Below are 42,072 nucleotides of genomic sequence, written 5' to 3' on the forward strand. Positions count from 1 at the left end.
CATTGCCGCGCCCGTCGTAGCGGTCGACCGGGCCCCATCGCGTTTCGACCACATCGAGCGTGGCGGCGCGACCGCCGGCGACGTCGATGCGTTCGCGGGCGACGCGGCCCTGCGGGCAGGCGCGGGCCGTGCAGCCCGGCACGACGATCCAGTCGACCCAGTCGCCGTAGCTGTTGGTGAACCCCCAGGCCACGTGCCCGTTGCTGCCGACGATCACGCCGGGCAGGCCGGGCAGGGTGAACCCGGTGACGTCGACGCGCCCGCCGGGCGCGCGCGCGTCCGGATAGCGCAACCGCGCCCGGAACCAGATGTTCGGCGCGCGCAGGCCGAGGTGCATGTCGTCCGCGAGGATCGCGCGACCGTCCCGGGTGAGCGCGCCGGAGACGGCGAAGTTGTTGCTGCCGACCTCGCGTCGCGGCTCGCGCGGCGGCAGGCGGCTCGCCTGCGCGGCCCAGTGACGCAGGTCGATCGCGTCCGGACCCGGCAGCACGGCGTCGCCGCGCGCCGCGCCCTGCAGCGGCGCATCCCAGGCGCTGCCGTCGCGCTGCACGAGCGCGCGCAGGGCCGGCGGCAGGAGCGGCAGCGCCCGCGCCATCTCCAGCTCGCGTGCGCCACTCGCATCCTGCAGGTCGTAGTACATCGCGTAGCCGACCAGCGGGCTGTCCTCGAGCCGCCACGGGCGCGGCGCCTGCCGAAGCAACAGGTAGGGCCACGGACGCACGGCGAGTTGCTCGCGTCCGGCGTTGACGCCGTCGACGTAGGACCGAAGGACGTCGCGCCCGGGCAGCGCACGCATCTCGCGCGTCACCCGCGCGCGCAGCCGATCGGCGCGATGCCGGCGATCGACGTCGAGTGCCGCCGGACCGACGAGCGCGGCGAGCTCGCCCGCGGACACGCGCCGCATCAGGTCCATCTCGAAGTAGCGCTCCTGCGCATGCACGAAGCCCAGTGCGCGCAGTGCGTCGGCCTCGCTCGCGGCGTCGATCGTCACCGTGCCGAGCGCGTCGCGCGTGACCGTGGCGGGCGCCGCCAATCCGGGCAGGCTCGTGTTGCCGTCGAGCCGCGCGAGGCTGCCGCGCATCAGCAGCCACGCGGCCAAAACGGTGAGCAGGACGATCGCGACCAGTGCGAGCGCGATTCGGAGGGTCCAGCGACGCACGGCGCGCATAGAGTGTTCCCGGGTGGATGCCGGCACTGTAAGGCCGCGCGTGCTCAGCGACGACGCAGCGCGTAGGCGGCGGTGGCCAGGGCCGTGACGCCCTCGGCGCGGAACGACGGCTCGCGCTCGAGGATGTCGAGCCGCGAACGCAGCGTCACTTCCCATAGCGGGTCGAACAGCGTGTGCACCTCGTCGTCCGGCACGGGGAAGGGCGGGCCGGCTTTCTCGTGTGCGGGATAGTCCAAGGTGACCAGCAGGCCTCGGCAACCGCCGGGCAGTCGCGCATACAGCTCACTTACGTAGCGACGCCGCATCGCCGCGGGCAGCGCGATCAGCGCCGCGCGGTCGAACACGGCATCGCAATCGCGGAGCACCGATGCGTCGAGCCCGAAGGCGTCGCCGCAGACGATCTCGACGTCGCCTGCCACGTAATGGCGGCCGTAGGGGCTCTCATGCACGGCGGGCGCGAGGCCATGCTCGTCGAAGAAGGCTTCGACCGCCGCCTGCGACAGCTCGACGCCCAGCACGCGCAAGCCCTGCGAGGCGAGCCAGGCCATGTCGAGCGACTTGCCGCACAGCGGCACGAACACGCGACTGCCCGGCGCGACGGCGAGTGCGGACCAATGCTCGACGAGCAGCGGGGTCGGGCGAGCCTGGTGGAAGCCGATGCGGCCCTCCTGCCAGCGCGACAGCCAGAACGAGGGATCCATGCGGCCTCCGGTTTCGCCGCGGCGGGGCTGCGGCTTCGCGCCGATCATCGCCGCAAACGCGAAGCCCGGCGCATGGCCGGGCTTCGGTTCGGAGGCCGCGAGCGCGCCGCGCCTTCGGAGGAGGACGACCGGCCGAACCTATTCGACCACCAGCCCCTCGACCTTCTGCCACCCGCGCGGCAGCAGCCCGCCCCGCGCGCCGCGTTGGCCCATGTAGGCCTCGAGGTCCTTGTACGTCACCGTCATCGACCGCGTGCCGGAGAGCACGACGAGCGATTCCTCCGGCCCGACCACCACCACGTCGACCACGCGTTCGGTGCCGAGCTTGGACTTCGGGATGTCGATGATCTTGTTGCCCTTGCCGCGGTCCATCTCCGGCAGCTGGCCGATCGGGAACGCGAGCACGTGGCCTGCGCTGGTCGCGGCGACAACGCGATGGCCCTTGGTCGTCTGCGCGGGCGCGGGCTGCAGCACCTCGGCGTTCGGCGTGAGCGAGACCATCGCCTTGCCCGCCTTGTTCCGGCTCACGAGATTCTCGAACTTCGTGACGAAGCCATAGCCGTGGCTGGTCGACAGCAGGAACGCCTGCTCGGCCTCGCCGCTCGCCACCGCCTGGAACGACGCGCCCGACGGCGGCGCGAATCGACCCGTCAGCGGCTCGCCGTTGCCGCGCGCACTGGGCAGCGAATGCACCACGGCCGAGTAGCTGCGCCCCGTCGAGTCGAGGAAGGCGACCTGCGCGGTGCTGCGCGTGCGCACGGCCGCCAGCAGCTCGTCGCCCTCGCGGTAGGACAGGCCGGCCGCGTCGATCTCGTGGCCCTTCGCCGCACGCACCCAGCCCTTCTGGCTGACGACCACCGTCATCGGCTCGCTGGCGACGAGCTCGCTCTCGGAAATCGCCTGCGCCGCGCCGCGCGAGACCAGCGGCGAGCGGCGCTCGTCGCCGAACTTCTTCGCATCGGCGACGAGCTCGTCCTTGATGAGCTTGCGCAGCTTCGCGCGGCTGCCGAGGATCGACTGGATGCGCTCGCGCTCGGCGGCGAGGTCGGCCTGTTCGCCACGGATCTTCATCTCCTCGAGGCGCGCGAGCTGGCGCAGGCGCGTCTCGAGGATGTAGTCCGCCTGGTCGTCGGTGAGCCCGAACCGCGCCATCAGCACCGGCTTGGGCTCGTCCTCGCTGCGGATGATGCGGATCACCTCGTCGAGGTTGAGGAACGCCACCAGCAGGCCTTCGAGCAGATGCAGGCGACGCTCGACGCGCTCGAGGCGATGGCTCAGGCGGCGCGTGACCGTATCGCTCCGGAACTGCAGCCATTCGGCGAGCAGTGCACGGAGGTTCTTGACCTGCGGCTTGCCGTCGAGGCCGATGATGTTGAAGTTGACGCGATACGTACGCTCGAGGTCCGTGGTCGCGAACAGGTGCCCCATCAGCGGGTCGACGTCGACGCGGTTGCTCCGCGTCACCAGCACGATGCGGGTCGGGTTGCTGTGGTCCGACTCGTCGCGGATGTCCTCCAGCCACGGCAGCTTCTTCGCGCGCATCTGCTGCGCGATCTGCTCGATCACCTTGCTCGGCGACACCTGGTAGGGCAGCGCGGTGATGACGATGTTCGGCCCGTCCTTCTGCCACGTGCCGCGCGCGCGCACGCTGCCGCAGCCGGTCTCGTACATCTGCAGCAGGTCGGCGCGCGGCGTGATGATCTCCGCGGTGGTCGGATAGTCGGGACCCTGCACGTGCTCGCAGAGGTCGCGGACGGTCGCATCGGGGTCGTCCAGCAGGCGAACGCAGGCGCTGACGACTTCGCGCAGGTTGTGCGGCGGCACGTCGGTCGCCATGCCGACCGCGATGCCGGTGGTGCCGTTGAGCAGCAGGTGCGGCAGGCGCGCGGGAAGCCAGCTCGGCTCCTCGAGCGTGCCGTCGAAGTTCGGGTCCCAGTCGACGGTGCCGTGCGCGAGTTCGCCGAGTAGTACTTCGGCGATCGGCGTCAGCTTCGATTCGGTATAGCGCATCGCCGCGAACGACTTCGGGTCGTCCGGCGAGCCGAAGTTGCCCTGGCCCTCGATCAGCGGATAGCGATACGAGAACGGCTGCGCCATCAGCACGAGGGCCTCGTAGCAGGCGGAGTCGCCGTGCGGATGGAACTTGCCGATGACGTCGCCGACGGTGCGCGCGGACTTCTTCGGTTTGGCGCCGGCGTTCAGGCCGAGCTCGCTCATCGCGTAGACGATGCGTCGCTGGACGGGTTTGAGGCCGTCGCCGATGAAGGGCAGGGCGCGGTCGAGCACCACGTACATCGAGTAGTCGAGGTAGGCGCGCTCGGCGTATTCGCGCAGCGGAATCTGCTCGAAGCCGTGGAAGGTGGAGCGGGGCGAGTCGGTCATGGACTTCTTGGAGGCGACGCGAGCGGCGCTCGCGAGGGTGCGGGCTCGGCCCGCGGGGGTGCGACTAGGCATCGGATTCTACGTGCGCGCTGGACCGGCCCAGCATCCGGCCCGGGGGTCTCAGCGGCCGCGACCCCGTGCGCGCGTGACCGATCCGCTCGCTGCCCGTTGACATCGTCTGCACCCGCGGCGAACATACGCGCCCTCGCCGGTGAGTCATCGCCGGCCAGGCCCGGGTGGCGGAATTGGTAGACGCACTAGTTTCAGGTACTAGCGGGTAAAACCGTGGAGGTTCGAGTCCTCTCCCGGGCACCATATTTTCGGAACGACGCACCGCTCGCTCCGATGACGAAGAACCCGCCCCCGTGGCGGGTTTTTTTGTGCGCGTCGATTTCGTCCCCGCGGGGTGAACGGACCGGGAACGCACCCTCGGCGCGCGGGCGTCCTTTTCCCGTCCTTCACCGCGCCTGCGCGACGTTCGAAGCACCTCCCGAACCCCGGAGACGGAGCTTCCATGAGCAAGCGAGAACTGATCGAGCCCACGCCCGGCGACAAGCGCTTCGTGCGTCGCGACGAGAAAGGCCGCTTCAAGGAGTCCGACGACGTCGGGCGCTCCCTGTCGCAGGATCGCCAGCGCCAGGCCAAGAACGACGCCGGCCCCGGCCAGGGCGATCGCGGCGACCGACCGCGCAGCCACTGACGACAGGAACGAAAAACCCGCGGAGTCCGCGGGTTTTTCGCATCCGTCCCGGCCGGCTTCAGCCGCCCGCGAGTCGCCGCAGTCGCGCGTCGATGCGGATGGGGGTCACGTGCACGCCTTGCACCAGCGGGGCATCAACGTGCTCGGGATTGAGGATGACGTTGTGCGTCTCGTCGGCCAGCGCACTCGGCACCTGCGCGGCGAGCGACTGGTGCGAACTCGACCAGGCGTCGCCCACCTGCTGCACGTCGGCGCGGTAGGGCTGCTCGTTCCAGCCCGACGGATACGCCTGCACCACGGTCATCCGGTCGCGTGGCAGGTAGGCGCGCGCGAGGAAGGCGGTCTCCGGCGGCGCGCCGTCGCAATGCACGAGGAATTCGAGCATCGCCGCGGCCGGCGACGTTGCCGCGTACACGGCCGGGGTGCCCTCGGACGTCCAGCGGCTGGCCGGGCTCGGGCCGGCACCGAACGGCTTGTCCTTCTGGTCGTCGCCCACGATCCGATACACGGCGACGGCGCCCGGGTGGTCGCCGCTGCGCTCGGTCGCGCCGACGTGGTCGCTGGTCGGCGTCGCCGTGAACTGGGACGTCGCGGAGACCGGGTCGCTCGCGGGGAACGTGGCCTTGAGCGCCTTGTCGAGGTCTTTCTCGGACGTCGGGGACGGGGTTTCGGGCGTCTGCATGGCGGTCCTCGCTGGGGTCGGGTGGGCGCCGGGGCGCCGTTCGGGGGCGTTTTAACAAGGCCTACTCATGGCGGCCGTGAAGCTGCAGCCGCTTCCGGAGGATTGCCGCCATGCCCGCACGCCCCGCCGAGACGAAAACCACCCCCGAGTCCGCGCCCGTCGCGCCGGAGCTGCGTGCGCTGCTGTTCGAAAGCGACCAGGTCAGCCGCGAGGTCGATGCCTCGTCGCTGCAGGCCTACGCGGATATCGCCGACCACCGCCTGTTGTGGGTCAACGCGGTCGTCCCCGACGGTGCGCCGGACGACGCGCGCGCACTGGGCGCGGATCCCGACCTCCTCGACCCGGACGGCGGTGGCGCGCTCGGGCTCGTCGTCGCCGGTGACTGGAAGTACCTGCATGTGCGGGCACTGAACTGGCACGACGGCCAGAAGCCGGCCGACATCCCGATCGCGGTCGGCATCGGGCCGAACGTGGTGATCACCGTGCATCGCGGCCATGTCGACTTCATCGCCGGCGTCCTCGACAACGAGGCCGACCACCTGCGGGTCGGACGCCTCGAGGCGACGAGTTTCGCGGCGGGCCTGCTCGACCGGATGCTCACGGACTACCTCGATGCGCGCGACGAGTTCGAAACCGCGCTCGACAAGCTCGAGCTGCTCATCCTGCGCCGCCCGCGGCCGGCCTACCTGGCGCAGCTGCAGAACCTGCGCCACCTCGCATCGCGCCTGCGTCGCTACCTCGCCTCGCAGCGCGACCTGTTCGATGCGCTGGGGCGCCCGGACTTCGATCCGCGCCAATCGGAGTCGGCCGAGCGCCATTGCCGGATCCTCAGCGGGCGATACACGCAGGTGATGGCATCGGTCGAGGCGGCACGAGAGCTCGTCAACGGCAGCTTCGATCTCTATACGTCGCGCGCCGCGGAGAGCACCAACGAAGTGGTGTTCACGCTTACCGTCGTGACGGTGGCGATGGGCCTCGCCGCCACCGTCGCCGGGGTGTTCGGGATGAATTTCGAAATGCCGTGGCACACATCGGGTCCGAACGGCTTTCTGATCGCAGGCGGAGTTATCGCGGCGGTAGTGATCGCGTCGGGCGGGTGGGCGATATGGAGGCTCGCGCGACTCGGGCGATGAACCACGTCGCCTTCATGAACGTGTGAGACGATCCGTTCATGAAGAGAAATAGCACGACACGCGGCGGCAAGGCTGCAGGCGGCGCCGGATCCAGCGGCGCCGGAACCCCGGGCAAGCGCGGTCCGAAACCCACCACCGGCAAGCCGGCAACGAACGCCGGCGGCAAGGCGCGCGGCCCGCAGCGTCCCGGCTGGATGCCCGAACCGCCGCCCACCGCCCGGCGCGGACGAGGCCCGGCACCGTCTTCGGATCCGCATGCGCATCGCGAGGCGGCCCGGTACGAGAACCCCATCGGCAGCCGCGAGATGATCCTGCAGCTGATCGTCGCGGCCGACGGCCCGCTGTCCATGGACGTGCTCGCCGACCGGTTGGGCATCCAGGACGACGAGCGCCGCGAAGCGCTTGGCTTCCGTCTGCGCGCGATGCTGCGCGACGGACAATTGCTGCAGAACCGCAAGGGCGCCTACCTGCCGGCCGGCACGGTCGACCTGCTGCCCGGCGTCGTCGTCGCCAATCCCGACGGCTACGGTTTCCTCAAGCCCGACCCGGGCAATGGCGACGACCTGTTCCTGCCGCCCGCGGAGATGCGCAAGGTGATGCATGGTGACCGCGTGCTGGCCAGCGTCACCGGCATGGACCGCCGCGGCCGCCGCGAGGGCGCGATCGTCGAGATCCTGGAGCGCCGCCTCACGCGCCTGATCGGCCGCTACGAGACGCGCGCCGGCGTCGGCTTCGTGATTCCGGACGACCGCCGCATCCAGCAGGACATCCTGATTCCGCCGGACGCGCGCGGCGACGCCGCCACCGGCCAGCTGGTGGTCTGCGAGATCACCGAGATGCCGGACGGCAAGCACCTGCCGGTCGGTCGCATCCTCACCGTGCTGGGCGATCGCCTCACCGCGTCGCTCGCCGTGCAGGCCGCGATCCACGGCCACGACATCCCGCACGAATTCCCGCAGGCGGTTCTCGAGCAGGCCGCGGCGATTCCGATCGACGTCGACGCCGAAACCGCGATGGGCCGCGTGGACCTGCGCAAGGTCCCGCTCGTCACCATCGACGGCGAGGACGCGAAGGATTTCGACGACGCCGTCTATGCCGAGCCCAACCGCGACGGCTTCCGCCTGATCGTCGCCATCGCCGACGTCTCGAGCTACGTGGTGCCCGGCACCGCGCTCGACGACGAGGCGCAGAAGCGCGCCACGTCGGTCTATTTCCCCGGCTTCGTCGTGCCGATGCTGCCGGAGACGCTGTCCAACGGCATCTGTTCGCTGAAGCCGAAGGTCGATCGCCTGTGCTTCGTCTGCGACATGCAGGTCGACCGCAAGGGGCAGGTCACCGAATCGAAGTTCTACGAGGCGGTCATGCATTCGCATGCGCGCCTGACCTATACGCAGGTCTGGAACGCGATCGGCGGCGACGTGCCGGAAGACGCGCAGCGCGAGGCGCGTGACTACATCGGTTCGCTCATGCCGAACATCCAGAACCTGCACCAGCTGTTCCAGGTGCTGGTGCGTGCGCGCGAGAAGCGTGGCGCGATCGAGTTCGAATCGGGCGAAGTGCGCTTCGTGCTCGGGCCGCAGGGCGAGGTCGTGCAGGCCGGCATGATCCAGCGCAACGATGCGCACAAGCTGATCGAGGAATGCATGATCGCGGCCAACGTCGAGGCCGCGAAGTTCCTGCTCGCGGCCGACGTGCCGGCGCCGTACCGGATCCACGAGCGTCCGCCGCAGCAGAAATACGAGGACCTGCTCGAGTTCCTCAAGGAGTTCGGCCTGCGCATGCCGGCGTGGTCGAAGGTCGAGCCGAAGGACTTCACCCAGCTGCTCAAGAAGATTCGCGACCGGCCCGAGGCGGCGCTGCTGGAATCGGTGCTGCTGCGCAGCCAGTCGCTCGCGGTGTACTCGCCGGGCAACGTCGGCCACTTCGGCCTGGCACTGGAGGCGTACGCGCACTTCACGTCCCCGATCCGCCGCTATCCCGACCTGCTGGTGCATCGCGCGATCAAGCACGCGCTGAGCGGTGCACGTCCGGAGAAGTTCAAGTACTCGCCGAGCGCCATGGCGCAGCTGTCGCTCGAATGCTCCGAGAAATCGCGTCGCGCCGACGAGGCGCAGCGCGAAGTCGACGAGCGCTACCGTGCGGCGTGGATGGAGCAGCACGTCGGCGGGGAGTTCGATGGCACGATCAGCGGCGTCACCAGCTTCGGCCTGTTCATCGAACTCGACGAGTCGAAGGTCAACGGCCTGGTGCACGTCACCCAGCTGCCGAACGACTTCTACCACTTCGATCCGATCCGCAAGACGCTCACCGGCGACCGTCGCGGCAAGGAATACCGGCTCGGCGACCGCGTGAGCATCGTCGTGCTCAAGGCGAGCGTGGAGGACCGGCGCATCGACTTCCGGCTCGTCGAGGAGGACGGGGCCAAGGCGTTGCCGCCTCGCGGACAACCGGCGAAGCGGAAGAAGCAGCCGTATTGACGACGGCGGCCGCCCGGAGGGGCGGTCGGGCCGCCTCCCGGTTTTGGCTTCCGCGCGGTGGCCCGACCTGTAAGGCACGCGACCGGCCCGGTGTGGAAGTGGTGCCGGACTTGCCGCGAATGGGACGACGTCGCGGGAATGCACACCGGCAACGCGGGTACCCGCCCGCGTTGCGAGGCGCCGAGGGCGGACGCGAGCGTGTTCTACCGCGGCGCGGCACAATAGGCGCATGAGCAGACAGAACCAGTGGATCGCCGGCATCAACGCGGTGTCGGCCGCGCTCCAGAACGACGCCGAGCACGTGCGCGAAGTGCTGCTGGAGGCCAGCTCCAAGAATCCGCGCATCCAGGAGATCGAGACACAGGCCCGGCGCCTGGGCATCGACGTGCGTCGCGTCGCGCAGCAGGCGCTCGACGGCGCCTCGGGCGGCGTGCGCCACCAGGGCGCCATCGCGCGCTACGTGGCCGCGCGCACGTGGAGTGAGGACGAGCTGTCCGAACTCGTCGAAGCCGCCGAAGGACGTGCCCTCGTGCTCATCCTCGACGGCGTGCAGGACCCGCACAACCTGGGCGCCTGCCTGCGCAGCGCCGCTGCCGCGGGCGTCACCGCGGTGGTGATTCCGAAGGACAAGTCGGTGCAGGTCAACGCGACCGTGCGCAAGACCTCCGCCGGCGCCGCTGACGCGGTGCCGATCGTGCCGGTCACCAACCTCGCGCGAGCGATGAAGGATCTCCAGCAGCTCGGCGTGTGGCTGTACGGCCTCGCGGGGGAGTCGACGACGCCGTTCTACGACCTGGACCTGCGCGGCAACGTCGGGCTGGTGCTCGGTGGCGAGGCCGATGGCTTGCGCCGGCTGACGCGCGAGACCTGCGACGGCCTCGTCTCCATCCCGATGCCGGGCGCGGCGCAGGCCGCGGTCGAGAGCCTCAACGTCTCGGTGACCGCAGGCGTGGCTCTGTTCGAAGCCGTGCGGCAGCGGAGCGCGCGCTGATGCAGGACGACGCGATCGTGGCGCTGCACTGGTACGACATCGTCGGCCTCGGCGGCACCGTGGCCATCCTGGTGGCCTTCTTCCTGCTGCAGTCGCGGCGCCTGTCGGGCACCGGGCTCGTCTACCAGCTCCTCAATCTGTTCGGCGCGGCTGGCGTGCTGGTCTCGCTGCTGGGCACGTTCAACCTGTCGGTCTTCCTGCTCGAGCTCGCCTGGGTCGGCGTCAGCGGCTACGGCATCGTCCGCTCGCTTCGGGAACGTCGTTCGCGTCCCTGACGACGGACTGCATCCGTCGCCGCCGGGCGGACGTAACGTTCCATGCACGCCGACGTGGCGTGCTTGCGACGGCCGGCGGCGAGTGGCATAACCGTGCGGCCTTCGACATCCGTCGGGGGAATGCAGTGACCGCCATCGCCAGCCACAGCTTCCCCGGGGCCTTCATGCTCACCACCGCGCCCGCCATCGGCGACACCGACGCCAACGCCGGACTCCTGCTCGACGTCGCGCAGGGCGATCGCCAGGCCTTCGAGCGCCTGTACCGCGCCGCTTCCCCGCGTCTGTTCGCGATCTGCCTGCGCCTCATGCCCGACCGCGCGGAGGCCGAGGACGTGCTGCAGGAGGTGTTCACCACCATCTGGCACAAGGCCGAGCAGTTCGATCCGGATCGCGCGAGTGCGATGGCGTGGATGGGCATGATCGCGCGCAATCGCTGCATCGACCGCCTGCGCTCGCCCGCGCATTCGATGCGCACCACCGCGCTCGACCTGGGCGACGAGCTTCCCGACCACGGCGAGACGCCCATCGAGGCCGCCGCCGCGTCGAACGATCGCGAACGCCTTCAGCGCTGCATGGAGCGCCTCGATGAGCGACGTCGCGGGCTCATCCGCACGGCGTTCTTCGAAGGCGCGACCTACGAGGAACTCGCGACGCGCTCCGGCGCGCCGCTCGGCTCGGTCAAGAGCTGGATCCGCCGCGGGCTGCTGCAACTCCGCGCGTGCCTGGAGCCGTGACAATGCGCGAACACGATCTCGATCGCGATCCACCGTCGGCCGATCTCCTGGCCGCCGAGTACGTCATGGGCGTACTCGACGCGCAGCAGCGCCGCGATGCGCGCCTGCGCCTCCATCGCGATCCCGCGTTCGCGCGACTCGTCGATGACTGGAGCCGCCGTCTCGAGCCGCTGAACGACGAGCTCGCGCCGACGACGGCGCCGGACCATGTCTGGCCGCGCATCCGCATGCGGCTCGGCTGGAGCCCCGTGCAGTCGCTCGATCGCCGTCCCGCGGGTACCGGCTTCTGGAAGGGCGCCGCCGCAACGGGCTTCGCCGCGGCGGCTGCACTGGCCGTCGTCGCCTTGCAGAAGCCGCGCATCGTCGAAGTGCCCGCGCAGCCCGTCGCGGTTGCGCCGGCGCCGGCGCCCGCGCCCGCGGCGACGGGGATGCCCGAACTGCCGGTGACCCGCCTCGTGGCCGACAACGGCAAGATCGCGTATCTCGCCACGGTCGATACGCGCACCGGCGGCATGTGGCTCGTGCCGGTGCCGGGCACGATTCCGCCGGGCGCCAAGGCGCCGGTGCTGTGGCTGATCCCCCCGGGGCAGAAGCCCAAGTCGCTCGGTTACGTCGGCGCTTCGCACTCGCACTGGGTCGATGTGCCCAAGGACGAGCTGCAGGCGGGCTGGACCGTCGCGATCACCATGGAACCGGTGCAGCCCATCGCGCCGCAGGCGCCGTCGTCCGCGCCCATGGCGGCGGGCGAAATCTCGCTCTGACGGTCAGGCGTCGCCGGCCGTGGCCGGCGCGCCGGGGCCGCCCAGCATCGGCCAGGCATTGACCACCTGGCAGAACAGCTCGGCGGTGCGCTCCGCGTCGTACACGGCCGAATGCGCCTCGTCCGCGTTCCATGCGATGCCCGCGGCATTCAGCGCACGGCCGAGCACCGTCTGTCCGTAGGCGACGCCCCCGAGCGTCACCGTGTCGAAGACGCTGAACGGATGGAACGGATTGCGCGGGTGTCCCGAGCGCGCCACTGCCGCGTTGAGGAAATTCAGGTCGAAGTGCGCGTTGTGGCCGACGAGGATCGCGCGCTGGCAGCCGTGCTTCTTCATCGCGGCGCGCACAGGCGCGAAGACGATGTCGAGCGCCTGCCGTTCGTTCTTCGCATCGCGGAACGGATGGTCGATCACGATGCCGGTGACGGCGAGCGACTTCGGATCGATCTCGGTGCCGGGCGCCGGCATCACGTGCGCATTGGTCGTCGGGCACGGCACGATCCGGCCGGATGCGTCGAGGTCCAGCGGCACCACCGCGATCTCCAGCAGCGCATGGCGGTTCCAGTCGAAGCCGCCCGTCTCGACGTCGACGACGACAGGCAGGAAACCGCGGAAGCGCGAAGCGAGTGAGGGCACGGCGGTCGATCGGAGCGCGGGCCGGCAGCCTAGCAGACGGCCCGAGGGGCGGGCGTCAGGCGGGGCGCGTGCCGGGCACGATGCCGTCGCGTCGGTACTGCGCCAGCAGCGCGAGGCCCTGTCCGACGAGCGCCTCGACGTCGGGCGCGCCGACCTCTTGGGCGAGCGTGGCGAGCAGCCGCCGGCCGGTGTCGGGCGCCGATTCGATGCGTTGCAGCAGGTGGAAAGCGAGGGGCGCGAGTTCGTGGAAGCGCACGCTGCCGTCGTCCTGGCGATGCACCAGCAGCAGCGTCGGTTCCGCCGCGTCGGGCTGCGATCCGGGGCCGATGCGGTGAACCGGCCAGTCGTAGGCGAGCGGCCAGGCGAGGGGCGACAGCAGGGGAACGCCCTCGGCCAGGTCGCCATCGGGATCGTGCGCGAGATCCGACAGCCGCGCCTCGCTCACCTGGAGGGCCAGCTCGATCCACTCGTAATGCGCGAGTTCGCGGAGCCAGGGCGGATCGCCGCGACCCTCGGCCTCGCGCCGGTCGAGATAGCGCAACAGTTCCTTCGGCAACTCGGTGAACACCGGCGAGCGGGCGTCGTGCTCGCGCAGGAAATCACGGACGAGCCGCGTCCACGCGTCGCCTAGCGTCGCGCGCATCACGGGGAACGTGGTGCCCAGCAGCCCGTCGACGTTGTTGAAGAACAGGTCGGCATAGATGCGCAGCCGCCTCGGTTCGATGCCCGCGGGCGGCGGTGCGCGCTCGGGATCGCGGATGTAGGCGCCCAGTGCCTGCTGCGCGGCGAGGTCGCCGCCGGCCTCAGGCGGCATGGCGGTGCGTCGCGCCGCGGCCCGCGAGGCGCGAACGAACCCCGTGAAGCTCCTCGAGCAGCTCCGCGAACGGCGGCAGGTTGAAGTCGCGTTCGAGCAGCGTGGGTCTGGGCCCGAAGAGCGCGTACGCCTCCTCGAGCAGCGCCCAGACCGGGTCCACGACGGCGGAGCCGTGCGTGTCGATCTTGAGGTCCTCGGCCTCGTCGTGATGCCCGGCGACGTGGATGTAGGCGATGCGTTCGCCGGGAAGCGCCTGCAGGAATTCGCGCGCGTCGTAGCGATGATTGGTCGCATTGACGACGATGTTGTTGACGTCGAGCAGCAGGTCGCAGTCGGCGCGATCGAGCACGTCGTTGAGGAAGTCGATCTCGCGCAGCGGGGAAGGGCCCGCGTCGAGCGTCGCGTAGTACGAGATGTTCTCGACCGCGATGCGCCGCCCGAGAACGTCCTGCGTGCGACGGATGCGTGCGACGACGTGGTCGACGGCGGCGCGGTTGAACGGCAGTGGCATCAAGTCGTAGAGCTGGCCCTGTGCATCGCTGCAGGCGGACAGGTGCTCGCTGTAGATCGGGCAGGCGTGCGCGTCGAGGAAGCGGCGCAGGCGAAGCAGGTAGGGCTCGTCGAGCTCGCCGGGTCCGCCCAGGGACAGGGACAGGCCGTGGCAGACCAGCGGCCAGCGCGAGGCGACGGCCTGGAACGAATCGCCGAGCGCGCCGCCGATGCCCATCCAGTTCTCGGGGGCCACCTCGAGGAAGTCGATCTCCTTCCCGGAGGAGGCCTGCAGCGGGCCCAGGAGGGCCCGCCGCAGGCCGAGGCCCACGGCATCCGGAGCGAGGACGGTCGCCGTGGGCATCGACGCTCAGCCGGTCAGATCGACCCGCCGCACTTGCCTTCGCCGCACTTGCCCTCGGCCATCTTCGCGTCGGCGACCTTCTTGTCCGTCACCGGCTTGGCCTTGGCCTTGTCCGCCCCGCAGGACATCTCGCCCGCCTTCGCCTTGTCGGCACCACACTTCATTTCACGGGCCTTGGCCTTGTCGGCGCCGCACTTCATTTCGCCCGCCTTCGCCTTGTCCGCGCCGCACTTCATCTCGCCGGCCTTGGCGTCGGTCTTCGCGGGCGCGTCCGCGGCGGAGAGCATGTAGCCCTGCGTCAGCGGGGTGGACGCGAACGCAGAGCCGGCCAGCATGAGCGAGCCGGTGATCGCGGCGGCGAGGGCGGGGGTCTTGAGGGAACGGGACATGGAAGAACCTCTCGGAAGCGGCCGGGCCGCGTGGGATGCCGCGATGCTAGCGCGGCGGGTCGCAGAAGGCAGCCGGCGGGGCCGGTGCCCGGACCCGGGGTTCATCCCGGAGTCTGGAAGGTTCTACGGCCCGGGGGCGCGCTCGGATGCAGCCCTTCGCGCTCGGTCACGTCGTCGCGGTGTTGCTGCCGTCCGCCTTCTCGCGCGGCGGGAGCGACTCTTCGCCGCGCACGAGGAACCAGACGTTTTCGGCGATGTTCGTCGCGTGGTCGCCGATGCGCTCCACGTTCTTGGCCATGAACAGCAGGTGCGTGCAGGGCGTGATCGCGCGGGCGTCTTCCATCATGTAGGTAAGCAGCTCCCGGAACAGGCCGGTGTAGGCCGCATCGAGCTCGGCGTCGGCTGCACGCACCCGCTGGGCCGCCTCGACGTCGTTGTCGCGATAGGCCGCGAGCACCTCTCGCACCTGCCGCACCGCGAGCCGCCCAATGTGCTGCAGACCCGCGACATGCGGCAGCGGCGGCGCGGTGTTGAGCGCCATCGAGCGCTTGGCCACGTTCGAGGCGTAGTCACCGATCCGCTCGATGTCCGAGGCGATGCGGATCGCCGCCAGGATCTCGCGCAGGTCGCGGGCCATCGGCCCGCGCAAGGCGAGCTTCATGACGTCGTGGCTGACGACGTGCTCGAGCGCATCGATCGCCTCGTCGTTGGCGATCACGCGCGCAGCGGCCTGGTCGTCACGGCGCTGCACGACGTCGAGCGCCGCCTCCAGCTGCGCCGCGGCCATTTCGCCCATGCGCAGGGTCTCGTCGAGCAGGCGCTTCTGCTCGGCGTCGAAGCTCTTGAGGATGTGGTCGTGCATGTCGGGTCCTGCGTAGCGCGTCGTGGCGGCCTCAGCCGAAACGGCCGGTGATGTAGTCCTCGGTCTGCTGCTTCGAGGGGTTCGAGAAGATGGTTTCGGTGCTGCCGTGCTCCACCAGCTCGCCGAGGTACATGAAGGCGGTGAAGTCGGAGATGCGCGCGGCCTGCTGCATGTTGTGGGTCACGATGGCGATCGTGAAGTCGCGCTTGAGCTCTTCGATCAGCTGCTCGATGCGGCTTGTGGAAATGGGGTCGAGCGCGGATGTCGGTTCGTCGAGCAGCAGCACGTCGGGCTTGAGCGCCACGGCGCGCGCGATGCACAGGCGCTGCTGCTGTCCGCCGGACAGGCCGAGTGCGCTCTGGCCGAGCTTGTCCTTGACCTCGTCCCAGATCGCGGACTGGCGCAGCGCCTGCTCGACGCGGTCCTTCATGTCGGCCTTCGACAGGCGCTCGTGGTGGCGGATGCCGTAGGCGACATTTTCGTAGATGGTCATCGGGAACGGCACGGGCTTCTGGAAGACCATACCGACCTTGCTGCGCAGCCGGTTGAGCGGGTAGCGCGTGTCGAGGATGTTCTCGCCGTCCAGCAGCACCTGCCCGGTTGCCCGCATCTTCGGATAGAGGGAATAGATCCGGTTGAAGACGCGCAGCAGCGTGGACTTGCCGCAGCCCGACGGACCGATCAGCGCGGTCACGCGCTTTTCGGGGACATCGAGCTCGATCGCCTTCAGCGCATGGAACTTGTCGTAATGGAAATCGAGCCCGCGTGCGGCGAGCTTGACGGGCGCCGCCGTGGACGCAGCCGCGGTGGCGGTCGTGGAGATACGCAGCGCGTCGTTCATGACGAGGTCCAAGGGTAGGGCGGTGGTCATCAGTCGTGGGCCACGCGGTGGCGCGCCACGATCGCGCGGGCGACGAGGCTCACGGTGAGCACGAACAGCATCAGGACGAAAGCGCCGGCCCATGCCAGGCCGTGCCAGGCGTCGTACGGGCTCATCGCGTACTGGAAGATCACCACCGGCACGTTGGCCATCGGCTGCGTGATATCGGTCGACCAGTACTGGTTGTTGAGCGCGGTGAACAGCAGCGGTGCCGTCTCGCCGGAGATACGCGCGAGCGCCAGCAGGATGCCGGTGATGATGCCCGGCAGCGACGAGCGATACAGCACCTGCACGATCACCTTCCACTGCGGAATGCCGAGCGACAGGGCGGCTTCGCGCATCTGCGTGGGGACCAGCCGCAGCATCTCGTCGGTGGTGCGCACCACGACGGGCAGCACGATGAAGGCCAGGGCGATCGCCCCGGCGAGCGCGGAGAAATGGCCCATCCGCGCAACCACGAGCGTGTAGATGAAGAGCCCGAGCACGATCGACGGCGCCGAAAGCAGGATGTCGTTGACGAACCGCACCGTGTCGCCGATCCAGCTGCGGTTCGCGTACTCCGCGAGGTACGTGCCGGCGAGCACCCCGATCGGGGCGCCCATCGCGATGCCCAGCAGGCTCATCAGTGCGCTGCCGAAGAAGGCGTTGAGCAACCCGCCGTCCTCGCCGGGCGGCGGCGTCATCTGCGTGAACAGCGCGAGGTCGATCGACGAGAGCCCCTTGCTCAGCGTCGTCCAGAGGATCCAGGCGAGCCAGAACAGGCCGAAGGCGGTCGCGACGATCGCGAGCGCCTGTGCGACGAGGTTCTTCGCGCGACGGTAGCCGTACAGCGGCAACATCAGGTGCCCTCCCGCTTGGCGAGGCGACGCAACATGAGGCGGGCGATCGACAGCACGACGAACGTCACCACGAACAGCACGAAGCCGAGCGCGATGAGTGCGGAGCGGTAGGCCTCGGAATCGGCCTCGGCGAACTCGTTGGCGATGGTCGCGGCGATGGAGTTGCCGGGCATCAGCAGCGAGGCGGTCAGTTCGTGCGCGTTGCCGAGCACGAAGGTCACGGCCATCGTCTCGCCGAGTGCGCGACCGAGGCCGAGGAAGATGCCACCCACGACCGCCGAGCGGGTGTACGGCAGCACGACGTCCCAGACCACCTCCCAGCGCGTGGAACCGAGGGCGTAGGACGATTCCTTGAGCCGACCCGGCACGGTCAGGAACACCTCGCGCATCACCGAGGCGATGAACGGGATGACCATGATCGCCAGCACCAGCCCGGCGGTGAGCATGCCCAAGCCGAGCGGCGGGCCGGCGAACAACGGGCCGACGCCGGGCAGCGTGCCGAGATGCGCGTCGACCCACGGATACACATGCTCGCTCAGGTACGGCACCAGCACGAACAGGCCCCACATGCCGTAGATGATCGACGGGATGCCGGCCAACAGCTCGATGGCGGTGCCCACCGGGGTGCGCAGCCACTTCGGCGCGATTTCGGTGAGGAACATCGCGATGCCGAAGCTCACGGGCACCGCGATCAGCATCGCGATCAGCGCCGTCACCACCGTGCCGTAGATCGGCACCAGCGCGCCGAAGTCCTGTCCCACCGGGTCCCAGGTGCGCGAGGTGAAGAAGCCGAGGCCGAACTTCTCGAACGTCGCCTGGCCGCCGCGGAACGTCGACCATGCGGCCGCGCTGAGCGCGACCATGACGAAGAGCGCGGCCACGCCGACGACGCGGCGGAACAACCAGTCGCCGACGTTGTCGAGCAGCGACGAGCGGGGCATTGGGGCGGGGACAGTGCTCATTCGGGCGCCGGATTCCGTCGGGGGCCGCGACGTCGTGTCGCGGCCCGGGGCGTTACTTGAACTGCGTCGACCAGTACGTTTCGACCTGCGCGACGACGTCCGGCGGCAACGGCACGTAGTTCAGCGACTCGGCGGTCCTGCCGCCGTTCTTCAGCGCCCAGCGGAAGAAGTCGAGCGCCGCCTTCGAGCGCGCCGGATCCTTCGGCTGCTTGTACATGAGGATGAAGTTCGTGGCGGCGATCGGCCACGCCTGTTCGCCCGCGGCATCGGTAATGACGACGCTGAAGTCCTTCGCGTTCTTCCAGTCGGCGCCGGCGGCGGCCGCCTGGAACGAGGCGATGCTGGGCTGCACCCACTGCCCGGCGGCGTTCTGCATCTGCGTGTGCGCCATGCCGTTCTCGGTGGCGTAGGCCAGTTCGACATAGCCGATCGAGCCCTTCATCTGCTTCACGTACGCGGCGACGCCCTCGTTGCCCTTGCCGCCGATGCCGGTCGGCCATTGCACCGACGTGCCTTCGCCGACCTTCTGCTTCCACTCCGGGCTGACCTTCGAGAGGTAGTTGACGAAGTTGAAGGTGGTGCCGGAGCCGTCGGACCGCTTCACGGCGTTGATCTTCATCGCCGGCAGCGTGACGCCGGGATTGAGCGCCACAAGTGCAGGGTCATTCCACATCGTCACCTTGCCGAGGTAGATGTCGGCAAGAACCGCACCGGTGAGCCGGAGCTGGCCCGCGGCGATGCCGGGCAGGTTCACGACGGGAACGACGCCGCCCACCGCGGAGGGAAACTGTCCGAGGCCCGCCGCGGCGAGCTCGTCGGAGCCCAGCGGCTTGTCGCTCGAGCCGAAGTCGACCGTGCCCGCCTTGATCTGCGCGATGCCGCCGCCCGAGCCGATCGACTGGTAGTTGATCTTGTTGCCGGTCTGCTGGCTGTAGTCGGCGGACCACTTCGACAGCAGCGGGTAGATGAAGGTGGCGCCGGCGCCAGTGATCTCGGCGGCTTTGGTATCGCCGCCTGCAGACGCTCCGGTGGTGGCGGGCGACGCACCGGCCGCGGGCGTGCGGTCCCCGGAGCAGGCGGTGATTGCCAGCGTGAGCGCGAAGGCGAGGCCGGCGATGCGGACGACGTTCATGGGCGACTCCTGGACTGGGTGCGGCGACGATGCCGCACGGAAGCCGCCATGAAATGATGTTTTGGTTACAGCGTGATGACACGTTTCAGAACGGAGACGGGCCCCGAAGGGCCCGCCTGGAACCGGCCCCGGGGTCGGTCAGTACTTCGCGTTCGCCGTCCAATACGCTTCGATCTGCTGGACCAGTGCCGGCGGGAGCGGCACGTAGTCGAGTGCCTTCGCCTGCGCGTCGCCGTTCGCATAGATCCAGCGGAAGAAGTCCTTCGCATTCTTGGCGCCTTCGACCTTCTTCGGGCTGCGGTACATCAGGATGAAGTTGGTGGCGGTGATCGGCCAGGACTGCGCACCCGGCGCGTTGGTCATGACGAGGTAGAAGTCCTTCGCCTGGCCCCACTCCGCGCTGGCCGCGGCCGCGGCGAACGTCTCGTCGCTCGGCAGCACGTAATTGCCGGCGGCGTTCTTCAGGCGGGCGTACGCCATCTTGTTCTGCAGCGCGTAGGAGAGCTCGACATAGCCGATGCCGCCCTGGATCTGCTTCACGTAGGCGGCGACGCCCTCGTTGCCCTTGCCGCCGATGCCCACCGGCCACTGGACCATCGTGCCTTCGCCGACCTTCGACTTCCAGGACGGGCTGACCTTGCCGAGGTAGTTGACGAAGTTGAACGTCGTGCCCGAACCGTCCGAGCGGTGCACCACGGTGATCTTCTTGGCGGGCAGGGCGACGCCGCCGTTCGTCGCGACGATCGCGGGGTCGTTCCACATCGTGATCTCGCCGAGGAAGATGCGGGCGAGGGTCGCGCCGTCGAGCTTCATCGCGCCCGAGGGCACGCCCGGCACGTTGATCACGGGCACCACGCCGCCGATGACCGACGGGAACTGGATCAGGCCCGCCTTGGCGAGCTCCTCCGGCTTGAGGGGGGCGTCGGTCGAGCCGAAGTCGACCGTGCCGGCCTTGGCCTGCGCGATGCCGCCGCCCGAGCCGATCGACTGGTAGTTGACCTTCTTGCCGGTCGCCTTCGCGTAGTCGGACGACCACTTGGACATGACCGGGTAGATGAAGGAGGCACCGGCGCCGGTGACGTCGGCCGCCTGCGCGGCGAACGACGCCGCGGCGAGGGAGAGCACGAGCACGCGCACGCGCGCATGCATGGAGCGGGAGAAGGACTTCAACACGATGGTCTCCTGGGCGGAAACGGGCAGGGCCCGTTGATGAACGCATTGCACCGCGCGGGCGTGACAGGCGAATGTCAGCCGGGTGACAGTCCGGTGACACAAGAAAAAAGCGCGGCCGAAGCCGCGCTTTTCCGACCCTGCGAGAGATGACGGAACGCTTACCAGTAGAACTGGATGCGCGCCTCGAGGATGTCTGGGTTGTCGTCGACCACGCGGTTGAAGGTGACGTTGTTGTACTGCGGGTCGAGCGAGTAATTGGCCGCCGTCTTGCCGAGGAAGCGCGAGCTGTCGACCTTCACGTAGTTCAGCATGAACTTGAAGTTCGAACGCCAGTACCAGTTCGCGCCGATCGTCCACGAGCTCTGCTCGCCACCCAGCACGCCGGTGACCACCGGAGCCGATGTGGGCGTCGCGCCCGGCGTCACGTCGCCGTCGTCGAGGTCGATGTGGTCGTAGCGGAGGCCGAGCTGGAACATGCCGGCGCCCGGGTTGTTCGGCAGCGGCGTCGTGGGCACGCCGGCCTTGTAGCCGAACTTCTCGCCCGTGATGTTCCACACGCCCTGGATGTAGTAGCCGCTGGCGTCGTAGCTGCCGCCCGGCTGCGCGGTGAAGCCCGTCGCGTAGCGGTCGACGCTGGCGCGCATGTACTCGGCCTGCACCTTGAAGGGGCCGGTGGCGTACAGGCCTTCGAGGCCCGCCACCGCCATGCGGTCTGCATTGCGCAGGCCGGTCGCGCCGGTGTCGACGAGGCGCGCACCCGCGAAATCGGCCAGCGGTCGGGCCCGCAGGCGCACGGTGTCGCCGTCGGTGTCCATGTCCACATACGACAGGCCCAGGTGCAGGATGTTGTCGCCGTCGTTGATCGGCGCCCACGTGCCTCGCACGCCGTAGCCGTTGCCATGGGCGAGGTTGCGGGTGAGTTCGCGCTCGAAGTAGCTCGCGGTCACGCCCCAGTTGACGTCGCCGTAGCTCACCGCGCCACCGAGTCGGCGGGCGACGGCGAAGGTGTTCGTGATCGACGCCTTGGCGATGAAGTCGTTGTTCTTCGTCGAGGAAAGCTCCTCGAGGCTGTTCGGCTGCTTGAACTGGCCGACCTGCACGAACTTGTTCGCGTCGTTGCCGAACTTGTACTTGACGTTGGCATCGAGGAATTTGTTGGCGCGGGCGTCGAAGCCCAGCACCCACTCGTAGTTGCCCGGGCCCTTGCCCTTCAGCACGAGCTCGGCGCGACGCATGCTGAACTCCGTCTCGGTGCCGTCGAGCGCGTCGGAGTTGAGGTTGGCGACGTCGGCGTTGAACCAGTTGCCATCGGCCTGGACGAGGCCTTCGAAGGTCACTTCGGAATCGTGGATGACGTCGATCGCGACCTCGGCATGCGCGGCCGGCGCGGCGAGCGCGGCAAGGAGGGCGAGGGCAAGCGTCTTGCGGGAGAGCTTCATGGCGGGTCCTGGGAAGGAGGAGCGCCGCGAAGACTATGTTGTGAAGGTTGCGTAAATATGACAGGCGCGCAACGGCGCTGTCACCGCACCGACTTTCGACTCGGGCGCGTCGGCGCGACTTCGAGCGGCGGTGCCTTCCCGGGCGTCTTATCGGGGTAGTGGCACAGGTCCCGGATGATGCAGCGCGGACAATCCGGCCTGCGCGCCTTGCAGACGTAGCGGCCGTGCAGCAGCAGCCAGTGGTGCGCATGCTGCAGGTAGGCCTCGGGCACGACGCGCACGAGCTCGTCCTCGACCTTGCGCACGTCCGTGCCCGGCGCGAGGCCGGTGCGGTTCGACACCCGGAAGATGTGCGTGTCGACCGCCATGGTGCTGTCGCCGAACGCGGTGTTCATCACCACGTTGGCCGTCTTGCGGCCGACCCCTGGCAACGCCTCGAGCGCTTCGCGCTCGCGCGGTACGGCACCGCCGTGGAGTGCGAGCAGCTGCTCGGCCATCGCAACCACGTTGCGCGCCTTGGTGCGATGGAAGTTGAGCGTCGAGACATAGGGCGAGAGCCCTTCGACCCCCAGCTTCGCGATTGCCCGGGGCGTGTTGGCCGCAGGGAACAATCGCCGGGTCACCTTGTTGACGCTCACGTCCGTCGCCTGCGCGGACAGCGCCACGGCGACCAGCAGTTCATAGGGCGTCGAGAATTCGAGTTCCGTCGTCGGCGCCGGGTTCGCATCGGCGAGGCGCGCGAACAGCGCGTCGATCTCGCGCTTCGTCATCCGTCGCGACGGCCGCGGCACCTCCGCGGTGCCCCCGACGCTTCGACGCGCGCGAGGCGCGTCGGCGACCTTGGCCGGCGGGCGGGCCGGCTTCGGTGCGGCCACCTTTTTCGCCACGGCCCGCGCCGCACTGGCGATCGCGTCCGCGACCTTCACGGCCTTCTTGATCTTCGAAGGCGACGCACTGGCGTCGACCTTGCGCGTGGGCTTGGCGCGGTCGCGCGTCATGGAGTGCCCTTCGCGCGGGCGAGCGCGCGGGCGAGCACGGCCGCGGCGGCGTCGGGCAACGCGGCCGCCGGCGCGCGGCGGGCCTCACGACGCGCCGCGCGCAACTGCAAGCGGCGCTCGCGCGCGCGGAAACGTTCACGGGCGTCGAGCGCGACGCGCCGGCGGTCGCGCTCGGCGAGCAGGCGTGCGGTGCACTCGGGGGCGCACGAACCGCAGCCCGTCGTCCCCAGCAGGCCGTCGTCCAGGGCGCCGTCGACGTCGTCCACGATCAACCGCGCGACGAGGCCGTGCGACGGCGCGTCCGCGGGGCAACCGCAGGCGGGGCAGGGCATCGGCAGGTTCACGTGCCGCCGAAGACCGGCTTGCGGCGTTCGAGGAACGCCGACGTGCCTTCGCGCATGTCGTTCGTCGAGAACATCAGGCCGAACTGCACCGCTTCGTATTCCAGGCCTTCCTCGATGCCGCACTCGCCGCCGACGTTGATGCAGTCGAGCGCACCGCGCAGCGCGAGCGGCGCGGCGGTGGCGAGCTGCTGCGCGATCGCCAGCGTCTGCGCTTCGAGCTCGGCGGCCGGCACCACGCGGTTGACGATGCCGAGCTCGCGCGCACGCGCGGCGTCGATCGGTGCGCCGAGCAGGCAGAGTTCGAGCGTCGCGGCGCGGCCCGCGAGCCGCAGCAGGCGCTGCGTACCGCCGAACCCGGGGATCAGGCCGAGGTTGATCTCGGGCTGCCCCACGCGCGCGCTGTCCGAAGCGATCCGCAGGTGGCAGCACATGGCGAGCTCGAGGCCACCGCCGAGCGCGAAGCCGTTGACCATCGCGACGACGGGCTTCGGGCTCTTCTCGACCCGGCGCATCATGCGCTGGCCGCGGAGTGCGAAATCGCGACCCTGCGCCGGGGTGAGGGTGTTCATCTCGGCGATGTCGGCGCCGGCGACGAACGCCTTGGGGCCGGCGCCGGTGAGGACGATCGCGCGTACGGCGGCCGCGGCGATCGCTTCGGCGAACGCGACGTCCAGCGCGTCGAGCGTGGCGGCGTTGAGCGCGTTGAGCTTGTCCGGCCGGTTGACGGTGATGATGCGTACGGCGTCGCGGTCGGCGACGGTCACCGGCGGTGCACTGCTGCTGTCGGTCATGGCGGGCCCGGAAACGGAACGTGGGGAAAACGCGGGGCCGGACGCCGATGGAACTCGGGCGGCCGGGCGCGGTCGGAGGTGGGTCGTCAGTGGCGGTTAAGCCCTGCCGTCAGTATCCTAGCGCGCCACTCGGGGCTGTCGACCGGTAAGCGGCACAGGGGTTTTCCACGCCGTTGCGCACGTCGCGTACCGAGCATCTCTACCGGAGGTTCCACCCGATGAAGTTTAGTCTGATGGCCGTCGCGGCTGCGGCTTTCGCGCTGTCCGCCGGCCTGGCGTCCGCCCAGGACGTCACGTCCGAAAAGGGCAAGCTGAGCTACGCCCTCGGCTTCAAGACCGGCGTCGACGCCGCCGAGCTCTCCGAGCGCGGCGAGCAGATCGACATGGCCGCTCTCACCAAGGGCCTCAACGACGCGTTCGCCAAGAAGCAGCCGGCCGTGTCCGTCGACCAGCTCCAGAAGGCGCTGCAGGACATGCAGACCCGCCAGCAGGCCAAGGCCAAGGCCGAGTGGGAGAAGGAAGCGGCGACCAACAAGACGAAGAGCGACACGTTCGTCAATGCCAACAAGGGCAAGGCCGGCGTGAAGGTCCTCCCGAGCGGCGTGCAGTACCGCGTGATCGATGCGGGCGCCGGCGCCAAGCCGACCTCCGCGAGCACGGTGCAGCTCGAGGTCGCGGGCCCGTTCCCGTGGGGCGAGCGTCCGCAGCAGGCGCGTCCGGCGCAGTCGATCCCGTCCATCAAGGTCACCCAGATCGAGATGCCGGCGATGCGCGAAGTGATCCAGCAGATGCCGACCGGCGCGAAGTGGGAAGTGACGCTGCCGGCCGACAAGGCCTACGGCGCCGACCCGCGCACGGGCTTCCCGCCGAACGTGGCGGTGCAGTTCGAGATCAAGCTCGTCAGCGTCAAGTAAGCCGTACCGTTGCGGTACCCCGGACGCCGGCCTCGTGCCGGCGTTCGTGTGTCCGGCCGCCACTCTGGGAGAATGCGGGCATGACTACCTATCGCGCCGTCCTCAGCCCCTGCGTCGGCATCTGCTCGGTCGAGGCCGATGGCCTCTGCGGCGGCTGCCTGCGCACGCTCGACGAGATCGCGCGTTGGGCGACGATGGGCGACGACGAACGCCTGCGGATCATGGACGGCGTGCTCCCGCAGCGCGAGGCCGCACGCGGCGATGCCTGAGCCGCCGCGCCTGCGCGATGCGCTGCATCCGCTCGACGCGCCGCCCGCGGGCGCGGGCTGGAACCTCGACGAACTCCACGACCTGATCGACACGGCGACGCTGCGGGAAGCCGCGGTCCTCGTCGGCCTGGTCCCGCGCGACGACGGCCTGCGCGTGCTGCTGACGCGCCGTGACGACGGCCTGCGCAACCATGCCGGACAGGTGAGCTTCCCCGGCGGCCGCGTCGATCCCGGTGATGTCGATGCGATCGATGCCGCGTTGCGCGAAACCGAAGAGGAAGTGGGGATCCCGCGTGGCCTGGTAACGCCGCTGGGATTCCTCGATCCGCTCGCGACGATCACCGGGTTCCGCGTGCTGCCGGTGGTCGCCTTCATCGACCCCGGCTACGTCGCACGGCCCGATCCGCGCGAAGTGGCGGACGTGTTCGAAGTCCCGCTGCGCTTCCTGCTCGACCCTGCCAATCGCGCACCCCGTCGGTTCCAGCACGGCGGGCGCGAACGCACGGTCTGGGAGTACCGTTATCCGGACCAGCGCATCTGGGGCGCCACCGCTGCGATGCTGCTCAACCTGCACGACCGCCTGGAGGCGTTGCAATGACCTGGACCACGCTGGTGGACGTCGACACGCTGCAGCGCGCGCTCGAAACCGGCATCGACCGGCCGTTGGCCATCGTCGACACGCGCGTGGACCTGGCCGACCGGAGTGCCGGTGCGCGCCGTTTCGAGGAAGGCCATGTGCCCGGCGCCGTCCGTGCGGATCTCGAAACCGATCTGTCGGGCCCCCACGCCCCGGGTGCCGGACGCCATCCGTGGCCAGCAAACGAGGCTTTCGCCGATGCGCTGGGTCGCCTCGGCATCACCGCCGCGCATCAGGTCGTGGTCTACGACGACGCCGGCGGTGCGCTCGCCGCGGCGCGGCTCTGGTTCATGCTGCGGGCCTGGGGCCACGAGGCGGTCGCCGTGCTCGACGGCGGCTGGTCGGCCTGGCGTGAGGCCGGCGCACCGCTCGAGCCCGGCGCGTCGCGCGCCGCGCCCGTCGCGGGCTACGCCGGGGCGTTCGACCGCCGGCTGCTCGCGCAGGCCGCCGACGTCGAGTCGTCGCTCGCGACCGGCGGGCTCGTGGTCGATGCGCGCGCGCCGGAGCGGTACCGCGGCGACGTCGAACCGCTCGACCGGAAAGCGGGCCACATTCCCGGCGCGGTCAACCGGCCGTTCGCGTCCAACCTGGACGGCGGTCGGTTCAAACCCTCGGACGTACTGCGGGCGGAGTTCGAGACGCTGCTGGCCGGCCGCGCACCCGACGTCCTGCTAGCGAGCTGCGGCTCGGGCGTCACGGCCTGCCACCACCTGCTGGCGATGGCGCACGCGGGGCTTCCCGGCGCGAAGCTCTACACCGGCTCCTGGAGCGGCTGGATCGAGGACGACGCCCGGCCGATCGCGACCGGCTGAACGTCAGCGGCCCTTACCGAGGCGCTCGAGCACGGCGCGCAGCGCGGCCTGCGTGTCCGCGGCGTACCAGCCTTCGACGAAGCGCTCCAGTTCGATGTTCCGAGCATGCAGCGACTCCGACACGTCGGCCCGCGCGATCGAGCGCGTCTCCAGCATCGGCTGACGGGGCAACGCGGCGAGGCCTCGCGCCCAGTCGATGGCCCGCGCGGTGGTCGCCTCGACTGCCGTCGCCTCGTCGACCAGGCCGATCGCGAGCGCCTCGTCCGTCGTCGGCATGAGCCCGCCGACCAGCAACCGCTCGGCGCGGTGCGGGCCCACGACACGACGCAGCAGGCGCTGGATGCCCTCCGGCGCCACGAGGCCGACCTGCGTCTCGTTGAGGCCGATGCGGAACGGCTTCGCCGGATCCGGCGACCGCGCCATGACGCGGTAGTCGCAGCAGAGCGCCAACACGCAGCCGCCCGCGGGTGCATGGCCGGCCATCGCCGCGGCGACGGGCACCGGGCTGCCCGCGATCGCGCGCGCCGCACCGAAGAACGCTTCCCAGGCATGCGTGAGTGCGCCACGGTCGGTGCCGAGCGACATCAGGTACGGCACGTCGAGCCCGGCCGAAAAGACCGACGGACCCCCCGCGAGGACGATGCCGCGCGCACCGTCCCGCGCCGCGGCGATCACGGATTCGCGGATCGCGGCGCACAGGTCGGGGTCGAGCGCATTCACCGGCGGACGCGCGAGTCGAAGTTCGGCGATGTCGCCGTGGGCATGGATTCCGACCAGGGTCATGAGCGTCTCCGTCGATGCAGGCCGGCAGATTAACCGGCGTGCGCGGCCGCCGCGACGTCCGCCGGACGGCCTCTACAATGCGGCGATGCGCACCCTGTTCCTTCTCCTCGCGGCCTCTGTAGCCCTCGGCCCCTGTGCCGCATCTGCAGCGCCGCCTGGGCGGTGCGTGCCGGTGGTGCGCGAGGCCTGGATCCGCATGACGCCCACGATGCCGATGGGCGCGGGCTTCTTCCGGCTCGACAATCCATGCCGCGCGCCGGTCGCGCTCACGGGCGTGGCGTCGCCGGCCTTCGCGGACGTCTCGATGCATCGCACGCAGGTGCAGGGCGGGATCAGCCGCATGCAGCCGGCCCCGCGCGTCGACATCGCCGCGGGCGGGCGCGTGCAGTTCGCGCCCGGTGGCCTGCACCTGATGCTGATGTCGCCCACGGCGAAGCTCGCGCCCTATAGCCGCGCACGCGTCGAACTGAAGCTCGCCGACGGGCGCAAACTGCCCGTCGATTTCGTCGTGAGGTCCGCCGCGCCCTAGCCGCAGGCGCTGCGTACGCTCTCCGGCAGCGGAGCCGAGCGCCCGCTGTTGCGGTCGATCCACACCATCACGACCTGACCGTCGCAATACAGCACGTTGCCATCCGTCGCATTCACGATGCGATGGCCGATGGTGAGGCTGCTGCCGCCAAGGCGTTCGACGAACAGCTCGACCACCACGTCGCCCGGCCATTCGATCGGACGGCGGTAGTTGAGGTTCGACGCGGCCACGACCGGAGCGACGTTGTCGTCCATGCCCATGCCCGGCACGCTCAGCATCCAGCGCAGACGTGCTTCCTCGAGGTAGCTCAGGTACTTCGAGTTGTTGACGTGGTTGAACGCGTCGAGATCACGCCACCGCACCGATAGTGGCACGCGGATGAGCTCGCCCGGACGGAGCGAGGCCTGCTTCTGGATCGCGGCCGGCGCTTCGGGTGACGCTGCGGCCGCGCGCTCGGGACGCGGCACCGAGGCAGCACGCGCTTCCACCGGCGGCGCTTCGACGTGTGGATGCGCGTCGGCGGCGTCCGCCTTGGGCGCGTCCACGCGCGATGCCGCACTGCCCGCAGACTCCGCGGGAGCGTCCGTTTCGATCTGCGCAGCTGGAGCGCCATTGCCCGACGCGTCGGAGACGGGCTCCGGCGCTGCCATGTCGACCGCAGGCAGGGCTTGCGCGGCGACGGTCGCCTTCGCGGTCTTGGCGGCGCGCTTGGCCGGCACGCGCTTGCGCGGTGCCGCGCGGCGGCGGGGCTTCTTGTCGGACGGAGGCGGCTGGTCGGTCATCGCGATGCGGTCTTGCGCTTGCGGCCGGGGCTCGGCGCGGGCGCGACAGCTTGATCGCGTCGGAGCAGCGGCGCAAGGAAGCGACCGGTATGCGACTCCGGCATCGCCGCGATCTCCTCCGGGGTACCGCAGCCGAGGATCATGCCGCCGCGGTGTCCGCCCTCGGGCCCGAGGTCGATCACCCAGTCCGCCGTCTTGATGACGTCGAGGTTGTGCTCGATGACGACCACGGTGTTGCCGTCGTCGCGCAAGCGGTGCAGCACGCCGAGCAACTGCTCGATGTCCGCGAAGTGCAGGCCGGTGGTGGGCTCGTCGAGGATGTACAGCGTGCGCCCCGTGTCGCGGCGCGAGAGTTCCTTCGACAGCTTGACGCGCTGCGCTTCGCCACCGGACAGCGTGGTCGCCTGCTGGCCGAGCCGGATGTAGCTCAGGCCGACGTCCATCAGCGTTTCGAGCTTGCGCGAGATCGACGGGATGGCCTCGAACAGGGGCAGCGCATCCTCGACCGTCATTTCAAGCACGTCGCTGATGTTGTAGCCCTTGTAGCGGATGTCCAGCGTCTCGCGGTTGTAGCGCTTGCCGTGGCAGACGTCGCACGGCACGTAGACGTCGGGCAGGAAGTGCATCTCCACCTTGATCAGGCCGTCGCCCTGGCAGGCCTCGCAGCGTCCGCCCTTCACGTTGAAGCTGAAGCGTCCCGGCGCATAGCCGCGGGCGCGCGACTCGGGCACCTGTGCGAACAGCTCGCGGAGCGGCGTGAACAGCCCGGTGTACGTCGCCGGATTGCTGCGCGGCGTGCGGCCGATCGGCGACTGGTCGATGTCGACGACCTTGTCCCACAGCTCGATGTTCTCGTACGAATCGTGCGGCGCCGGCGACATCGACGCGCCGTTGAGCTCGTTCGCGGTGATCGCGTACAGCGTGTCGTTGATCAGGGTCGACTTGCCCGATCCGGACACGCCGGTGACGCACGTGAGCAGCCCCGCCGGAATGGCGAGGTCGACGTTGCGCAGGTTGTTGCCCTTCGCGCCCTTCAGTCGGAACATCATCGACTTGTCGGGCTTGTGGCGCTTCGCCGGAATCTCGATCCGTCGCGCGCCACTGAGGAACTGGCCGGTCACCGAGTCCGGGTTGGCCATCACCTCGTCGGGCTTGCCCTGCGCGACGATGCGCCCGCCGTGCACACCCGCACCCGGTCCGATGTCGACAACGTAGTCGGCGAGCCGGATCGCGTCCTCGTCGTGCTCCACCACGATCACCGTGTTGCCCAGCTCGCGCAGTCGCGTGAGGGTGCCCAGCAGGCGCTCGTTGTCGCGCTGGTGCAGCCCGATCGAGGGCTCGTCGAGCACGTACATCACGCCCACGAGGCCGGCTCCGATCTGCGAGGCGAGTCGGATGCGCTGCGCCTCGCCGCCCGACAGCGTGTCGGCCTTGCGCTCGAGCGTCAGGTAGTCGAGACCGACATCGACGAGGAATGTGAGGCGCTCGGCGATCTCCTTGACGATCTTGATCGCGATCTCGCCGCGCCAGCCGGGCAGGGCCAGCTGCTCGAAGAAGCGCAGTGCCGCGTCGATCGGCAGCACCACGATCTGCGCGATCGTGTGGTCGCCCACGAAGACGTTGCGCGCCGACCGGTTGAGCCGCGCGCCGCCGCATTCGCTGCAGGGGCGGTCGCTGATGTACTTCGACAGCTCCTCGCGCACGGCCTGCGATTCGGTCTCGCGATAGCGACGCTCAAGGTTGGGGATCACGCCCTCGAAGCGGTGCCGGCGCTGGTAGCGTCCGCCCGAGTCGTTGACGTAGGTGAAGGTGATCGCCTCGTTGCCGCTGCCGAACAGCACGGCCTGCCGGCCCTTCTCGGGCAGCGCGTTCCACGGCACGTCAACGTCGAACTGGAAGTGCCGCGCGAGCGACTGCACCAGCTGGAAGTAGTACGTATTGCGACGGTCCCAGCCGCGCACCGCGCCCGCCGAGAGCGAGAGGTCCGGATGCACGACCACGCGCGAGGGGTCGAAGAACTGGCTGACGCCGAGGCCGTCGCAGGTCGGGCACGCGCCCACGGGCGAGTTGAACGAGAACAGCCGCGGCTCGAGTTCCGGGAGCGAGTAGTCGCAGACCGGGCAGCTGTACTTGGACGAGAACAACTGCGGCGGGGCCTTCTCGTCGTCGAGCGACTGCACGATGGCCATGCCATCGCCCAGCTTGATCGCCGTTTCGAACGACTCCGCCAGACGCTGCTTCATGTCCTCGCGCGGACGGAACCGGTCGATCACCGCTTCGATCGTGTGCTTGGTGCGCAGCGAGAGCTTCGGCACCTCGTCGATCTCGTACAGCGTGCCGTCCACGCGCACGCGCACGAAGCCCTGCGCGCGCAACTGGTCGAACACCTGCGCGTGCTCGCCCTTGCGTTCGCGCACGACGGGCGTCAGCAGCATCCAGCGCTGCTCCGGATCCAGCGCGAGCGCCTGGTCGACCATCTGGCTGATCGTTTGGGCTTCGAGCGGGAAGCCGTGTTCGGGGCATCGCGGCGTACCGACGCGCGCAAAGAGCAGGCGCAGGTAGTCGTAGATCTCGGTGATCGTGCCGACCGTCGAACGCGGATTGTGCGAGGTCGACTTCTGCTCGATCGAGATCGCCGGCGACAGGCCCTCGATGTGGTCGACGTCGGGCTTTTCCATCACCGACAGGAACTGCCGGGCGTAGGCCGACAGCGACTCGACGTAGCGGCGCTGGCCCTCGGCGTAGATCGTGTCGAACGCCAGCGAGGACTTGCCCGAGCCCGACAGCCCGGTGATCACGATCAGCTTCTCGCGGGGCAGGTCGAGGTCGACGTTCTTCAGGTTGTGCGTCCGCGCGCCTCGCACGCGGATGAATTCCATCGCCATCGGTTGATCCTGGGGGAGGGGTCCGCCGTCGGTCGGCGAACAGGCAAGCCTATCGGGAGCCGGAAGTCCGGACAATTTCCCGTGGCGGCGGGTAGCAGGGCGTGAGCGGCCGCACGCGGGCCGGCGCCTGAACAGGGAGGGTGGGCCGCGGTCGTCTCGCCGGGTGAGACCGCAGGCCGCGTGAAGGCCCCGTTGCGATAACCCGTTGACTCGACTAGAATTCCGCTTCTGTCCGGGCGCGACTTGCCGGCAGAGCGACCACAATAACTACAGAGGAAGTCTGGTCATGTACGCAGTACTGGTCACCGGTGGCAAGCAGTACCGGGTGATGGAAGGCGAGACGCTGCGCGTCGAGCTTCTCGAGGCCGATGCCGGCAGCGAGCTCACCTTCGACAACATCCTGATGCTGGGCGGCAGCGATGGCGTGACCCTGGGCGATGCGCTCAAGGGTGCCACGGTCCGCGCCAAGGTCGTCGGCCACGGCCGCGCCGACAAGGTCAAGATCGTGAAGTTCCGTCGCCGCAAGCACCATCGCAAGCAGATGGGCCATCGGCAGCATTACACCGAAATCCAGATCACCGGCATCGCTGCCGGCGACAAGAAGTAAGGACTAGCCGCCATGGCACACAAAAAGGGCGTAGGTTCCACCCGCAACGGCCGCGACTCCAACCCGAAGTACCTGGGTGTGAAGATCTTCGGCGGTCAGGCCATCGAGGCCGGCAACATCATCGTGCGTCAGCGCGGCACCCAGTTCCATCCGGGTCCGGGCGTCGGCCTCGGCCGCGACCACACGCTGTTCGCGCTGGTCGACGGCAAGGTCGAGTTCTCGGTGAAGGGTCCGGCCAAGCGCCGCACCGTCAGCGTCGTCGACGCCGCGTAAGCGGTACGCCGATGCAGCGACGAGCCCCGCTTCGGCGGGGCTTTTCGTTTCTGCGGGCGTCGCGCCGTTCCGGCGTCCACCCGCTTTCCGTCACAATGCCCGTCGGCCTCATCGCCGCGTGCCCCGTCCCTCCGGTCAAACCCCATGAAGCTCGTCGACGAAGCCGAAATCCAGGTCACAGCAGGCAACGGCGGCAACGGCTGCGTCGGATTCCGCCGTGAGAAGTTCATCCCCCTCGGCGGCCCGGACGGCGGCGACGGCGGCGATGGCGGCAGCGTCTGGCTGGTCGCGGACGAGAACCTCAATACGCTCGTCGACTTCCGCCACCAGCGCATGTTCAAGGCGCAGCGCGGCGAGAACGGCATGGGGCGCCAGATGTACGGCAAGGCGGGCGAGGACCTCATCGTCACGGTGCCGGTCGGCACCGTGATCACCAACGTCGAGACCGACGAGGTGATCGGCGACCTGACGCGCCACGGCGAGCGGCTGCTCGTCGCGCAGGGCGGCAAGGGCGGCCTCGGCAACATGCATTTCAAGAGCTCGGTGAACCGCACGCCGCGCAAGGCGCTGCCGGGCCTGCCGGGCGAGCAGCGCGCGCTGAAGCTGGAGCTCAAGCTGCTGGCGGACGTCGGCCTGCTCGGCTTCCCCAACGCGGGCAAGAGCACCTTCATCCGCGCCGTTTCAGCGGCGACGCCGAAGGTGGCGGACTATCCGTTCACGACGCTCTACCCGAACCTCGGCGTCGTCAGCGTCGAGGCGTATCGCAGCTTCGTCATCGCCGACATTCCCGGCCTGATCGAAGGCGCGGCGGACGGCGCCGGACTGGGCGCGCAGTTCCTGCGGCACCTGCAGCGCACCCGCCTGCTCCTGCATCTCGTGGACATCGCGCCGATGGAAGGCGGCGTCGAAGGCGTCACGCCGGCCGAGCAGGTGCGTGCCATCGAGCGCGAGCTGGAACGGCATGACCCCGAGCTTCTCGCCAAGCCGCGCTGGCTGGTGCTCAACAAGGCCGATCTTCTGCTCGACGAGGAGCGCGATGCCCTCGTGCGCGAGGTCCTCGAGACGCTCGGCTGGACCGATCGCTCCTACGTCGTGTCCGCGATCAGTCGCGAAGGCACGTGGCCGATCATGAAGGACGTCATGGCCTTCTTCGACCGCCAGCGTGCGGACGAGGACGAGGCACGCGCCGAGCGCGATGCTGCCGAGACTCGCACGCCGGACGCCGGCGCGCCCTGATTTTGCCTCGATGTCCGATCGCGCCATGACGAAGCGTTCGAGCGGCCGCGTCCGTCGTGCGTCGCTCGCCACGCGTGGGCTTCGCGGCGGCACCGGTCGCCGCGCACAAAAATACCCGGCCGGAGCCGGGTTTCTTCGCAGCGCGGAACGCGGATCAGGCGGCGGTCTTCAGCGCCTTGATGCGGGCGTTCAGGCGGCTCTTGTGACGGGCGGCCTTGTTCTTGTGGATCAGGCCACGCGAGCTGAAACGGTCGAGCAGCGGCTGGGCCTGCGCGAACGCGGCTTCGGCGCCGGCGGCGTCGTTGGCGTGCAGCGCCTTGAGCACCTTCTTGACGGAGGTGCGGAGCATCGAGCGCTGGCTGGCGTTGCGCATGTTGCGCACGATCGTCTGCTTGGCGCGCTTCTTGGCGGACTTGATGTTGGCCACGGCGGTTTCCTGGATGTCTTGATGGAGCGGCTGTCCGGGAGACAGCGCGTTGAGGAGAGGGAATTGGGTACAGACAGACCGGAAAGTATGGCCGTTTCAATAGCTTGCGTCAACGGGCCGTCAAGGCGGGGTGCCCGGTGAGCGGGCCGCGCGTCTCCAAGGGGCTGCTGTCCTTCAGCAGCATGACCATGGTCAGCCGGGTGTTCGGACTGATCCGCGACCAGGTGCTCACCACGACGTTCGGCGCCTCGGCGGCAACGGACGCGTTCTGGGTCGCCTTCCGCATCCCGAACTTCATGCGCCGGCTGTTCGCGGAGGGCTCGTTCTCCACGGCTTTCGTCCCGGTCTTCACCGAAGTGAAGGAGACCCGGCCGCATGCGGACCTCAAGGAGCTGACCTCCCGGGTCGCGGGCACGCTCGGCGGCGTCCTGCTGATCGTCACCGCGCTGGGCCTGATCTTCACGCCGCAGGTCGCGATGCTCTTCAGCCTCGGCGCGTCCCCGGACAAGGCGGAGAAATTCGGCCTGACGGTCGACCTCCTGCGCCTCACGTTCCCCTTCCTGTTGTTCGTCTCGCTGACGGCGCTCGCCGGCGGCGCGCTCAACAGCTTCAACCGCTTTGCGATGCCGGCGCTGACGCCGGTGATCCTCAACCTCTGCATGATCGCCGGCGCGCTGTGGCTGGCGCCGCGGCTGGAGACGCCGATCCTCGCGCTCGGCTGGGCGGTGCTCGCCGCGGGCATCCTGCAGTTGCTCTTCCAGCTGCCGTCGCTCGCGCGTCTGGACCTGCTCACGCTGCCGCGCTGGGGGTGGAGCCACCCGGACGTGCGGCGCGTCGTGCGGCTGATGGTGCCGACGCTGTTCGGCTCGTCGGTCGCGCAGGTCAACCTGCTGCTCGACACGCTGATCGCCGCGCTGCTGTACACGGGCTCGCAGACCTGGCTGTCGCTGGCCGACCGTTTCCTCGAACTGCCGCTCGGCGTCTTCGGCGTTGCGCTGGGCACGGCGATCCTGCCGGCGCTGTCGCGCCACCACGTGCGCACGGACGCCGCGGGTTTCTCGCGGACCTTCGACTGGGGGCTGCGCGTCACGCTGCTGATCGCGGTCCCGGCGGCGCTCGGGCTGATGATGCTGTCGGTGCCGCTGGTCGCCACGGTCTTCCAGTACGACGAATTCACCGCGTTCGATACGCGCATGACCGCCATGAGCGTCTTCGGGCTGAGCTTCGGCCTGCCGGCCTTCGCGCTGGTCAAGGTCGTCCTGCCGGCGTTCTACGCGCGGCAGGACACGAAGACGCCGGTTCGTGCGGGCGTGGCATCTCTGGTGGCCAACATGGTCTTCAACGCGGCGTTCCTCGCCGCCGTGTACGCGCTCTGGGTCACCCCGGCGGCGCGATCCATGGGCGTGATGAAGGCGTTGGCGGCGACGCCCGGCCTGCACCTCGCGCTGGGACTGGCGAGCGCCGCGGCGAGCTATCTCAACCTCGCGCTGCTGTGGCACTGGCTGCGCCGTTCGGGTGTCTACGAGCGGCAGCCGGGCTGGGGGCGTTTCCTGTTGCAGGTCGGCACCGCGTGCGCCGCGATGGTCGCGATCGTCCTGCTCGGGCTGCACTGGATGCCGGACTTCGGGCAGTCGCCCACGCACCGTCGCGTCTTCAACCTGCTGGCGCTGGTGATCGCCGGTGGCGCCACGTACGGCGCGGTCCTGCTTCTCCTCGGCATCCGCCCGCGCCATCTGCGCGAGCAATGACCGGGCGGGGCAGGGCGCGGCACTGGCTATACTTCGGCGGATGAGCAGGCTGTTCCGGGACGTCGACCGCGGGACGCGTTTCCCGTCGGGAAGCGTGGTCTGCATCGGTGCGTTCGATGGCCTGCATCCGGGGCATCGCGCGCTGGTGGCCCGGGCCGTCGATCGCGCGGCCGCGCTCGGGCTTCCCGCCGTCGCCGTCACCTTCGATCCGCTGCCGCGCGAGTTCTTCGCGCGCGATGCGGCGCCGCCACGACTCATGTCGACGCGGTCGAGGGTCGACGGCCTGCTCGCGCTCGGAATCGATGCGGTCGCCCTGCTGCGTTTCGACGCGCGGCTCAGCGGCATGGAGGCGACGGCGTTCGTCGCGGACGTGCTGGCCGACGGCCTCCACGCGGCCGAGGTCTGGGTCGGCCCGGATTTCCGCTTCGGCCGCGGCCGTGCCGGCGATCTCGAGCTGCTGCGGGCCGAAGGCGCCGCGCGCGGCTTCACCGCGGGCACCATTGATCCGGTCGAGGCGGTCGGGGGGCGCGTGTCCAGCACGCGCATCCGCACCGCGCTCACCGGAGGCGACTTCGAGCACGCCGCGCGACTGCTCGGTCGTCCGTACCTCATCGAGGGCCGGGTGGTGCGTGGCAAGCAGCTCGGCCGCACGCTCGGCTATCCGACGGCGAACCTGCGGCTGCCGCAGGGCGCCGCGCCGCTTGCCGGCATCTTCGCGACGCGCGTGCACGGGCTCGGGCCTGAACCGCTGCCTGCCGTATCGAGCCTTGGCACGCGGCCGACCGTCGGCGGGGTGGAACCGCTGCTCGAAACCCATATCTTCGACTTCGATGCGGACATCTACACCCGCCGCATCGGTATCGAGTTCGTCGCGCGCCTGCGCGACGAGCTCAAGTTCGATGGACTTCCCGCCCTCGTCGCGCAGATGGATCGCGATGCCGAGCAGGCGCGGGAGATCCTCGCCCCCATGCACTCCCGACGGACCGCCTGACTCGTGACCGACCGCGACGCCCCCGACGCCAATCCGTACAAGGCCACGCTGCAGCTGCCGGCCACGCAGTTCCCCATGCGCGGCGACCTGCCCAAACGCGAGCCGCAGACGCTCGCCCGCTGGGAAGCCGAGGGCCTGTACGCCCGTGTGCGCGAGCACGTGTCCGCGCGCGAGCAGTCGTTCGTGCTGCATGACGGCCCGCCGTATGCGAACGGCGTCATCCACATCGGCCATGCGGTGAACAAGGTCCTGAAGGACGTGGTGGTGAAGTCGCGGCTGCTGTCGGGCTTCGACGCGCCGTACGTGCCGGGCTGGGACTGCCACGGCCTGCCGATCGAGGTGGCCGTCGAAAAGAAGCACGGCAAGGTGGGCGACAAGCTCGACGCCGCGCAGTTCCGGCAGAAGTGCCGCGAATACGCGGCCGAGCAGATCGACCTGCAACGCCGCGACTTCAAGCGACTCGGCATCCTCGGCGACTGGGACAGGCCCTACCGCACGATGGATTTCCGCTACGAGGCGGACATGCTGCGCGCGCTCGCGAAGATCGTCGAGCGCGGCCACCTCGTGCGCGGCGCCAAGCCGGTGCACTGGTGCTTCGACTGCGGTTCGGCGCTCGCCGAAGCGGAGATCGAATACGCCGACAAGACGTCGCCGGCGATCGACGTCGCCTACCTCGCACGCGATCCGCAGGCGCTCGCGCGCCTGTTCGGCGTCGAGGTGGATGCGGGCGTCGAGGTGGCGGTGCCCATCTGGACGACCACCCCGTGGACGCTGCCGGCGAGCCTCGCGGTGTCGATCGGCCCCGACCTCGACTATTCGCTGGTCGAGGGGCCGAACGGCTCGAACGGACGCCGCCTGCTCGTGCTCGCCAGCGCGCTGGTCGATCGCGCGCTGGCGCGCTACGGCGTCGACGCGCCCGTGGTGCTCGGCGCCTCGAAGGGCGCACCGCTCGAAGGCGTGGTGCTGGCGCATCCGTTCTACGACCGCGACATCCCGCTGCTGCTGGGCGACCACGTCTCGGCCGAGGACGGCACCGGCGCCGTGCACACCGCGCCGGGCCACGGCCAGGAGGACTTCGCGGTCAGCCAGAAATACGGCCTGATCGACCGCTACTCGGCCGCCGAAATGAATCCCGTCGACGCGCGCGGCCGCTATCTGCCGGGCACGCCGCCGGCGGACACGACCGAGATCGCCGGCATCCACCTGTGGAAGGCGAACGACCTGCTCGTCGATGCCGTGCGCGGCCTCGGCCTGCTGCTCGCCGCGCATCCCCTGCAGCACAGCTATCCGCATTGCTGGCGGCACAAGACGCCGGTCGTGTTCCGCGCGACGCCGCAGTGGTTCATCTCGATGGAGAAGGCCGGGCTGCGCCGTGACGCACTGGCCTCGATCTGCGGCGTGGGCTGGGTGCCGGAGTGGGGCGAGGCGCGCATCGCCGGCATGATCGAGGGTCGCCCGGACTGGTGCATCAGCCGCCAGCGCACCTGGGGCGTGCCCATCGCGCTGTTCGTGCACCGGCACACGTTCGAGCCGCACCCGCGTTCGCCTGAACTGATGCGCCGCGTCGCCGAGCGCGTGGAGGCCGCCGGCGTCGACGCCTGGTACGACCTCGATGCGACCGAGCTGCTGGGCGCCGAAGCCGGCGACTACGACAAGGTCACCGACATCCTGGACGTCTGGTTCGATTCGGGCGTCACGCACGACTGCGTGCTCGCGCAACGGCCCGAGGACGGGCTGCGCAAGCCCGCGGACCTCTACCTCGAAGGCTCCGACCAGCATCGCGGCTGGTTCCAGTCGTCGCTGCTCACGGGCGTGGCGATGGACGGCGTCGCTCCGTATCGCCAGGTGCTCACGCACGGCTTCACGGTCGACGCGCAGGGCCGGAAGATGTCGAAGTCGATCGGCAATACGGTCGAGCCGCAGAAGGTCATCGACCAGATGGGCGCCGACGTGCTGCGCCTGTGGATCGCCTCGACCGACTACCGCAACGAGATGTCGGTGTCGGACGAGATCCTCAAGCGCTCGGGCGACGTGTACCGCCGGCTCCGCAATACCGCGCGCTTCCTGCTCGCCAATCTCGACGGCTTCGACCCCGTCGCGCACCTGCAGCCGCTCGAGTCGATGGTCGCGATCGATCGCTGGATCGTGCACCGCGCGCACGAGCTGCAGCAGAAGCTGCTGGCCGCGTACGGGCGCTACGATTTCGCCGAGGTGGTGCAGTCGCTGGCAAACTTCTGCAGCGTGGACCTGGGCTCGTTGTACCTCGACGTCACGAAGGACCGCCTGTACACGATGCCGGCCGATTCCGAGGGCCGCCGCTCCGCGCAGACCGCGATGTACCACCTGGCGGAGGCGTTCGTGCGCTGGATCGCGCCGGTGCTGACGTTCACCGCCGACGAGATGTGGCATTGCCTGCCGCAGGCGACGTCGCGCGGCGCGCGTGCCGGCAACGTGCTGTTCGACACGTGGTACGAGGGGCTCGCGCCGCTGTCGGCGGATGCGCCGCTGGGCGTGGAGCGTTTCGATCGCCTCCTGTCGCTGCGCGACCAGCTCAGCCGGACGCTCGAGCCGATGCGCGCCGCGGGCGAGATCGGCGCGGCGCTCGAAGCGGACGTCGCGCTGACCGTGCCCGCGGACGATGCGGCGTGGATGACGCCGCTCGCGGACGAGCTGCGCTTCCTGTTCATCAGCGGCGACGTGAGCGTCGAAGCGGGCGAGCCGGCAGTCGCCGCGCGTCGCAGCAACAAGCCGAAGTGCGCACGGTGCTGGCAGTACCGCGCCGACGTGGGCAGCGTGCTGGCGCATCCCACGATCTGCACGCGCTGTGCGGGCAACGTCGACGGCGTGCCCGAAGTGCGCCGCTGGTTCTGACCGGTCGAATGCCGACTGCCGCTTCGCGACCGACTGGAGTTCCCATGCGATCCCCCAAACCCAACGCGTTGTCCTGGCTGCTGCTGTCGGCGGCGGTCTTCGCGGTCGACCAGCTGACCAAGGCCTGGGTGCTGCGCGCGCTGCCGGAATACACGGCGGTGCCGGTGATTCCCGGTTTCTGGAACTGGTTTCGCACGTACAACACAGGCGCTGCGTTCAGCCTGCTCAGCGACGCGGGCGGCTGGCAGAAGTACTTTTTCCTCGTGCTCGCGCTGGGCATCAGCGCGGCGCTGACCGTGGCGCTCGCGCGCACCCCGCGCTCGGATCGCGCGACGGCGGCGCCCTATGCGCTGGTCATCGGCGGGGCGCTCGGAAACGCGATCGACCGACTGATGCACGGCCACGTGGTGGACTTCATCCAGTGGCATGTGAAGGAGCATTACTGGCCCGCCTTCAACGTGGCGGATTCGGCGCTGATGGTCGGCGTGGCCGGCTTCCTCATCGCCAGCCTGTTGGCCGGGCGTCAGCCGGGCGCGAAGGCGAAGGGCTAGCATTCCCGCATGGACATCCTCCTCGCCAACCCCCGCGGATTCTGCGCGGGCGTAGACCGCGCCATCGAGATCGTCAAGCGCGCGATCGAACTGCTCGGCGCGCCGATCTACGTCCGCCACGAGGTCGTGCACAACCGGTTCGTCGTCGACGACCTCCGCCAGCGCGGCGCGGTCTTCGTCGAGGAGCTTCACGAGGTTCCGGACGGCGCGACGGTGATCTTCAGCGCCCACGGGGTCTCGCAGGCCGTGCGCACCGAGGCCGCTGCGCGCGGGCTGAAGGTGTTCGACGCGACGTGCCCGCTGGTGACCAAGGTCCACCTCGAGGTCGCGCGCCACTGCCGCGCCGGCCGCGACGTCGTGCTCATCGGCCACGCCGGGCACCCGGAAGTGGAGGGCACGATGGGCCAGTGGCTGCGCGAAGGCGCCACCGGCCACATCTACCTGGTCGAGGACGAGGCGGACGTGGCACGGCTGGAGGTCTCCCAGCCCCAGGACCTCGCCTACACCACCCAAACGACCCTGTCGGTCGACGACACGCGCGTGGTGATCGACGCCCTGCGCGCCAAGTTCCCGGCGATCCAGGGGCCGCGCAACGACGACATCTGCTACGCCACCCAGAACCGGCAGGACGCGGTGCGCGAGCTGTCGCGCCATTGCGACCTGGTTCTGGTGGTCGGCTCGGTCAACAGTTCGAACTCCAACCGGCTGCGGGAGCTGGCCGAGCGGCAGGGGATCGAGTCCTACCTGATCGACGGCGCGGACGAGATCCAGCCGGAGTGGGTGGCGGGGAAGGCGCGAGTCGGGGTCACGGCCGGTGCCTCCGCGCCCGACGTCCTCGTCCGCGGCGTGCTCGCCCGCCTGCAGGAGCTCGGGGCGGGGGTCGTCGCCGAACTCGACGGCGAACCGGAGTCGATGGTCTTCGCCCTGCCGAAGGAATTGCGCCTCCAACTGGTCGAATGAGCGATTCGCCGTTGACCTGCCCGCCACGGCTGCCTAGAATCTCGCGTCCTGTCGCAGCGCGGCAGACCTGCCGGAATAGCTCAGTTGGTAGAGCGGCGCATTCGTAATGCGTAGGTCGTAGGTTCGATTCCTATTTCCGGCACCACGTACCTTCGAACGCCCCCGGGGCGCGCGAACGCTTCAGCCGAAGGCCCTGCCTTGCGGCAACGACAGGCCCGCGAAAGCGGGCCTGTTCGTTTTTTGGGGCTCCATTCGCGACCCTCGGCGCGGGCCACCCGGCCCGGCTGCGCGCGGACGCAAAAAAGCCCGCCGCGAGGCGGGCTCGTCCATGCCACGAATCGCGCCGTCAGTTCACCCGCGCCTGCAGCACGTAGCGCCCGAGGGCGTCGTCCAGCGTCGGCATCGGGAAGGCCCGATGGCTGCCGAGCGCGCTGTACCGCGGGCGCGGCGCCGCCAGCTGTTCGCGCATGTCGGTGCGGACATCGAGGGAACTGTGGTCGACGTCCGCGATTCGTGCGGCACGGCGGGCGAGGTCGGCCCAGGTCACTTCGCCCCCGTTCGTGAGGTGCCAGATGCCGGCCTCGCGATCGATCAGCAGTTCGAGTCGGTGGGCGGGGCTTCCTTCACCTTCTTCGAGCAGGCCATCGCGAGCGTGCACAGGGCGGCGACGACGAGGAGCTG

General features: G+C 69.6%; 41 protein-coding genes, 2 tRNA genes and 1 pseudogene. 21 read left to right on the forward strand and 23 right to left on the reverse strand.

All coding sequences use genetic code 11. The features are described 5' to 3' along the window. From ACY35P_RS06840 to parC, 3 genes are all read right to left on the reverse strand, one after another. Positions 1–1,168 (reverse strand): penicillin acylase family protein (locus ACY35P_RS06840; RefSeq protein ID WP_462115086.1); only part of this gene is annotated, 1,168 nt, incomplete at its 3' end. Between the two features lie 44 nt (positions 1,169–1,212). Then, entirely contained in the window at positions 1,213–1,869 is a 657-nt protein-coding gene (locus tag ACY35P_RS06845; protein WP_462115087.1) for a thiopurine S-methyltransferase, read from the reverse strand. 138 nt (positions 1,870–2,007) lie between these two features. After that, a complete protein-coding gene (parC, locus tag ACY35P_RS06850) occupies positions 2,008–4,251 on the reverse strand; it encodes a DNA topoisomerase IV subunit A (RefSeq protein WP_462115088.1) in 2,244 nt (747 codons plus the stop codon). Between the two features lie 230 nt (positions 4,252–4,481). On the opposite strand from parC, the gene ACY35P_RS06855 reads away from it, so the two are divergent. Beyond that, positions 4,482–4,566: transfer RNA gene (locus tag ACY35P_RS06855), tRNA-Leu, on the forward strand. A gap of 199 nt (positions 4,567–4,765) precedes the next feature. Then, a complete protein-coding gene (locus ACY35P_RS06860) occupies positions 4,766–4,951 on the forward strand; it encodes a hypothetical protein (protein WP_462115089.1) in 186 nt (61 codons plus the stop codon). Between the two features lie 58 nt (positions 4,952–5,009). Here the strand turns inward: ACY35P_RS06860 and ACY35P_RS06865 are convergent, their stop codons facing one another. Then, the gene (locus ACY35P_RS06865) at positions 5,010–5,633 is read right to left on the reverse strand and encodes an RES family NAD+ phosphorylase (protein ID WP_462115090.1); all 624 of its coding nucleotides are present in this window, start codon (positions 5,631–5,633) and stop codon (positions 5,010–5,012) included. A gap of 110 nt (positions 5,634–5,743) precedes the next feature. Here ACY35P_RS06865 and ACY35P_RS06870 point away from each other — a divergent pair, with 110 nt between their 5' ends. From ACY35P_RS06870 to ACY35P_RS06895, 6 genes are all read left to right on the forward strand, one after another. Continuing rightward, the gene (locus ACY35P_RS06870; protein ID WP_462115091.1) at positions 5,744–6,766 is read left to right on the forward strand and encodes a magnesium transporter CorA family protein; all 1,023 of its coding nucleotides are present in this window, start codon (positions 5,744–5,746) and stop codon (positions 6,764–6,766) included. A gap of 38 nt (positions 6,767–6,804) precedes the next feature. Beyond that, positions 6,805–9,243 (forward strand): ribonuclease R, encoded by a 2,439-nt coding sequence (rnr, locus tag ACY35P_RS06875; RefSeq protein ID WP_462115092.1) that lies wholly within the window; start codon positions 6,805–6,807, stop codon positions 9,241–9,243. Positions 9,244–9,472: 229 nt separating this feature from the next. Then, entirely contained in the window at positions 9,473–10,234 is a 762-nt protein-coding gene (rlmB, locus tag ACY35P_RS06880; RefSeq protein WP_462115093.1) for a 23S rRNA (guanosine(2251)-2'-O)-methyltransferase RlmB, read from the forward strand. Beyond that, positions 10,234–10,509 carry a CBU_0592 family membrane protein gene (locus ACY35P_RS06885; protein WP_462115094.1) on the forward strand — a complete coding sequence of 92 codons (276 nt, stop codon included), beginning with the start codon at positions 10,234–10,236 and terminating at the stop codon, positions 10,507–10,509. Before rlmB ends, ACY35P_RS06885 begins: the two co-directional genes overlap by 1 nt. A 164-nt stretch (positions 10,510–10,673) precedes the next feature. Beyond that, a complete protein-coding gene (locus ACY35P_RS06890; RefSeq protein ID WP_462115121.1) occupies positions 10,674–11,243 on the forward strand; it encodes a sigma-70 family RNA polymerase sigma factor in 570 nt (189 codons plus the stop codon). A gap of 2 nt (positions 11,244–11,245) precedes the next feature. Then, positions 11,246–12,004, forward strand: coding sequence for an anti-sigma factor (locus ACY35P_RS06895; RefSeq protein ID WP_462115095.1), 759 nt, complete (start codon positions 11,246–11,248; stop codon positions 12,002–12,004). Positions 12,005–12,007: 3 nt separating this feature from the next. On the opposite strand, the gene rnt is transcribed toward ACY35P_RS06895, so the two are convergent. The 14 genes from rnt to ACY35P_RS06965 all read right to left on the reverse strand — a co-directional run bounded on the left by rnt (position 12,008) and on the right by ACY35P_RS06965 (position 24,116). Next, positions 12,008–12,676, reverse strand: a complete 669-nt coding sequence (gene rnt / locus ACY35P_RS06900) for a ribonuclease T (RefSeq protein ID WP_462115122.1) — start codon at positions 12,674–12,676, stop codon at positions 12,008–12,010. Between the two features lie 19 nt (positions 12,677–12,695). Beyond that, entirely contained in the window at positions 12,696–13,454 is a 759-nt protein-coding gene (locus ACY35P_RS06905) for an HvfC family RiPP maturation protein (RefSeq protein WP_462115096.1), read from the reverse strand. Next, positions 13,444–14,307 carry an HvfB family MNIO-type RiPP peptide maturase gene (locus ACY35P_RS06910; protein WP_462115097.1) on the reverse strand — a complete coding sequence of 288 codons (864 nt, stop codon included), beginning with the start codon at positions 14,305–14,307 and terminating at the stop codon, positions 13,444–13,446. Before ACY35P_RS06910 ends, ACY35P_RS06905 begins: the two co-directional genes overlap by 11 nt. 14 nt (positions 14,308–14,321) lie before the next feature. Beyond that, positions 14,322–14,696 carry an HvfA family oxazolone/thioamide-modified RiPP metallophore gene (locus ACY35P_RS06915; RefSeq protein WP_462115098.1) on the reverse strand — a complete coding sequence of 125 codons (375 nt, stop codon included), beginning with the start codon at positions 14,694–14,696 and terminating at the stop codon, positions 14,322–14,324. Between the two features lie 166 nt (positions 14,697–14,862). Further along, positions 14,863–15,558 (reverse strand): phosphate signaling complex protein PhoU, encoded by a 696-nt coding sequence (gene phoU / locus ACY35P_RS06920; RefSeq protein ID WP_462115099.1) that lies wholly within the window; start codon positions 15,556–15,558, stop codon positions 14,863–14,865. Between the two features lie 31 nt (positions 15,559–15,589). Then, on the reverse strand, positions 15,590–16,399 hold the full coding sequence (gene pstB, locus ACY35P_RS06925) for a phosphate ABC transporter ATP-binding protein PstB (RefSeq protein ID WP_462115100.1): 810 nt from the start codon (positions 16,397–16,399) through the stop codon (positions 15,590–15,592). Positions 16,400–16,428: 29 nt separating this feature from the next. Continuing rightward, the gene (gene pstA / locus ACY35P_RS06930) at positions 16,429–17,277 is read right to left on the reverse strand and encodes a phosphate ABC transporter permease PstA (protein ID WP_462115101.1); all 849 of its coding nucleotides are present in this window, start codon (positions 17,275–17,277) and stop codon (positions 16,429–16,431) included. Beyond that, positions 17,277–18,239, reverse strand: a complete 963-nt coding sequence (gene pstC, locus ACY35P_RS06935) for a phosphate ABC transporter permease subunit PstC (RefSeq protein WP_462115102.1) — start codon at positions 18,237–18,239, stop codon at positions 17,277–17,279. The genes pstA and pstC overlap by 1 nt, the downstream gene beginning before the upstream one ends. A gap of 52 nt (positions 18,240–18,291) precedes the next feature. Next, entirely contained in the window at positions 18,292–19,371 is a 1,080-nt protein-coding gene (gene pstS / locus ACY35P_RS06940) for a phosphate ABC transporter substrate-binding protein PstS (RefSeq protein ID WP_462115103.1), read from the reverse strand. Between the two features lie 138 nt (positions 19,372–19,509). Beyond that, positions 19,510–20,520 carry a phosphate ABC transporter substrate-binding protein PstS gene (pstS, locus tag ACY35P_RS06945; RefSeq protein WP_462115123.1) on the reverse strand — a complete coding sequence of 337 codons (1,011 nt, stop codon included), beginning with the start codon at positions 20,518–20,520 and terminating at the stop codon, positions 19,510–19,512. A gap of 182 nt (positions 20,521–20,702) precedes the next feature. Beyond that, positions 20,703–21,983 (reverse strand): OprO/OprP family phosphate-selective porin, encoded by a 1,281-nt coding sequence (locus tag ACY35P_RS06950; protein WP_462115104.1) that lies wholly within the window; start codon positions 21,981–21,983, stop codon positions 20,703–20,705. A gap of 80 nt (positions 21,984–22,063) precedes the next feature. After that, a complete protein-coding gene (nth, locus tag ACY35P_RS06955) occupies positions 22,064–22,753 on the reverse strand; it encodes an endonuclease III (RefSeq protein ID WP_462115124.1) in 690 nt (229 codons plus the stop codon). 224 nt (positions 22,754–22,977) lie between these two features. Next, complete coding sequence (locus tag ACY35P_RS06960) at positions 22,978–23,325, reverse strand: hypothetical protein (RefSeq protein ID WP_462115105.1); 348 nt, start codon at positions 23,323–23,325, stop codon at positions 22,978–22,980. Beyond that, complete coding sequence (locus tag ACY35P_RS06965) at positions 23,322–24,116, reverse strand: enoyl-CoA hydratase/isomerase family protein (RefSeq protein ID WP_462115106.1); 795 nt, start codon at positions 24,114–24,116, stop codon at positions 23,322–23,324. The genes ACY35P_RS06960 and ACY35P_RS06965 overlap by 4 nt, the downstream gene beginning before the upstream one ends. 218 nt (positions 24,117–24,334) lie before the next feature. Between ACY35P_RS06965 and ACY35P_RS06970 the strand changes: the two genes are divergently transcribed. The 3 genes and pseudogenes from ACY35P_RS06970 (at position 24,335) to ACY35P_RS06980 (ending at position 26,748) form a co-directional block, all read left to right on the forward strand. After that, positions 24,335–25,030, forward strand: a complete 696-nt coding sequence (locus ACY35P_RS06970; RefSeq protein WP_462115107.1) for an FKBP-type peptidyl-prolyl cis-trans isomerase N-terminal domain-containing protein — start codon at positions 24,335–24,337, stop codon at positions 25,028–25,030. Between the two features lie 80 nt (positions 25,031–25,110). After that, positions 25,111–25,897: pseudogene (locus ACY35P_RS06975) on the forward strand (CoA pyrophosphatase). Continuing rightward, positions 25,894–26,748 carry a sulfurtransferase gene (locus ACY35P_RS06980; RefSeq protein ID WP_462115108.1) on the forward strand — a complete coding sequence of 285 codons (855 nt, stop codon included), beginning with the start codon at positions 25,894–25,896 and terminating at the stop codon, positions 26,746–26,748. Before ACY35P_RS06975 ends, ACY35P_RS06980 begins: the two are co-directional and overlap by 4 nt. 3 nt (positions 26,749–26,751) lie before the next feature. Here ACY35P_RS06980 and ACY35P_RS06985 read toward each other — a convergent pair whose 3' ends face one another. Continuing rightward, positions 26,752–27,531, reverse strand: coding sequence for an enoyl-CoA hydratase/isomerase family protein (locus tag ACY35P_RS06985; protein ID WP_462115109.1), 780 nt, complete (start codon positions 27,529–27,531; stop codon positions 26,752–26,754). Positions 27,532–27,616: 85 nt separating this feature from the next. Here ACY35P_RS06985 and ACY35P_RS06990 point away from each other — a divergent pair, with 85 nt between their 5' ends. Next, the gene (locus ACY35P_RS06990; protein WP_462115110.1) at positions 27,617–28,060 is read left to right on the forward strand and encodes a copper chaperone PCu(A)C; all 444 of its coding nucleotides are present in this window, start codon (positions 27,617–27,619) and stop codon (positions 28,058–28,060) included. On the opposite strand, the gene ACY35P_RS06995 is transcribed toward ACY35P_RS06990, so the two are convergent. After that, the gene (locus ACY35P_RS06995; protein WP_462115125.1) at positions 28,057–28,476 is read right to left on the reverse strand and encodes an acyl-CoA thioesterase; all 420 of its coding nucleotides are present in this window, start codon (positions 28,474–28,476) and stop codon (positions 28,057–28,059) included. The two genes, ACY35P_RS06990 and ACY35P_RS06995, sit on opposite strands and share 4 nt — an antisense overlap. A gap of 362 nt (positions 28,477–28,838) precedes the next feature. After that, the gene (gene uvrA / locus ACY35P_RS07000; protein WP_462115111.1) at positions 28,839–31,727 is read right to left on the reverse strand and encodes an excinuclease ABC subunit UvrA; all 2,889 of its coding nucleotides are present in this window, start codon (positions 31,725–31,727) and stop codon (positions 28,839–28,841) included. A gap of 286 nt (positions 31,728–32,013) precedes the next feature. Between uvrA and rplU the strand changes: the two genes are divergently transcribed. The 3 genes from rplU to cgtA all read left to right on the forward strand — a co-directional run bounded on the left by rplU (position 32,014) and on the right by cgtA (position 33,843). Next, positions 32,014–32,334 carry a 50S ribosomal protein L21 gene (gene rplU / locus ACY35P_RS07005; RefSeq protein ID WP_462115112.1) on the forward strand — a complete coding sequence of 107 codons (321 nt, stop codon included), beginning with the start codon at positions 32,014–32,016 and terminating at the stop codon, positions 32,332–32,334. A 12-nt stretch (positions 32,335–32,346) separates the two neighbouring features. Next, positions 32,347–32,607, forward strand: a complete 261-nt coding sequence (gene rpmA / locus ACY35P_RS07010) for a 50S ribosomal protein L27 (RefSeq protein WP_462115113.1) — start codon at positions 32,347–32,349, stop codon at positions 32,605–32,607. A gap of 144 nt (positions 32,608–32,751) precedes the next feature. Continuing rightward, complete coding sequence (cgtA, locus tag ACY35P_RS07015) at positions 32,752–33,843, forward strand: Obg family GTPase CgtA (RefSeq protein WP_462115114.1); 1,092 nt, start codon at positions 32,752–32,754, stop codon at positions 33,841–33,843. 154 nt (positions 33,844–33,997) lie between these two features. On the opposite strand, the gene rpsT is transcribed toward cgtA, so the two are convergent. Continuing rightward, a complete protein-coding gene (gene rpsT / locus ACY35P_RS07020) occupies positions 33,998–34,270 on the reverse strand; it encodes a 30S ribosomal protein S20 (RefSeq protein WP_462115115.1) in 273 nt (90 codons plus the stop codon). Between the two features lie 137 nt (positions 34,271–34,407). Between rpsT and murJ the strand changes: the two genes are divergently transcribed. From murJ to ACY35P_RS07050, 6 genes are all read left to right on the forward strand, one after another. Beyond that, the gene (gene murJ / locus ACY35P_RS07025; RefSeq protein ID WP_462115116.1) at positions 34,408–36,018 is read left to right on the forward strand and encodes a murein biosynthesis integral membrane protein MurJ; all 1,611 of its coding nucleotides are present in this window, start codon (positions 34,408–34,410) and stop codon (positions 36,016–36,018) included. A gap of 40 nt (positions 36,019–36,058) precedes the next feature. Then, complete coding sequence (locus tag ACY35P_RS07030; RefSeq protein WP_462115117.1) at positions 36,059–37,009, forward strand: bifunctional riboflavin kinase/FAD synthetase; 951 nt, start codon at positions 36,059–36,061, stop codon at positions 37,007–37,009. Between the two features lie 75 nt (positions 37,010–37,084). Then, on the forward strand, positions 37,085–39,880 hold the full coding sequence (gene ileS / locus ACY35P_RS07035) for an isoleucine--tRNA ligase (protein WP_462115126.1): 2,796 nt from the start codon (positions 37,085–37,087) through the stop codon (positions 39,878–39,880). Positions 39,881–39,924: 44 nt separating this feature from the next. Next, positions 39,925–40,431 (forward strand): signal peptidase II, encoded by a 507-nt coding sequence (gene lspA / locus ACY35P_RS07040; RefSeq protein WP_462115118.1) that lies wholly within the window; start codon positions 39,925–39,927, stop codon positions 40,429–40,431. 9 nt (positions 40,432–40,440) lie between these two features. After that, a complete protein-coding gene (gene ispH / locus ACY35P_RS07045; protein ID WP_462115119.1) occupies positions 40,441–41,391 on the forward strand; it encodes a 4-hydroxy-3-methylbut-2-enyl diphosphate reductase in 951 nt (316 codons plus the stop codon). A gap of 69 nt (positions 41,392–41,460) precedes the next feature. Beyond that, positions 41,461–41,536, forward strand: a tRNA-Thr gene (locus ACY35P_RS07050). Between the two features lie 201 nt (positions 41,537–41,737). On the opposite strand, the gene ACY35P_RS07055 is transcribed toward ACY35P_RS07050, so the two are convergent. Next, on the reverse strand, positions 41,738–42,072 hold a 335-nt coding region (locus tag ACY35P_RS07055), incomplete at its 5' end, for a sugar nucleotide-binding protein (protein ID WP_462115120.1).

It is taken from the genome of Lysobacter xanthus (assembly GCF_047159895.1).

Excerpts from the sequence above, each read along its gene's own strand:
- ACY35P_RS06860 (WP_462115089.1), top strand. The coding sequence starts at position 4,766 with ATGAGCAAGCGAGAACTGATCGAGCCCACGCCCGGCGACAAGCGCTTC.
- rlmB (WP_462115093.1), top strand. The coding sequence starts at position 9,473 with ATGAGCAGACAGAACCAGTGGATCGCCGGCATCAACGCGGTGTCGGCC.
- ACY35P_RS06950 (WP_462115104.1), bottom strand. The coding sequence starts at position 21,983 with ATGAAGCTCTCCCGCAAGACGCTTGCCCTCGCCCTCCTTGCCGCGCTC.
- uvrA (WP_462115111.1), bottom strand. The coding sequence starts at position 31,727 with ATGGCGATGGAATTCATCCGCGTGCGAGGCGCGCGGACGCACAACCTG.
- ACY35P_RS06985 (WP_462115109.1), bottom strand. The coding sequence starts at position 27,531 with ATGACCCTGGTCGGAATCCATGCCCACGGCGACATCGCCGAACTTCGA.
- cgtA (WP_462115114.1), top strand. The coding sequence starts at position 32,752 with ATGAAGCTCGTCGACGAAGCCGAAATCCAGGTCACAGCAGGCAACGGC.
- ACY35P_RS06845 (WP_462115087.1), bottom strand. The coding sequence starts at position 1,869 with ATGGATCCCTCGTTCTGGCTGTCGCGCTGGCAGGAGGGCCGCATCGGC.
- ACY35P_RS06870 (WP_462115091.1), top strand. The coding sequence starts at position 5,744 with ATGCCCGCACGCCCCGCCGAGACGAAAACCACCCCCGAGTCCGCGCCC.
- ACY35P_RS06885 (WP_462115094.1), top strand. The coding sequence starts at position 10,234 with ATGCAGGACGACGCGATCGTGGCGCTGCACTGGTACGACATCGTCGGC.
- pstS (WP_462115123.1), bottom strand. The coding sequence starts at position 20,520 with ATGCATGCGCGCGTGCGCGTGCTCGTGCTCTCCCTCGCCGCGGCGTCG.
- ileS (WP_462115126.1), top strand. The coding sequence starts at position 37,085 with ATGCGCGGCGACCTGCCCAAACGCGAGCCGCAGACGCTCGCCCGCTGG.
- ACY35P_RS06980 (WP_462115108.1), top strand. The coding sequence starts at position 25,894 with ATGACCTGGACCACGCTGGTGGACGTCGACACGCTGCAGCGCGCGCTC.
- ACY35P_RS07030 (WP_462115117.1), top strand. The coding sequence starts at position 36,059 with ATGAGCAGGCTGTTCCGGGACGTCGACCGCGGGACGCGTTTCCCGTCG.
- lspA (WP_462115118.1), top strand. The coding sequence starts at position 39,925 with ATGCGATCCCCCAAACCCAACGCGTTGTCCTGGCTGCTGCTGTCGGCG.
- ACY35P_RS06865 (WP_462115090.1), bottom strand. The coding sequence starts at position 5,633 with ATGCAGACGCCCGAAACCCCGTCCCCGACGTCCGAGAAAGACCTCGAC.
- phoU (WP_462115099.1), bottom strand. The coding sequence starts at position 15,558 with ATGCACGACCACATCCTCAAGAGCTTCGACGCCGAGCAGAAGCGCCTG.
- pstC (WP_462115102.1), bottom strand. The coding sequence starts at position 18,239 with ATGAGCACTGTCCCCGCCCCAATGCCCCGCTCGTCGCTGCTCGACAAC.
- ACY35P_RS06890 (WP_462115121.1), top strand. The coding sequence starts at position 10,674 with ATGCTCACCACCGCGCCCGCCATCGGCGACACCGACGCCAACGCCGGA.
- ACY35P_RS06965 (WP_462115106.1), bottom strand. The coding sequence starts at position 24,116 with ATGACCGACAGCAGCAGTGCACCGCCGGTGACCGTCGCCGACCGCGAC.
- ACY35P_RS06990 (WP_462115110.1), top strand. The coding sequence starts at position 27,617 with ATGCGCACCCTGTTCCTTCTCCTCGCGGCCTCTGTAGCCCTCGGCCCC.
- rplU (WP_462115112.1), top strand. The coding sequence starts at position 32,014 with ATGTACGCAGTACTGGTCACCGGTGGCAAGCAGTACCGGGTGATGGAA.
- ACY35P_RS06905 (WP_462115096.1), bottom strand. The coding sequence starts at position 13,454 with ATGCCGCCTGAGGCCGGCGGCGACCTCGCCGCGCAGCAGGCACTGGGC.
- parC (WP_462115088.1), bottom strand. The coding sequence starts at position 4,251 with ATGACCGACTCGCCCCGCTCCACCTTCCACGGCTTCGAGCAGATTCCG.
- ACY35P_RS06970 (WP_462115107.1), top strand. The coding sequence starts at position 24,335 with ATGAAGTTTAGTCTGATGGCCGTCGCGGCTGCGGCTTTCGCGCTGTCC.
- rnr (WP_462115092.1), top strand. The coding sequence starts at position 6,805 with ATGAAGAGAAATAGCACGACACGCGGCGGCAAGGCTGCAGGCGGCGCC.
- pstA (WP_462115101.1), bottom strand. The coding sequence starts at position 17,277 with ATGTTGCCGCTGTACGGCTACCGTCGCGCGAAGAACCTCGTCGCACAG.
- ispH (WP_462115119.1), top strand. The coding sequence starts at position 40,441 with ATGGACATCCTCCTCGCCAACCCCCGCGGATTCTGCGCGGGCGTAGAC.
- pstS (WP_462115103.1), bottom strand. The coding sequence starts at position 19,371 with ATGAACGTCGTCCGCATCGCCGGCCTCGCCTTCGCGCTCACGCTGGCA.
- nth (WP_462115124.1), bottom strand. The coding sequence starts at position 22,753 with ATGACGAAGCGCGAGATCGACGCGCTGTTCGCGCGCCTCGCCGATGCG.
- pstB (WP_462115100.1), bottom strand. The coding sequence starts at position 16,399 with ATGAACGACGCGCTGCGTATCTCCACGACCGCCACCGCGGCTGCGTCC.
- ACY35P_RS06895 (WP_462115095.1), top strand. The coding sequence starts at position 11,246 with ATGCGCGAACACGATCTCGATCGCGATCCACCGTCGGCCGATCTCCTG.
- ACY35P_RS06915 (WP_462115098.1), bottom strand. The coding sequence starts at position 14,696 with ATGTCCCGTTCCCTCAAGACCCCCGCCCTCGCCGCCGCGATCACCGGC.
- rpmA (WP_462115113.1), top strand. The coding sequence starts at position 32,347 with ATGGCACACAAAAAGGGCGTAGGTTCCACCCGCAACGGCCGCGACTCC.
- ACY35P_RS06910 (WP_462115097.1), bottom strand. The coding sequence starts at position 14,307 with ATGCCCACGGCGACCGTCCTCGCTCCGGATGCCGTGGGCCTCGGCCTG.